The sequence below is a fragment of the Burkholderia sp. EMB26 genome (assembly GCF_024730645.1).
Taxonomy (GTDB): domain Bacteria; phylum Pseudomonadota; class Gammaproteobacteria; order Burkholderiales; family Burkholderiaceae; genus Burkholderia; species Burkholderia cenocepacia.
Window position 1 is genome coordinate 1355187 of sequence record NZ_CP078070.1, and the last position, 55293, is coordinate 1410479.

General features: G+C 68.4%; 59 protein-coding genes (2 of these 59 running past the window's edge). 40 read left to right on the forward strand and 19 right to left on the reverse strand.

Annotation, left to right across the window (positions count from 1 at the left end):
- The 8 genes in view from KU887_RS06490 to KU887_RS06525 are tightly spaced (at most 38 nt apart) and all read left to right on the forward strand, a layout consistent with a single transcriptional unit that may run on beyond the window.
- Positions 1–30 carry the end of a hypothetical protein gene (locus KU887_RS06490; protein ID WP_258255284.1) on the forward strand. 357 nt of this gene lie to the left of the window's left edge, so the window shows 30 of its 387 coding nt (coding positions 358–387); its start codon lies off the left edge, out of view; the stop codon is at positions 28–30.
- On the forward strand, positions 17–1660 hold the full coding sequence (terL, locus tag KU887_RS06495) for a phage terminase large subunit (protein WP_258255286.1): 1644 nt from the start codon (positions 17–19) through the stop codon (positions 1658–1660). The genes KU887_RS06490 and terL overlap by 14 nt, the downstream gene beginning before the upstream one ends.
- A gap of 38 nt (positions 1661–1698) precedes the next feature.
- Positions 1699–3714, forward strand: coding sequence for a glycosyl hydrolase family 28-related protein (locus KU887_RS06500; protein ID WP_258255287.1), 2016 nt, complete (start codon positions 1699–1701; stop codon positions 3712–3714).
- 10 nt (positions 3715–3724) lie between these two features.
- Entirely contained in the window at positions 3725–4060 is a 336-nt protein-coding gene (locus KU887_RS06505; RefSeq protein WP_258255288.1) for a holin, read from the forward strand.
- Positions 4060–4338, forward strand: a complete 279-nt coding sequence (locus tag KU887_RS06510; RefSeq protein ID WP_258255289.1) for a holin — start codon at positions 4060–4062, stop codon at positions 4336–4338. The genes KU887_RS06505 and KU887_RS06510 overlap by 1 nt, the downstream gene beginning before the upstream one ends.
- Positions 4325–4819, forward strand: coding sequence for a glycoside hydrolase family 104 protein (locus KU887_RS06515; protein WP_258255290.1), 495 nt, complete (start codon positions 4325–4327; stop codon positions 4817–4819). The genes KU887_RS06510 and KU887_RS06515 overlap by 14 nt, the downstream gene beginning before the upstream one ends.
- On the forward strand, positions 4816–5118 hold the full coding sequence (locus tag KU887_RS06520) for a hypothetical protein (RefSeq protein WP_258255291.1): 303 nt from the start codon (positions 4816–4818) through the stop codon (positions 5116–5118). The genes KU887_RS06515 and KU887_RS06520 overlap by 4 nt, the downstream gene beginning before the upstream one ends.
- Positions 5087–5332, forward strand: coding sequence for a hypothetical protein (locus KU887_RS06525; protein WP_258255292.1), 246 nt, complete (start codon positions 5087–5089; stop codon positions 5330–5332). Before KU887_RS06520 ends, KU887_RS06525 begins: the two co-directional genes overlap by 32 nt.
- Positions 5333–5599: 267 nt before the next feature.
- Here the strand turns inward: KU887_RS06525 and KU887_RS06530 are convergent, their stop codons facing one another.
- The 4 genes from KU887_RS06530 to KU887_RS06545 form a co-directional block, all read right to left on the reverse strand.
- Positions 5600–6586: an SDR family oxidoreductase gene (locus KU887_RS06530; RefSeq protein WP_059721331.1), complete on the reverse strand. Its 987-nt coding sequence runs from the start codon at positions 6584–6586 to the stop codon at positions 5600–5602.
- A gap of 154 nt (positions 6587–6740) precedes the next feature.
- Positions 6741–7745, reverse strand: a complete 1005-nt coding sequence (locus KU887_RS06535; protein WP_258255293.1) for a zinc-binding dehydrogenase — start codon at positions 7743–7745, stop codon at positions 6741–6743.
- 103 nt (positions 7746–7848) lie between these two features.
- Positions 7849–8277, reverse strand: a complete 429-nt coding sequence (locus KU887_RS06540) for a DoxX family protein (RefSeq protein ID WP_006497649.1) — start codon at positions 8275–8277, stop codon at positions 7849–7851.
- A 57-nt stretch (positions 8278–8334) separates the two neighbouring features.
- Complete coding sequence (locus KU887_RS06545; protein WP_006481845.1) at positions 8335–9456, reverse strand: alkene reductase; 1122 nt, start codon at positions 9454–9456, stop codon at positions 8335–8337.
- A 156-nt stretch (positions 9457–9612) separates the two neighbouring features.
- On the opposite strand from KU887_RS06545, the gene KU887_RS06550 reads away from it, so the two are divergent.
- From KU887_RS06550 to KU887_RS06580, 7 genes are all read left to right on the forward strand, one after another.
- Positions 9613–10512 (forward strand): LysR family transcriptional regulator, encoded by a 900-nt coding sequence (locus KU887_RS06550; RefSeq protein WP_006481749.1) that lies wholly within the window; start codon positions 9613–9615, stop codon positions 10510–10512.
- Between the two features lie 149 nt (positions 10513–10661).
- A complete protein-coding gene (locus KU887_RS06555) occupies positions 10662–11288 on the forward strand; it encodes a flavin reductase family protein (protein ID WP_006497648.1) in 627 nt (208 codons plus the stop codon).
- 406 nt (positions 11289–11694) lie between these two features.
- Positions 11695–12927: a 3-methyl-2-oxobutanoate dehydrogenase (2-methylpropanoyl-transferring) subunit alpha gene (locus tag KU887_RS06560; RefSeq protein ID WP_006476388.1), complete on the forward strand. Its 1233-nt coding sequence runs from the start codon at positions 11695–11697 to the stop codon at positions 12925–12927.
- 2 nt (positions 12928–12929) lie between these two features.
- Positions 12930–13970, forward strand: coding sequence for an alpha-ketoacid dehydrogenase subunit beta (locus KU887_RS06565; RefSeq protein WP_011545040.1), 1041 nt, complete (start codon positions 12930–12932; stop codon positions 13968–13970).
- Position 13971: 1 nt separating this feature from the next.
- Positions 13972–15285: a dihydrolipoamide acetyltransferase family protein gene (locus tag KU887_RS06570; RefSeq protein ID WP_125333242.1), complete on the forward strand. Its 1314-nt coding sequence runs from the start codon at positions 13972–13974 to the stop codon at positions 15283–15285.
- Positions 15286–15289: 4 nt separating this feature from the next.
- The gene (lpdA, locus tag KU887_RS06575) at positions 15290–16681 is read left to right on the forward strand and encodes a dihydrolipoyl dehydrogenase (protein WP_258255298.1); all 1392 of its coding nucleotides are present in this window, start codon (positions 15290–15292) and stop codon (positions 16679–16681) included.
- 316 nt (positions 16682–16997) lie between these two features.
- Complete coding sequence (locus KU887_RS06580) at positions 16998–17627, forward strand: NAD(P)H-binding protein (protein WP_034200781.1); 630 nt, start codon at positions 16998–17000, stop codon at positions 17625–17627.
- Between the two features lie 27 nt (positions 17628–17654).
- Here the strand turns inward: KU887_RS06580 and KU887_RS06585 are convergent, their stop codons facing one another.
- On the reverse strand, positions 17655–18572 hold the full coding sequence (locus tag KU887_RS06585; protein WP_058901302.1) for a LysR family transcriptional regulator: 918 nt from the start codon (positions 18570–18572) through the stop codon (positions 17655–17657).
- A gap of 128 nt (positions 18573–18700) precedes the next feature.
- On the opposite strand from KU887_RS06585, the gene speB reads away from it, so the two are divergent.
- The 4 genes from speB (at position 18701) to KU887_RS06605 (ending at position 23280) form a co-directional block, all read left to right on the forward strand.
- Positions 18701–19669: an agmatinase gene (gene speB, locus KU887_RS06590; protein WP_059721241.1), complete on the forward strand. Its 969-nt coding sequence runs from the start codon at positions 18701–18703 to the stop codon at positions 19667–19669.
- A 42-nt stretch (positions 19670–19711) separates the two neighbouring features.
- Positions 19712–20125, forward strand: coding sequence for a GNAT family N-acetyltransferase (locus KU887_RS06595; protein WP_258255556.1), 414 nt, complete (start codon positions 19712–19714; stop codon positions 20123–20125).
- A 497-nt stretch (positions 20126–20622) separates the two neighbouring features.
- Positions 20623–22053, forward strand: a complete 1431-nt coding sequence (locus tag KU887_RS06600) for a cytosine permease (protein WP_258255299.1) — start codon at positions 20623–20625, stop codon at positions 22051–22053.
- Between the two features lie 156 nt (positions 22054–22209).
- The gene (locus tag KU887_RS06605) at positions 22210–23280 is read left to right on the forward strand and encodes a porin (protein WP_258255300.1); all 1071 of its coding nucleotides are present in this window, start codon (positions 22210–22212) and stop codon (positions 23278–23280) included.
- Between the two features lie 58 nt (positions 23281–23338).
- Here the strand turns inward: KU887_RS06605 and KU887_RS06610 are convergent, their stop codons facing one another.
- Positions 23339–24295, reverse strand: coding sequence for a LysR family transcriptional regulator (locus tag KU887_RS06610; protein ID WP_006481805.1), 957 nt, complete (start codon positions 24293–24295; stop codon positions 23339–23341).
- A gap of 192 nt (positions 24296–24487) precedes the next feature.
- Here KU887_RS06610 and KU887_RS06615 point away from each other — a divergent pair, with 192 nt between their 5' ends.
- The 3 genes from KU887_RS06615 to KU887_RS06625 are packed head-to-tail and all read left to right on the forward strand — an operon-like array spanning position 24488 to position 28147.
- Positions 24488–25798 (forward strand): MFS transporter, encoded by a 1311-nt coding sequence (locus KU887_RS06615; RefSeq protein WP_084750104.1) that lies wholly within the window; start codon positions 24488–24490, stop codon positions 25796–25798.
- A 31-nt stretch (positions 25799–25829) separates the two neighbouring features.
- The gene (locus tag KU887_RS06620; protein ID WP_258255304.1) at positions 25830–27101 is read left to right on the forward strand and encodes a Zn-dependent hydrolase; all 1272 of its coding nucleotides are present in this window, start codon (positions 25830–25832) and stop codon (positions 27099–27101) included.
- Between the two features lie 23 nt (positions 27102–27124).
- Positions 27125–28147: a histone deacetylase family protein gene (locus tag KU887_RS06625; protein ID WP_006481821.1), complete on the forward strand. Its 1023-nt coding sequence runs from the start codon at positions 27125–27127 to the stop codon at positions 28145–28147.
- Positions 28148–28253: 106 nt separating this feature from the next.
- On the opposite strand, the gene KU887_RS06630 is transcribed toward KU887_RS06625, so the two are convergent.
- Positions 28254–29459: an MFS transporter gene (locus KU887_RS06630; RefSeq protein ID WP_006497639.1), complete on the reverse strand. Its 1206-nt coding sequence runs from the start codon at positions 29457–29459 to the stop codon at positions 28254–28256.
- 754 nt (positions 29460–30213) lie between these two features.
- The gene (locus tag KU887_RS06635) at positions 30214–31125 is read right to left on the reverse strand and encodes a LysR family transcriptional regulator (RefSeq protein ID WP_058901306.1); all 912 of its coding nucleotides are present in this window, start codon (positions 31123–31125) and stop codon (positions 30214–30216) included.
- 160 nt (positions 31126–31285) lie between these two features.
- Between KU887_RS06635 and KU887_RS06640 the strand changes: the two genes are divergently transcribed.
- Positions 31286–32212 carry a pyridoxal-phosphate dependent enzyme gene (locus KU887_RS06640; protein ID WP_212252665.1) on the forward strand — a complete coding sequence of 309 codons (927 nt, stop codon included), beginning with the start codon at positions 31286–31288 and terminating at the stop codon, positions 32210–32212.
- Between the two features lie 249 nt (positions 32213–32461).
- Here the strand turns inward: KU887_RS06640 and KU887_RS06645 are convergent, their stop codons facing one another.
- The gene (locus KU887_RS06645) at positions 32462–33658 is read right to left on the reverse strand and encodes a DUF2242 domain-containing protein (RefSeq protein ID WP_205672015.1); all 1197 of its coding nucleotides are present in this window, start codon (positions 33656–33658) and stop codon (positions 32462–32464) included.
- A 117-nt stretch (positions 33659–33775) separates the two neighbouring features.
- On the reverse strand, positions 33776–34669 hold the full coding sequence (locus KU887_RS06650; protein ID WP_006497636.1) for a LysR family transcriptional regulator: 894 nt from the start codon (positions 34667–34669) through the stop codon (positions 33776–33778).
- Positions 34670–34779: 110 nt separating this feature from the next.
- Between KU887_RS06650 and KU887_RS06655 the strand changes: the two genes are divergently transcribed.
- Both KU887_RS06655 and KU887_RS06660 read left to right on the forward strand, forming a co-directional pair.
- Entirely contained in the window at positions 34780–35535 is a 756-nt protein-coding gene (locus KU887_RS06655; protein WP_034200775.1) for a TerC family protein, read from the forward strand.
- Positions 35536–35625: 90 nt separating this feature from the next.
- On the forward strand, positions 35626–35928 hold the full coding sequence (locus tag KU887_RS06660) for a zf-TFIIB domain-containing protein (RefSeq protein ID WP_006485320.1): 303 nt from the start codon (positions 35626–35628) through the stop codon (positions 35926–35928).
- A 110-nt stretch (positions 35929–36038) separates the two neighbouring features.
- On the opposite strand, the gene KU887_RS06665 is transcribed toward KU887_RS06660, so the two are convergent.
- A complete protein-coding gene (locus tag KU887_RS06665) occupies positions 36039–36449 on the reverse strand; it encodes an Hsp20/alpha crystallin family protein (RefSeq protein WP_006485316.1) in 411 nt (136 codons plus the stop codon).
- Between the two features lie 16 nt (positions 36450–36465).
- Positions 36466–36903, reverse strand: a complete 438-nt coding sequence (locus KU887_RS06670) for an Hsp20/alpha crystallin family protein (RefSeq protein ID WP_006485305.1) — start codon at positions 36901–36903, stop codon at positions 36466–36468.
- Between the two features lie 246 nt (positions 36904–37149).
- Here KU887_RS06670 and KU887_RS06675 point away from each other — a divergent pair, with 246 nt between their 5' ends.
- Positions 37150–38067 (forward strand): 3-hydroxyacyl-CoA dehydrogenase NAD-binding domain-containing protein, encoded by a 918-nt coding sequence (locus KU887_RS06675; protein WP_006497634.1) that lies wholly within the window; start codon positions 37150–37152, stop codon positions 38065–38067.
- 13 nt (positions 38068–38080) lie between these two features.
- On the opposite strand, the gene KU887_RS06680 is transcribed toward KU887_RS06675, so the two are convergent.
- On the reverse strand, positions 38081–38362 hold the full coding sequence (locus KU887_RS06680) for a DUF4148 domain-containing protein (protein WP_006485314.1): 282 nt from the start codon (positions 38360–38362) through the stop codon (positions 38081–38083).
- A gap of 160 nt (positions 38363–38522) precedes the next feature.
- Complete coding sequence (locus tag KU887_RS06685) at positions 38523–39371, reverse strand: LysR substrate-binding domain-containing protein (protein ID WP_258255310.1); 849 nt, start codon at positions 39369–39371, stop codon at positions 38523–38525.
- Positions 39372–39698: 327 nt separating this feature from the next.
- Between KU887_RS06685 and madL the strand changes: the two genes are divergently transcribed.
- From madL to KU887_RS06740, 11 genes are all read left to right on the forward strand, one after another.
- The gene (gene madL / locus KU887_RS06690; RefSeq protein ID WP_006485307.1) at positions 39699–40094 is read left to right on the forward strand and encodes a malonate transporter subunit MadL; all 396 of its coding nucleotides are present in this window, start codon (positions 39699–39701) and stop codon (positions 40092–40094) included.
- 11 nt (positions 40095–40105) lie between these two features.
- Positions 40106–40873: a malonate transporter subunit MadM gene (gene madM, locus KU887_RS06695; RefSeq protein ID WP_048989198.1), complete on the forward strand. Its 768-nt coding sequence runs from the start codon at positions 40106–40108 to the stop codon at positions 40871–40873.
- 133 nt (positions 40874–41006) lie between these two features.
- Positions 41007–42653, forward strand: coding sequence for a malonate decarboxylase subunit alpha (gene mdcA / locus KU887_RS06700; protein WP_258255312.1), 1647 nt, complete (start codon positions 41007–41009; stop codon positions 42651–42653).
- 10 nt (positions 42654–42663) lie between these two features.
- Positions 42664–42978 carry a malonate decarboxylase acyl carrier protein gene (mdcC, locus tag KU887_RS06705; RefSeq protein ID WP_006485317.1) on the forward strand — a complete coding sequence of 105 codons (315 nt, stop codon included), beginning with the start codon at positions 42664–42666 and terminating at the stop codon, positions 42976–42978.
- The gene (locus tag KU887_RS06710; RefSeq protein ID WP_006497631.1) at positions 42975–43910 is read left to right on the forward strand and encodes a biotin-independent malonate decarboxylase subunit beta; all 936 of its coding nucleotides are present in this window, start codon (positions 42975–42977) and stop codon (positions 43908–43910) included. The genes mdcC and KU887_RS06710 overlap by 4 nt, the downstream gene beginning before the upstream one ends.
- Positions 43897–44604: a biotin-independent malonate decarboxylase subunit gamma gene (gene mdcE / locus KU887_RS06715; protein ID WP_006497630.1), complete on the forward strand. Its 708-nt coding sequence runs from the start codon at positions 43897–43899 to the stop codon at positions 44602–44604. Before KU887_RS06710 ends, mdcE begins: the two co-directional genes overlap by 14 nt.
- The gene (gene mdcG, locus KU887_RS06720; protein WP_077189625.1) at positions 44591–45259 is read left to right on the forward strand and encodes a malonate decarboxylase holo-[acyl-carrier-protein] synthase; all 669 of its coding nucleotides are present in this window, start codon (positions 44591–44593) and stop codon (positions 45257–45259) included. Before mdcE ends, mdcG begins: the two co-directional genes overlap by 14 nt.
- Positions 45256–46122, forward strand: a complete 867-nt coding sequence (gene mdcB / locus KU887_RS06725; protein WP_258255314.1) for a triphosphoribosyl-dephospho-CoA synthase MdcB — start codon at positions 45256–45258, stop codon at positions 46120–46122. Before mdcG ends, mdcB begins: the two co-directional genes overlap by 4 nt.
- Positions 46119–47051 (forward strand): malonate decarboxylase subunit epsilon, encoded by a 933-nt coding sequence (gene mdcH, locus KU887_RS06730; protein WP_258255315.1) that lies wholly within the window; start codon positions 46119–46121, stop codon positions 47049–47051. Before mdcB ends, mdcH begins: the two co-directional genes overlap by 4 nt.
- Before the next feature lie 116 nt (positions 47052–47167).
- Entirely contained in the window at positions 47168–47689 is a 522-nt protein-coding gene (locus KU887_RS06735; protein WP_034178402.1) for a phospholipase D-like domain-containing protein, read from the forward strand.
- A gap of 125 nt (positions 47690–47814) precedes the next feature.
- On the forward strand, positions 47815–48462 hold the full coding sequence (locus KU887_RS06740; RefSeq protein ID WP_058901313.1) for a phosphoribosyltransferase: 648 nt from the start codon (positions 47815–47817) through the stop codon (positions 48460–48462).
- Between the two features lie 7 nt (positions 48463–48469).
- On the opposite strand, the gene KU887_RS06745 is transcribed toward KU887_RS06740, so the two are convergent.
- Positions 48470–49687, reverse strand: a complete 1218-nt coding sequence (locus KU887_RS06745) for an esterase (RefSeq protein ID WP_048989191.1) — start codon at positions 49685–49687, stop codon at positions 48470–48472.
- A 172-nt stretch (positions 49688–49859) separates the two neighbouring features.
- Here KU887_RS06745 and KU887_RS06750 point away from each other — a divergent pair, with 172 nt between their 5' ends.
- Both KU887_RS06750 and KU887_RS06755 read left to right on the forward strand, forming a co-directional pair.
- A complete protein-coding gene (locus tag KU887_RS06750; RefSeq protein ID WP_006491322.1) occupies positions 49860–50489 on the forward strand; it encodes a glutathione S-transferase family protein in 630 nt (209 codons plus the stop codon).
- Between the two features lie 172 nt (positions 50490–50661).
- Complete coding sequence (locus KU887_RS06755) at positions 50662–50868, forward strand: hypothetical protein (protein WP_006491323.1); 207 nt, start codon at positions 50662–50664, stop codon at positions 50866–50868.
- A 110-nt stretch (positions 50869–50978) separates the two neighbouring features.
- On the opposite strand, the gene proP is transcribed toward KU887_RS06755, so the two are convergent.
- Complete coding sequence (proP, locus tag KU887_RS06760) at positions 50979–52469, reverse strand: glycine betaine/L-proline transporter ProP (protein ID WP_006491321.1); 1491 nt, start codon at positions 52467–52469, stop codon at positions 50979–50981.
- Between the two features lie 540 nt (positions 52470–53009).
- Between proP and KU887_RS06765 the strand changes: the two genes are divergently transcribed.
- Entirely contained in the window at positions 53010–53342 is a 333-nt protein-coding gene (locus KU887_RS06765; RefSeq protein WP_258255317.1) for a YnfA family protein, read from the forward strand.
- Between the two features lie 27 nt (positions 53343–53369).
- Here KU887_RS06765 and dnaQ read toward each other — a convergent pair whose 3' ends face one another.
- The 3 genes in view from dnaQ to KU887_RS06780 are tightly spaced (at most 40 nt apart) and all read right to left on the reverse strand, a layout consistent with a single transcriptional unit that may run on beyond the window.
- Complete coding sequence (dnaQ, locus tag KU887_RS06770; RefSeq protein WP_006490614.1) at positions 53370–54104, reverse strand: DNA polymerase III subunit epsilon; 735 nt, start codon at positions 54102–54104, stop codon at positions 53370–53372.
- Positions 54105–54144: 40 nt separating this feature from the next.
- Entirely contained in the window at positions 54145–54588 is a 444-nt protein-coding gene (gene rnhA, locus KU887_RS06775; RefSeq protein WP_058901315.1) for a ribonuclease HI, read from the reverse strand.
- Positions 54585–55293 carry the 3' portion of a class I SAM-dependent methyltransferase gene (locus tag KU887_RS06780; protein ID WP_006490597.1) on the reverse strand. It continues 104 nt past the right edge of the window, so the window shows 709 of its 813 coding nt (coding positions 105–813); its start codon lies off the right edge, out of view; it ends in the stop codon at positions 54585–54587. Before KU887_RS06780 ends, rnhA begins: the two co-directional genes overlap by 4 nt.

Below are 55293 nucleotides of genomic sequence, written 5' to 3' on the forward strand. Positions count from 1 at the left end.
TTCGACAAGCGCGCGCATGGAAAATCGTAAGGTCGGGTTCCTCGCCTTTTTCCTGATGTGGGCGAAGCAGCAAGGCTGGAAGGTGCCTCTGCTGCACGTCCGGGTCTGCCATTGGCTGGAGACCTGCGACGACCCCGTGCGCGTGCTGCAGGTGTTCCGTGGTGCGGCGAAGTCGACCATCTACGCGGTGTTCAAGGCGTGGTGCCTGTATTGCGATCCGAATCTGCGCTCGCTGATCTGGTCCGCCGACGGCCCGCTGTCGAAGAAGCTTACCCGGGACGTCATCAACGTGCTGCGCCGGCACCCGCTGTGTGCGGGCATCCTGCCGACGAAGCCCGGTGCGCAGATGTTCTGGGTAAACGGCGCGAACGACCCGCGTAACGCCAGCATGACGGCCGTCGGCGTCGACCAGAACGTGACGTCCGCCCGCGCCGACAGCATCGACTACGACGACGTCGAGGTGCCGAAGAACATCCGCACGCCCGAGGCGCGCGAGAACCTGCGCCTGAAGATCCAGGAGGCAACCTTCATCCTCGTGCCCGGCGGCCAGGAGACGTACATCGGCACGCCGCACACGCACGACTCGATCTATCCCGAGCTGATCGCGGCCGGCGCCGCGTCGCTGAAGATTCCGCTGTTCGAGGCCGGCGTTCGTTATGAGGACACGTCGTCCGAGACGCGCTACCGCTTCGACTTCACGCCCGGCGAAGACGGCCTGTACGTGATGGCTGGCATCTTCAAGCATGCGCGCCTGCTGCGCGAGGGCGTCGATTATCGCGTCGAGGGTCGAGAGGTCGTGTTCTCGCGTCCGCCCGGCACGGTGATCGACATCTACGCGCACTGCGCATGGCCCGAGCGCTTCACGCGCGACGACATCGAGAAGCGCCGGAAGAAGTGCCGCACGCTGAACTACTGGGATTCGCAGTACCAGCTCGAAGCGAAGCCGCTCACCGAGGTCCGGCTCGATCCCGCAAAACTTCGGCCGTACAACGTGCACCCGATCGTCGAGCGTGCGAACCGCGAAATGCGCATGATGCTCGGCGACACGCGCATCGTCAGCGCGCGCGCGTACTGGGATTGCGCGACGGGCAAGGTCGGCAGCGACGATTCGGCGTTTTCGCTGGTGCTCGACGACGCGGCCGGCAACTATTACTGGCACGTCGCGCAGGCGATGATCGGCGAGTTCGCCGAATTTTCGAATGGCGAGAATTCGAAGATCACTGGCGGCCAGGTCATGCAGGTGTGCGATCTGGTCGAGCGCTTCGCTATCCCGCTGATCTACGTCGAAACGAACGGTGTCGGCTCGTTCGTGCCGCAACTGCTGCGCAAGGCCCTGCGCCAGCGCAAGCTCGTGTGCGGCGTGAAGGATATCGCGGCGACCGTCAACAAGAACGAGAAGATCCTCGCGGGCATCGAGCCGCCGTTGAAGTCGGGCGTGCTCTGGGCGCACGTCGACGTGCTCGACAGTCCCGTGTGGGACCAGATGCAGTCCTTCAATCCGTTAGTGAAGCGGCAGCCCGACGATTTCATCGACTCGGGAGCCTCCGCGATCCTCGAAAGCCCGGTGCGCATCGGCCGGATAGTCGGGAATCCGACAGCCTCCGAGGGGCACGATTGGCGTCCATCAGTGGGCGTCCATGAGGTGACGCTCGAAGTCTAGCGCCGCCCGTGCGGCGCGCCACTCGTAGAGGTCGCCGCGTGACTGTTCCCGTCCAAAATCCGAGCATCTCCTATGTCGGGAACGGCGCAACTAAAGCGTTCGCGTTCCCGTTTGCGATTCTCGAAAGTGCCGACTTGGTCGTGTTGCTCGATGGTGCCCCGCAAACGGTCGGAGTGCACTACACGATCGATGGAATTGGAAACCCGTCAGGTGGCACGGTGACGTTCTCGACTGCGCCGGCTGCCGGCGCGAACGTCACGCTGTACCGCGAGATCTCGATCGAGCGCGACACCGACTACCAAGACAACGGGGATCTGCTCGCCGACACAGTCAACTCGGACTTCGATCGAATCTGGATGGCGATCCAGGACGGGAATTTCGGTCTCTCGCGCGCCGTTCGCGTGCCACGCTCCGACGTCAATCCGAACATGACCTTGCCGCCGGCGTCTGTTCGCGCGAACAAGGCGCTCGGCTTCGACAACGACGGCAACCCGTTTGCGATCGATCTGACCATCGGCTCGGTGCTCGCGCCGGTGGTGCACAGCATCGCGATGTTGCGTCTCGTCTCCAAATTCTTCGCAACGGATGTGTTTGTCCTCGGCTACCGAAAGCCGGGGGACGGAGCGGGTGGCGCGTTCTTCAAACAGTACGACATCGCACCGTTGGGTTGGGAGAACGGCGGAACCCAGATTGTTGCGGCTGATGGCGCGGGATGGCAGTTGCAATTCACGAGCCCCGTGTCAATCAGGCATTTCGGTGCATACGGCGACAAAATCCACGACGATTATGCGGCGATTCAGGCCGCTCTCGATGCAGGCTTGCCTGCGCTGTACATTTCGCCGGGCGACTACCTTCTGTCTCAGCAACTGCAAATTCGGAACAGTATTCACCTGTTCGGTGAGGGATATCCCCAGTCGATCCTGTGGCCAGACGACAGTATCTCGGCCATAAAGGTAACGACGCCGAATCCGGTTTTTCTGGAAAAATTCGGCCTGCTATACACGGTTCGTCAAGCAGCCAATCTGTCGGCCGTGGATGTGGATCCAGATACCGGCCAGAATGGCACGAGCACGATGCGAGATGTGTTCATCGCTCGCTGCAATGTCGGCGTGAGTTGGCAGAAGAGTGCCTTGTTCTCGATGAAACGCTGTTTCGTCCAGGATTATTCGTGGGCGGCCTTGGTCGTGTCGAACTCGGCCTATGCCGACAACGGCGACAGCTCCATCGAAGACTGCACGTTCTTCAACTATTCAGACTTCCCGAACTCTCGAGCGATCGAGTGGCATAGCTCGGGCGGACTGCGCATCACCAACAACAAATTTGCAGCGTGCCACTATGGTGTGAAGGTCGAATATGACTCGACGCTTGATCCGGCAACAGCGCAGCTTCTGATTCAGGGGAATTCGTTCGACGGCATGCGTCGTGCTGCAGTGAGCATGAGCCGGAATGGCGCACACAATTCGTTCAATTCGATCATCATCAAGGGCAACGTTTTTCCTGAGTGCGCGGGCGTATTGAGTGCGCCTACCGATCCAGCTGGACCGTGGATCAACACGCTGGTGTTGGAAGGCAACACGTGGATCAGCCCGCAAACCGGGACCCCGTTTTTTGCATCCATCAGCCCCGTCAGCAACTTCAACATCGGCAGCAATGCGCTATTCGGTAATGCTCCAGGATCGATTGGTTTCTCAATTGGGGCGCAGGCGCAGGCCGGCATCATCCAGGGCAATAATCTGTCTGGCGCATTTGCCACGACGCTCTACATAGATCCGACTGCTATCGCGGTTCGTGCGGTCGACAACCAGGGTATCGATCCGCGCGGGCCACTATCGCCGGCAGTTGGTGCGTCGCCGTGGACGTTCGCAGCGGGCCCGTTCCACACGACCCTGTATATCAGCTCCGATTCTTCGATCGTCGCTGTAACGCAGGGGGGCGGCAACATTCTGCCGAAACCCACTGGCGCAAATCAGACCTTCACGCTTGTTCTCGACCCGCTGGAGGCGGCGATCATCACTTACACGGGCACGCTGACAGCCTGTGGCATGTCCCACTAGCGAGGAACACATGGCTGAACCAACAACGAGTGCAGTTGCAGCGGCGGGTGCACTTCTCGTGAAGATCGTGCCGGGCGCCGTCGGTTCTCTGATCGCGCTTCGTTTCATCGGTGACGGGCTGACGGGCCGCCAGAAAGCCGTGTCGTTTTTATCCGGGGCAGCGTTCGCCTATTACGTCGCGCCGTGGATCGTCGGAAAGTTCGAGATCACCGACAGCGGAGCGCAGCAGGCAATCGGGTTTCTGGTCGGCCTGTTCGGCCTGGCCGTCACGAAAGAGCTGTTCAAAGAAATCAACAACGCAGACTTCATCGGGGCTTTGAAACGACGCATTTTCGGAGGTCCCTGATGGTCACGATTTTCGTTTTCGCAAACCTCATCGTGCTCGCGTTCTGCATCTGGATCGCTGTCACCGACGCGATCGCAACAGGCTGGTGGGGCACAGTCGGCTTCTCGATCATCGGCCTCGCGGCCGCCGTCAACGTCCTGAAGCCGATCCGCATGCTTCCTGTGATCGATCTGCCCGAGACGCTGATGATGGTCGGCATGGCGATCGTGTGCCTGTGGGTGATGGGGCGCAAGGCTTACTGGTGGACGAAGGAGCACAAGCACAATGGCGCGCATTGACGCAGCCGCCGCGGGCGGCAAAAACCGCATCGCCTTTCTCGACATGATCGCGGCGAGCGAGATCACGCCCGCATTGCTGGCGAAGTCGGATGACGGGTACAACGTGCTCGTCGGCGCGACGCCGGCACGGCCGTTGCTGTTTTCGAGCTACGCGGCGCATCCGAACGTGCTCAATCGACAGATCCCGGTTCCATCGACGGCGGCCGGACGATACCAGATCCTCTATCGCTGGTGGCGTATCTACCAGGCGCAGATGAAGCTGCCCGACTTCGGCCCGGTATCGCAGGATCGCTACGCGCTGCAGCAGTTGCGCGAGCATGGCGCGCTGCCGCTGATCGATGCCGGGCGCTTCCGCGAAGCTGTCGCCAAGGTGTCGAACGTCTGGGCCAGTCTGCCGGGCGCCGGCTACGGGCAGCACGAGAACGACATCGAGCGTTTGCTAGCTGCGTATCAGGCCGCTGGCGGGGAGATCAAATCGTGACCGCAATCGTACCCATCCTTCTGAAATTCGGCCCGTGGCTACTCGCCGCGGCCGGCGTGCTGTTCGGCATGTTCCGGCATCAGCAAGCCAAGGCCGATTCTGCCGCCGCGAAGGCGCAGAGCGCGGCCGCTGACGAGAAGGTCGCGCAGACACAGGCAGCGGATGCTCAGGCGAATGCTACCGCACAGGCAGCGGCCGCCGACGCGGGCGCCGCGCGTGCAAACGCGGAGACCGATATCGCGGGGCAGCCCGCTAGCGAGGTGCGCAATGAACTGCAGGACTGGACTCGCGGTAGCTAGCGCGCTCGCGCTGCTGGCCGCCTGCAAGACGTGCCCGGCGCCGAGCGCGCCACAGGTCGAGGTGCGAACGAAGGTCGTCGACACCGCCTGCACCTGGACGAAGCCGATCTATCTCGACAAGACCGACGTGCTGTCGGATGCCACGGCGCGCGCGGTGCTCGCGCACAACCAGGCCGGTGCGAAGGTGTGTGGCTGGAAGCCGATTGGGAAGTAGCGGCGGGGCGCCGGTTCGGGTCCGGCGCGAATCCCGCCAACTTTTACCCATTCATTACGCACGATTCACTGGAACCCTTGGAGTTATGCGGCTGTCGATTTCCGGTCCCCGGCACCATCGATTGCGTTGATGCGATTCGATTCGATGAAGGTGTGAAAAACCCGCGAGAAATACAGCGCTCGCGGGTTTTTTATTGGTCCGGCGTCGCCATCGACGCAGGGCTGCGCCGCTGGCCGGGACGTGAAGAATGTCGCCGCTTGTCGCGTGTCAGAAAATCCCCAGCCCGCCGTCCGCGCCCCAGACCTGCCCGTTCGCATAGCTCGTTTCCGACGCCGCGAGCGCGACATACAGCGGGGCGATTTCCGCCGGTTGCCCGGGCCTGCCGTACGGCGAGCCCGCCGCATAGTTGACGACCGTCTCCGGTGGCTGACCGCCGCTCGATTGCAGCGGCGTCCAGTAAGGGCCGGGCGCGACCGCATTGACGCGAATGCCGCGCGGCCCGAGCTGTTTCGCGAGCGATCGCGTGAACGCGATGATGCCGGCTTTCGTCGTCGCATAGTCGAGCAGGTTGGCGCTCGCCCTGACTGCCTGGACCGACGTGGTGTTGATGATCGACGCGCCGGGCGGAAGATGCGGGATCGCCGCCTTCGTGATCCAGAACATCCCGTAAAGATTGGTCTTGACCGTCGCATCGAAGTGCTCGGTCGTCATCTCGCCGATCGAATCGAGCGCCTGTTGTCGGGCGGCGTTGTTGACGAGAATGTCGAGGCCGCCGAGTGCTTCCGCCGCGCGTGCGACCAGTCGCTGGCAGAACGTTTCGTCGCGGATGTCGCCCGGCAGCGCGACGGCTTGGCGTCCCGCTGCCCGGATCAGCGCAACGACTTCCCGCGCGTCGGATTCCTCCACAGGCAGGTAGCCGATCGCGACATCCGCCCCTTCGCGTGCGAACGCGATGGCCGCTGCCCGGCCGATGCCGGAGTCGCCGCCGGTGACGAGCGCCTTGCGGCCGACGAGCCGGCCACGGCCGCGATAGCTTTGCTCGCCGTGGTCGGGGCGCGGCTGCATCCGGCTCGCGAGTCCCGGCGGCGCCTGGACCTGATGCGGGAACGGCGGCTTCGGGTACAGATCGACCGGATTCGTCAGGCCCTGCGCGGCGGGCGGCGCGTCGACGGCATGCGCGGTGGACGGGCCGAGTGCGGACATCGCGGCCAGTGCGCCAAGATTGCCGATGACATGTCGGCGCGACACGCGCATGCCTGCTTCGTTATCGTCGTCTTTCAACAGATGCTCCGTGAGCGAAATCGCGCGTCGCGTTCCGTGCCGTCCGCGCGAAAGTGGATGATCGCCGTACGGCCGGCGAAATCGTCGGCGCGCGACGACGGTGCCGTCACGCGCCGGTACATCGCGTTCATTCGACGCGCAGGATCAGCTTGCCGGTCGTCTGGCCGGTTTCGAGCGCGTGATGCGCGTCGGCAATCGCGTCGAATCCGTAGCTGCCGCCGATCAGCGGCTTCAGCTTGCCGGTCGAGAGCAGTCCGAACAGTTCGCCGAGTGTCCGGCGCACGACGTCGTCGTTGAGGAACGCGTGCAGCGCGAAGCCGGACACCGATCGGCAGCCGAAGATCAACGCATTCATCAGCGCGTCGTCGACCGTCAGGAGTTGACCGCTCGCGGCACCGTAGCTGACGAACCGGCCGTATATCGCAAGGCCCGATACCAATGTGCGCGCGACCGTCCCGCCGATCGAATCGAACACGACGTCCGGGCCCTCCCGGCCGGTGGCATCGCTCAATTGATCGGCCCAGTGCGCGTCGCGATAGCTGATGGCCCGATCGGCGCCCAGCGTTCGCACCGCATGCAGTTTGGCCGGCGCGCCTGCGAGGCCCGTGATCGAGCGCGCTCCGTCGAGTCTCGCCAGCTGGATCAGCATCGAGCCGACGCCGCCGGCCGCGGCGGTGATCGCGACCGTGCGTGCGGCCACCGGCGTCTCGCGCAGCAGCACGCGGGCCACCAGCCCCTGCAGCATCACGGCGACCGCATCGTCGTCGGAGACTTCGTCGGGAATCGCGGTAATCAGCGCGGCGCCGAGCGTCACGTATTCGGCGTAGCCGCCGGTCGCGCGCATCGCGCCGAACAGCGGCGCCGCGACGCGTGCGCCGATCCGGATGTCGCGGACGTTCGCGCCCACCGCGGCGACGGTGCCGACGACTTCCGAGCCGGGCACCGCGGGCAGCGTCAGCGCCGGGCCCGGATAGGTGCCGGCGCGTTGCAGCGTTTCCGCGAAATTCAGCCCGACGCGCGTGACGCGGACGAGGACCTCGTCCGCGGCAGGCGTCGGACGCTCGATCACGACGGGACGCAGGACGGAAGGATCGCCGACCCGCTCGATCTGGATGGCATGCATGCTGCTCATGGAAACATCTCGCTTGAAAAGGGGGCGTTCGCCCCGGGGGGATGAATGAAGCGCGGACGCGATGCGGCCGCGCAAGTGGGGGTGTTGCCGCAGACGTGACGGATCAGTCCGGTTGCGCGCGGTCGAGCGCGAGACGGCCGGCGCCATGCAGGAACAGCGCGAGGAGGCCGCCTGCCATCGACAGGTTCATCATGAAGAACGTCTGCTGCGTCTGGTCGCCGCCGCCGTGGAAGATCACCGCGGCGATGATCGAGAAGATCGCGAGCCCGAGCGCCGCGAGCCGCGTCATGAAACCGGTGATCAACGCCAGGCCGCCGGCGATCTCGACGACGATCACGAGCGGAAGCAGCGCGCCCGATACGCCCATGTGTTCCATGTACTGCTGGGTACCCGCATAGTTGAAGATCTTGCTGATCCCGGCGCCGAGATACACGCCGGCGATGAGGAGGCGCACGAGGACGGACAGCACGAGGTTGACGACGGGCGTCTGCACGGTCGTTTTGTAAAGTGCGCGGTTGATCGAATTGATCATTGGGAATCCATAATGAATGAGTGGGCGGGCGGTCGAGCCGGCCGGGTGACGGTCTGCTTACGCGTCGAGCGTCGGGTAGTCGGTGTAGCCGGCTTCACCGCCGCCGTAAGCGGTGGACATGTCCGCGTGCGCGAGCGGGCGATCGTGTCGAATGCGCGTGACGAAATCGGGGTTCGCGATGAACGGGTAGCCAAACGACACGAGGTCGGCATGGCCGTCGGCGAGTGCCTGTTGCGCGCGTGCTTTCGTGTAGCCGCCGTTCGCGATGTAGAACCCGCCGAAGGCACGGCGCAATGCGCGGTAGTCGAACGGCGGCGCCTGATCGGCCGCGACCTGCGGAATGCCTTCGACGACGTGAAGATAGGTGGCGAGCCCGGTCAGCCGGTCGGCGAACCGCTCGAACAGCGCCTGCGGCTGGCTGTCCGCGATGCCGCCGAAATGCGGCGTGACCGGCGAAATGCGGACGCCCACGCGCGCGGGACTCACGACGCGTCCGACCGCCCGCACGACGTCGAGCGGCAGCCGGATCCGGTTGTCGATCTCCCCGCCGTACGGGTCGGTGCGCCGGTTGGTACCGTCGCGCAGGAACTGATCGAGCAGATAGCCGTTCCCCGCGTGAATCTCGACACCGTCGAAACCGGCCTGCAACGCGGCCTGCGCCGCATGCGCGTATTGCTCGACGATGCCGGGGATTTCATCGGTGTCGAGTGCGCGCGGCACGGGGTGCGGCTTCGGCCCGTCCGGCGTGAATGCCTGCCCGTCAGGCTGAATGGCCGACGGCGCGACGGGCAGCGCGCCGTCGGGCTGCAGATCGGGATGGCCGATGCGGCCGACGTGCGCGAGTTGGACGAAAATCCGGCCGCCTGCGCGATGCACGGCATCGGTCACGCGTTTCCAGCCGTCGATTTGCGCATCGCTGTAGATCCCCGGCGTGAACGGATAGCCCTTGCCGAGCGGCGAGATCTGCGTGCCCTCCGTGACGATCAGGCCAGCCGACGCGCGTTGGGCGTAGTAGGTGGCGTTGATCGCGCCCGGTGCATCGCCGGCGCCGGCCCGGCTGCGCGTCATCGGCGCCATCACGATGCGGTTGCCGAGTGTGATCCCGCCGAATTCGAGCGGGTCGAACAACGTGGCGCGGGTCGATGCCGCCCGGTCGGGTGAAGCGTGGTCGATCGTCATGATTCCATTTTCCTGTCGTGTTCATGGGTCGTCGACGCGCGAGCCGGGATGCCCGGCGTGCACGCGTCGAACGCTGCTGAGCACGAATTTAGGAGAATGCCGTGATCGAAACAATCGTCTAAAATGGATCGTTAAAATCGATTTTCTTGATGGATCATGGAGCGAAGCCCCAATCTGGAGCAACTGCGCGCGTTCATCGCGGTGGTCGAAGCCGGCAGCTTTTCCGGCGCGGCACGGCGGCTCGAGCGCGCGCAATCCGTCGTCAGCTACGCGATCGCCAATCTGGAGTCGTTGCTGGGCGTGCCGCTTTTCGAACGGGGCAAACGGCGGCCGACGCTGACGGCGGCCGGCGAAATCGTCCTGGCCGACGCACGGCGGCTCGACATGCTGACGGGCCAGTTGCTGGCGAAAACCGCCGGGCTGCGCGGCGGGGTGGAAGCCGAGCTGTCGCTGGCGGTGGACGTGATGTTTCCGCTGGCCAGACTCGTCGAGGGGCTGCGTGCGTTCGCCGACGAATTTCCCACGGTCGCGCTCAACCTGACCATCGAAGCGCTCGGCGGGGTGATGAAGCTGGTGGTCGACGGCGGCTGCGCGCTCGGCATCAGCGGGCCCGTGCAAAACTGGCCGGACGTGATCGATGCGACGTCCATGGGCGCGATCGAACTGGTCACCGTCGCCGCGCCCACACATCCGCTCGCGCAGCGCCGCGGGCGTGTGCCGCTGTCCGACGCGCGCGAATATACGCAGCTCGTGCTGACCGACCGAAGCAAACTGACCGAAGGGCAGTCGTTCGGCGTGTATGCGACGCGCACATGGAGGACCGCGGACCTCGGCGCGAAGCATCGACTGTTGCTCGAAGGGCTCGGCTGGGGTTCGATGCCGATGCATTTGATCGAGGACGATCTGCGGCAAGGCCGACTGGCCGTCGTGCGCTTGTCGGATCGCGATGTGTTTCGATACGGCATGTCGTTGATCCGGCGGGCCGATCGCGCGAGCGGGCCCGCGACGCAGTGGCTGATCGACCATCTGACGCGTCCGGGCGAACTGGAGGCCTGAAGCGCTGCACCGTCTCTGCGCTTCACTGCGCCGAAAACGGCGCCATGTGATACTGGCACGCACGTCGCAGCGGACACCTTCGTCGCCCCCGGCAAACGCGTGCCGCCGACCGCTTCCGTCATCGTTCGCCTCTCGCAAGACCATCCGTCATGACCGACTCGACCCACCACTATTACGAACCGTCGCAAGGCCACGGCCTGCCGCACGATCCGTTGAACGCGATCATCGGCCCGCGCCCGATCGGCTGGATTTCATCCCGCGGCAGCGACGGCACGCTGAACCTCGCGCCGTACAGCTTCTTCAACGCGTTCAACTATCGCCCGCCGATCATCGGCTTTTCGAGCACCGCCGCGAAGGACAGCCTGCGCAACGTGCAGGAAACCGGCGAGTTCGTGTGGAACCTCGCGACGCGCGATCTCGCCGAGCGGATGAACCAGACCTGCGCCGCCGTGCCGTACGACGTGAACGAATTCGAACTCGGCGGCCTGACCGCCGTGCCGTCGCGCCTCGTCGACGTGCCGCGCGTCGCGGAAAGCGGCGTCAACTTCGAATGCAAGGTGACCGACGTGATCCGGCTGCGCGATCATCGCGGCGTCGAGACGCCGGCCACGCTGGTGCTGGGCGAGGTCGTCGCGGTCCATATCCGCCATGACCTGCTGAAGGACGGCGTGTTCGACACGTTCGGCGCGGGCATCATTCTTCGTGCGGGTGGCCCGTCGGCCTATGCGCACGTGACGCCCGACAGCCGCTTCGACATCTTCCGGCCCGACGCATGATCGATCGCGCGCCGCAGTAGGCCGGCAATCGGCGCGGAAGCGCCCGAATCCGAAAAGACCCCGCGGAGATCGAGGATTTCGCGGGGTCTTTTGCTTCGTACCCTCAGAGGAAGCGGGCGCGCCGTTCGTCCGTCCCCCGATGCCCGATCGCCGCTGGCTCGGCGACCCCGCACCGCAGCAGACCTCTCCCGCGCCGCCACCGTGCGCCGCACTCACACGCCGCCTCCCTCCGCCATGGCAAATCTGCTCACCACGAACGAGCGGCTTGGGCATCGACGCCCGTCGCTGCCAGGCATAAATTTCCAAGGTTGACGTGCTTATCCGCGCGTCAGCTCGCGCGCAGGCCGGCAACCGGCCCGCGCGTTCCCAAACAGCGTGAGACACAATCGAGCGTGGAGACGACACGATGAGCCTGTCAGAGCCATTGCGTCTGCATGTGCCGGAGCCCACCGGGCGCCCGGGCTGCAAGACGGACTTTTCCTATCTGCATCTATCGCCGGCCGGCGCCGTTCGCCGCCCGCCGATCGACGTTGCCGCGGCGGACACCGCCGATCTCGCCCGCAGCCTCGTGCGCGTGCTCGACGACAACGGCAAGGCCGTTGGCCCGTGGGCGCCCGATCTCGACGATGCGCGACTCATCGCCGGGCTGCGCGCGATGCTCAAGACCCGCATTTTCGACGCGCGCATGATGATCGCGCAGCGCCAGAAGAAAATCTCCTTCTACATGTTGAGCCTCGGCGAAGAGGCGATCGGCACCGCGCACGCGATGGCGCTGCGCGACGGCGACATGTGCTTTCCGACCTACCGGCAGCAGAGCATCCTGATCGCGCGCGACGTGCCGCTCGAGCGGATGATCTGCCAGTTGATGTCGAACGAAGGCGATCCGCTGAAGGGCCGCCAGCTCCCGGTGATGTACTCGGACCGCGAAGCCGGCTTCTTCTCGATTTCCGGCAACCTCGCGACGCAGTTCATCCAGGCGGTCGGCTGGGCGATGGCGTCGGCGATCAAGGGCGACACGAAGATCGCGTCCGCGTGGATCGGCGACGGCGCGACGGCCGAAGCCGATTTCCACACCGCGCTCACGTTCGCGCACGTGTACCGCGCGCCGGTCGTGCTGAACGTCGTCAACAACCAGTGGGCGATCTCGACGTTCCAGGCGATCGCGGGCGGCGAGGGCACGACCTTCGCCGGGCGCGGCGTCGGCTGCGGGATCGCATCGCTGCGCGTCGACGGCAACGACTTCCTCGCGATCTACGCGGCGTCGAGCTGGGCGGCCGAACGCGCACGCCGCAATCTCGGCCCGACGCTGATCGAGTGGGTGACCTACCGCGCGGGCGCGCATTCGACGTCGGACGATCCGACCAAGTACCGGCCGAGCGACGACTGGTCGCATTTCCCGCTCGGCGATCCGATCGAGCGCTTCAAGCGCCACCTGATCGTGAAGGGCATCTGGTCGGACAGCGCGCACGACGCGTTGACGGCCGAGCTCGAGGCCGAGGTGATCGCCGCGCAGAAGGAAGCGGAGAAGTACGGGACGCTCGCCGACGACCGGATTCCGTCGCCGGCCTCGATGTTCGACGACGTGTACAAGGAGCTGCCCGCGCACCTGCGCCGTCAGCGCCAGGAACTGGGAGCGTGATCATGGCGCAACACGAGACAGGGACGGCGACGCAGCCGATGACGATGATCCAGGCGCTGCGCTCCGCGATGGACGTGATGCTCGGGCGCGACAGCGACGTGGTCGTGTTCGGGCAGGACGTCGGCTATTTCGGCGGCGTGTTTCGCTGTACCGAAGGACTGCAGAACAAGTACGGCAAGTCGCGCGTGTTCGATGCGCCGATCTCGGAAGGCGGGATCGTCGGCGCGGCGGTCGGGATGGGCGCGTACGGCTTGCGCCCCGTCTGCGAAATCCAGTTCGCCGACTATTTCTATCCGGCATCCGACCAGATCGTGTCGGAAGGCGCGCGGCTGCGCTACCGTTCGGCCGGCCAGTTCACCGCGCCGATGACGATCCGGATGCCGTGCGGCGGCGGGATCTACGGCGGGCAGACGCACAGCCAGAGCCCGGAGGCGATGTTCACGCAGGTGTGCGGGCTGCGCACCGTGATGCCGTCGAATCCGTACGACGCGAAAGGGCTGCTGATCGCGTCGATCGAGAACGACGATCCGGTGATCTTCCTCGAACCGAAACGGCTGTACAACGGCCCGTTCGACGGCCATCACGAACGGCCCGTCACGTCGTGGCTCAAGCATCCGGCGAGCGCGGTGCCCGAAGGCTACTACACGGTGCCGCTCGATACGGCCGCCGTCGTGCGGCCCGGCAACGACGTGACGGTGCTCACGTACGGCACGACGGTGCACGTATCGCTCGCCGCCGCCGAGGAGACCGGCATCGACGCGGAAGTGATCGACCTGCGCACGCTGTGGCCGCTCGACCTCGACACGATTGTCGCGTCGGTGCGCAAGACCGGGCGCTGCGTCGTGGTGCACGAGGCGACGCGCACCTGCGGCTATGGCGCGGAGCTCGTGTCGCTGGTCCAGGAACACTGCTTCTACCACCTCGAGGCGCCGGTCGAGCGCACGACGGGCTGGGACACGCCGTATCCGCATGCGCAGGAATGGGCGTATTTTCCGGGGCCGACCCGGGTCGGTGAAGCGTTGCGACGCGTGATGGAGGCGTGAGATGGGGATTCATGTCATCAAGATGCCGGATATCGGCGAAGGGATCGCCGAGGTCGAGCTGGTGGCCTGGCATGTGGAAGTCGGGCAGACGATCAAGGAAGACCAGCCGCTCGCCGACGTGATGACCGACAAGGCGGCGGTCGAGATTCCGTCGCCGGTGACGGGCAAGGTGATCGAGCTGGGCGGCCGGATCGGCGAGATGATGGCGGTCGGCAGCGAGCTGATTCGGCTGGAAGTCGAAGGCGACGGCAACCTGAAGGCCGGGGCACCGGTGCGGGAAACAAAGGTAGAAACCGCACCGGTCGCGGTGGCGGCACCGTCGAAACCGGTAGCCGACGCATCGGCCGAGTCGTCTGCGCAGCCGGCGGCGCCTCGTGCACCGGCGAAACCGCGCCGCGAGGAACCGGTCGCGCAGCCGCGCGTGGCGCTGGCACCGGGCGAACGGCCGCTCGCGTCGCCGGCCGTGCGTCAGCGTGCGTGGGACATGGGCATCGAGCTGCGCTACGTGCGCGGCACCGGTGAAGCCGGGCGGATCCTGCATGCGGATCTCGATGCGTATGCGCGCACCGGCGGCGGCTCGGCGCACGGGGCGCAACCGCGCGGCTACGACGAACGCCACGACGAAACCGAAGTGCCGGTGATCGGCTTGCGGCGCGCGATCGCGCGCAAGATGCAGGAAGCGAAGCGCCGCATCCCGCACTTCAGCTACGTCGAGGAAATCGACGTCACCGAGCTCGAATCGTTGCGCACGGAGCTGAACCGCCGCCACGGCGACACGCGCGGCAAGCTCACGCCGCTGCCGCTGCTGATCCGCGCGATGGTGATCGCGCTGCGCGACTTCCCGCAGATCAACGCGCGGTTCGACGACGAAGCGGGCATCGTCACGCGCTACGGCGCGGTGCACATGGGCGTCGCGACGCAGACGGACGGCGGCCTCACGGTGCCCGTGCTGCGTCATGCGGAAGCGCGTGACGTGTGGTCGATCTCGGCGGAAATCGCGCGGCTTGCCGACGCGGTGCGCGCGAACCGGGCGCAGCGCGACGAGCTGAGCGGGTCGACGATCACGATCTCGAGCCTCGGCGCACTCGGCGGCATCGTATCGACGCCGGTGATCAATCATCCGGAGGTGGGCATCGTCGGCGTCAACCGGATCGTCGAGCGGCCGATGATTCGCGACGGCGCGATCGTCGCGCGCAAGATGATGAACCTGTCGTCGTCGTTCGATCATCGCGTCGTCGACGGCGCGGATGCGGCCGAATTCATCCAGGCCGTGCGCGCGGTGCTCGAACGCCCGGCACTGCTGTTCGTGGAGTGAGCCGATGAAGAACGAACACACCACACTGCTCGTCATCGGCGGCGGCCCGGGCGGCTACGTCGCCGCGATCCGCGCCGGCCAGCTCGGCATTCCGACCGTGCTCGTCGAACGCGACCGGCTCGGCGGCACCTGCCTGAACATCGGCTGCATTCCTTCGAAGGCATTGATCCATGTGGCCGACGCATTCGAACAGGCGTGCGGCCATGCCGGCGAAGGCGCGCTCGGGATCCGCGTGCGCGCGCCCGAGATCGACATCGCGAAAAGCGTCGCGTGGAAGGACGGCATCGTCGACCGGCTGACGCGCGGCGTCGGCGCACTGCTCAAGAAGAACGGCGTGCGCGTGCTGCACGGCGAAGCGCGCGTGATCGACGGCAAGACCGTCGAAGTCGTCAGCGCCGGCCACGCGGTGCGGATCGGTTGCGAACACCTGTTGCTCGCGACCGGTTCCGAACCGGTCGAATTGCCGTCGATGCCGTTCGGCGGGCACGTCGTGTCGTCCACCGACGCGCTGTCGCCCGCGACGCTGCCGAAGCGGCTGGTCGTCGTCGGGGCCGGGTATATCGGGCTCGAACTCGGGATCGTCTATCGCAAGCTCGGCGTCGACGTCAGCGTCGTCGAAGCGGCCGAGCGCGTGTTGCCTGCGTACGATGCCGAACTCGTGCGGCCGGTTGCCGATTCGCTGGCGCGGCTCGGCGTGCGGCTGTGGCTCGGCCACAAGGTGCTCGGGCTCGACAAGCATGGCGCGGTGCGCGTGCAGGCGGCCGACGGCGCCGAGCAGACGCTGCCGGCCGATCGCGTGCTGGTTGCCGTCGGCCGCCGGCCGCGCGTCGACGGCTTCGGGCTCGAGACGCTGATGCTCGATCGCAACGGCCGCGCGCTGCGGATCGACGACACATGCCGGACCTCGATGCGCAACGTCTGGGCGATTGGCGACGTCGCGGGCGAGCCGATGCTCGCGCATCGCGCGATGGCGCAGGGCGAGATGGTGGCCGAGCTGATCGCCGGCCGGCGCCGCCAGTTCATGCCCGCGGCGATTCCGGCCGTGTGCTTCACCGATCCCGAGATCGTGACGGCCGGCTGGTCGCCGGACGATGCACACGCGGCCGGCGTCGATTGTCTGAGCGCATCGTTCCCGTTCGCGGCGAACGGTCGCGCGATGACGTTGCAGGTGACCGACGGATTCGTGCGCGTCGTCGCGCGGCGCGACAATCACCTGATCGTCGGCTGGCAGGCGGTCGGGCGCGGCATGTCGGAGCTGGCCGCGGCGTTCTCGCAGTCGCTGGAGATGGGCGCGCGGCTGGAAGACATCGGCGGCACGATCCACGCGCATCCGACGCTCGGCGAAGCGCTTCAGGAAGCGGCGTTGCGCGCGCTCGGACACGCGCTGCATGTCTGACGTGCGAGCCCGACAGGGCGCCGCCGGTGCGGGATGCGCGCATCGGCGGCGCTTGCGGCGGCGGAGGTACGTCATGTCGTTTCATTCGATCCGGAATGATGCAATGCCGACGTTCCGCATGCTCGTGCGGAACGGGCGCGACGGCATGGCGCGGCCGGGCCGTGCATCGAATCGCCCGGAACCCACCTGACAAGGCCGTAATTTTTCGAGACGAGCGGAGGGTTGTCGGCGCCGCGTTGGCCGGCGATCATGTCGATAGCCGGAAACCGGGCCGCCTCGGGCCCGCCAACGCAGGCTCCATACGGAAGAACCGGACATGAAACTGCTGCTCGTCGGCGCGACCGGGCTCGTCGGGCGCCACGTCCTCGACGTCGCGCTGGCCGATGCGCGGGTCGATCAGGTGATCGTCCTCGCGCGCCGGCCGTTGTCGCCGCATCCGAAGATGCGTGCGCTGGAAGTCGATTTCGACCAGTTGCCCGATGCGGCCGACTGGTGGCGCGCGGACGCCGTGATCTGCACGCTCGGCACCACGATGCGGGCGGCCGGCTCGCAAGCGGCCTTTCGGCGCGTCGATCACGACTATCCGCTCGCGGTCGCGCGGCGCGCGCACCGGCACGGCACGCCGACCTACGTGCTGAATTCCGCCCTCGGCGCGGACGCTGCGTCGCGCATCTTCTACAACCGTGTGAAGGGCGAGGTCGAACAGGCGCTCGCCGGTGTCGGCTTCGATTCGCTCACGTACGTGCGACCGGGCCTGATCGGCGGCAGCCGCGACGAGTTCCGGTTCGGCGAGCGGCTGTTCGTGTTCGCGCTGAGCGCCGTCGGGCCGGTGCTGCCGGCGAAATGGCGCGTGAATCCCGCGTCGCGGATTGCGCGTGCGATGCTCGACGCGGCGATCGACGCACGGCCGGGTGTGCAGGTCGTCGCGTCCGATCAGCTCGTCTGACGCCGCGCGGGCGGCGCGCCCGCCAGGCTATTCGTCCGCGTTCGCGTCGAGCGTGCCGAACTGCTCGGCGAGCGCTGCCGTGAACGCCTCCAGCGCTTCGCTGCCGTCGGAATTCCGCGGCGTCGCGAGCTGGAACTCGACCGTGTGGCTCAGCTTGCTCGCCAGCAGCCGGCGCATCTTCCCGGCAGCGACCCACGGCGCCGCGACGTGGTCGGGCAGGAAGCCGACGTGCGCGCCCGACAGGATGAAGATCACGTCGGCATCGACGTTTTCCGAAAACGCGGTCGGCTGCGCATTGCGCAGCGCCGCCCCCGACGTATTCGTCTTGTAGAGCCGCGCGACGTTGCTCGCGCGTGCGATGTCGTTGACCGACACGGTTTTCTTCGCGAACAACGGATGGCGGGCGCCGCAATGCAGCGACTGGTGCTCGACGAACAGCGGCGCGTAGTGCAGGCCGGCCTGATGGCCGGAGAAATAGCCGATCGCGAGTTGCAGTTCGCCTTTCAGCAGCCGGCGCTCCAGCTCGTCGGGCGGCACCGCGATCATTTCGATCAGCACGTCCGGCGCGCGCTCGCGAAAGCGGCCGACGGCCGCCGCGATCGACTCGACGACGTCCGGCGAGAGCCGCTCGGACAGGCCGATGCGCAATTCGCCAAGCAACGTGCCCGATACGTGCTGCGTGTCGCGCGTGAACACGTCCATCGCGTGCAGGAGGCGGCGCGTCGACTGCAGCACGCGTTCCCCCTTCGGCGTCAACCGGAAGCCGCTTTTGCCGCGATCGCACAGCCGGAATCCGAGCCGCGTCTCAAGCTTGGCCATGTGCGTGCTGATCGTCGACGGCGCCATGCCGAGCGTGCCCTGCGCGGCGCTGAAGCCGCCGCTTTCGACGATCGTCAGAAAGAGCCGCAGCAACTGCACATCCATGTCTCTGAGTCGGGTCAGCATGGCGATATATCGCAGTTTGTGAAGTTGGCTTATGTTAGTTCATATTTTTCGTTGCGTGCGGCGACGGCAGAATCGGGCACGAGGTCGCCGGCCGTGCGACCGTGTCCCCTTCAGACAGGAATCCGACGATGAGCCAGAACGATTTCGCGTTCACGCGCGACAGCCTCTACGGCACCCAGGCCGAACCCAGTTTCGCGGGCGCGACGAGCTTCATGCGCCGGCGTTTCAGCCGTGATCTCGACGGCGTCGATCTCGCGATCACCGGCGTGCCGTTCGATTCCGCCGCCTCGCACCGGCCCGGCACGCGGTTCGGCCCGCGCGGGTTGCGGATCGCGTCGACGGGCATCGCGTGGGAGCGCCCGTGGCCGTGGTCGTTCGATCCGTTCGACGTGCTGGCCGCGGTCGACTACGGCGATTGCGCGTTCGATCTCGGGCAGCCCGAAGCGGTGCCGGGCGCGATCGAGCGGCATGCCGATGCGATCCTCGCGCGCGGCTGCGCGATGCTGACGCTCGGCGGCGATCACTTCATCACGTATCCGCTGCTCAAGGCGCATGCGAAGGTGCACGGGCCGCTGTCGCTCGTGCATTTCGACGCGCATACCGACACGTGGCCCGACCGCGACGTGAAGCGCATCGATCACGGGACGATGTTCTATCACGCGGCGCGGGAAGGGTGGGTCGTGCCCGAACGATCCGCCCAGATCGGCATTCGCACGACCAACGACGATCCGATGGGCTTCGACATCCAGGATGCGCGCCACGTGCATGGGTCGACGCCCGCCGCGGTCGCCGCGCGCATTCGCGAGCGCGTCGGCGATCACCCGGTGTACCTGACGTTCGATATCGACTGTCTCGATCCGGCGTTCGCGCCGGGCACCGGGACGCCGGTCTCGGGCGGCCTGTCGAGCCATCAGGCGTTCGAGATCCTGCGCCACCTCGACGGCATCAACCTGGTCGGCATGGACGTGGTCGAAGTGTCGCCGCCGTACGATCATGCGGAAATCACGTCGCTGGCCGGTGCGACGATCGCGCTGGAACTGATCTGCCTGTATGCGTCGCGCCGGCGGCAGAAAAAGGAAGCGTCGATCGATGAATGACCTCACTGGCGCAGGGCCGTTCCCGGCGACGCGGCCGAATGCATCGCGCTGCGGGCGCGCACACGCGAGAACGCGTTCACCGAAGCGCAGTTGCGCGCGCTCGGCATCACCGTCGAAAGCTGGGACGACGGTATCCGCGACGGCCTGTTCTCGGGCCATGTCTGCTGCGTGCGCGGACGCATGGTCGGCTACTGCTTCGGCGACACCGGTTCCGGCGAGATCGTCGTGCTCGCGATGCTGCCCGAGTATGAAGGAGCGGGGATCGGCAAGCGGCTGCTGCGGCGCGTGATCGACGATTTCGCGGCGAACGGCTTCACGTCGCTGTTTCTCGGCTGCTCGACCGATCCGGCATCGCGTTCGTACGGGTTTTATCGCCATCTCGGCTGGATACCGACCGGGGAACTGGACGACGCGGGGGACGAGATTCTCACGTTTCAGGTCGGGCAGCGCGGTTGATCGCATGTGTGGTTCGGATCTCGGCGTCTGCCCGGTCCGGACAACTGCCTGGGCCAGACCAGGCACGCGGGGCATTGCAGCATACGCGCCGACGACGCGACGCTGCGTGTCGACATCGAGGCCGCGCATACCGGCCGGGCTCCCTCCGCCGACGCCATGACCTCTACGCCCGATCGGCGGTTTTCGCCGATCGGGCTTTCATTTTTCTGACATCCGTCTTGCGGCAATACTGCGTGGGTGTACCGCGATTGCTCGGACAATTTCGAAAGTCGATCGATACCGGGTAATCACCGATATCTCGCAAGTTGTATATACAAGATCATCCGCTGGCAATGTCGGCACGCGTCGTGCCGGTTGCGCGCCAGCGTGCAGACCGTGCGTGCGTGGCGCATGCCGGCGATCCACGGCGCCCCGCACCCGCAGAGCCGAAAGAGCGGCTCGCAGCTTCCTGTCCCGTTCAAACCATATGTGGTCCTGAGTATTTTGGAGATTGACCCGTGTCAACGAATTCCAGTGGAAAAGCCGGCGGACTGATCGAGGTACGCTCGATCGACTTCATTCCCGACGCCGAGCGCCACGGCGGCCTGCTGAGCCAGTTCACGCTGTGGCTGTCGGCCAACATGCAGATCACGGCCATCGTCACGGGCGCGCTCGCGGTCGTGCTCGGCGGCGACGTGTTCTGGTCGCTGGTCGCGCTGCTGCTCGGCCAGTTCGTCGGCGGCGCGGTGATGGCGCTGCACGGCGCGCAGGGGCCGCAGCTCGGGTTGCCGCAGATGATCTCGAGCCGCGTGCAGTTCGGCGTGTACGGCGCGATGATCCCGATCGTGCTGGTGTGCCTGATGTACATCGGCTTTTCCGCCAGCGGCTCGGTGCTGGCCGGGCAGGCCGTCGCGCAACTGCTGCACGTCGACGACGCGGCCGGCATCCTGCTGTTCGCTGCCGTGATCGTCGTGCTGACCGTGTTCGGCTATCGCGCGATCCATTTCGTCGGCCGGATCGCGAGCGTGATCGGCATCGTCGCGTTCGTCTACATGTTCGCGCAGTTGTTCGCGAACCACGACATCGGCGCGCTGCTCGCGAACCGGCATTTCTCGCTGGCGAGCTTCCTGCTCGCGATGTCGCTGTCCGCGTCGTGGCAGATCGCGTTCGGCCCGTACGTGGCCGACTATTCGCGCTACCTGCCGCGCTCGACGTCGTCGGTCGCGACGTTTGTCGCGGTCGGCCTCGGCTCGGTGATCGGCGCACAGGCGGCGATGGTGTTCGGCGTGTTCGCGGCCGCGTTGGCCGGCAGCCAGTTCGCGCACCATGAGGTGTCGTACATCGTCGGCCTGGGTTCGACGGGCGCCGTGGCCGCGCTCCTGTATTTCAGCATCGCGTTCGGCAAGGTGACGGTGACGGCGCTCAACGCGTACGGCAGCTTCATGTCGATGGCGACGATCGTCAGCGGCTTTCGCGGCAAGGGCGCGGTATCGTCGAAGAGCCGCCTCGTGTACATCTTCGGGATGATCTGCGTGTCGACGCTGATCGCGCTCGCGGGCCGTCATTCGTTCCTGAAGGAATTCACCGCGTTCATCCTGTTCCTGCTCGCGTTCTTCACGCCGTGGAGCGCGATCAACCTGGTCGATTACTACTGCTTCACGCGTTCGCGCTACGACGTGCCGGCGCTGTCCGATCCGGACGGCCGCTATGGCCGCTGGAACGTGATGGCCATCACGATCTACGTGGTCGGCATCCTGTTGCAACTGCCGTTCATGTCGACGCACATCTACACCGGGCCGCTCGTCGATGCGCTCGGCGGCACCGACATCTCGTGGATTCTCGGCCTCGTCGTGCCGGCCGTGCTGTATTACGTCGGTGCCCGCGCGTCGCGACGCAGCATTCCGGAACGCCTGATCCTGCCGCTCGAACGCGGCGAAGTTCACCACTGACCACACGTCTCGCGCATCGGGCCGGCAAGCCGCCGGCGTGAGCGCCGAGCCGGGCGCGGCCTGCGCCGGCTCCGTCAACACGATTCCGTATCCCGCGATACCGGAGCGGCATCACGCCGCGTCCGGCATCGCTTCAATCTCGACCTATTGAATAGTATGACTAAGAAAAATGAAGCGCACGGCAGCGGTTGCCGTGCGCGGCCGGCGCACGCCGGTCTTCGCTTCACGGTGGCGGTCGCCTGCCTCGCCGGTTCGGGCGCTGCGCTCGCGCAGGATGGCGTCACGCTGTATGGCGTGATCGACGAATTCGCGCAGGTCGTGAATACGGGCAACGGCTATACGGCGGCGATCGACTCGGGCGGGCAGTGGGGCAGCCGGTTCGGCTTGAAGGGCGGCGAGGATATCGGCGGCGGGCAGAAGATCGAGTTCGCGCTGGAAAACGGCTTCAACCCGAACGACGGCTCGCTCGCGAGTGCCGGCACGATGTTCAACCGGCAGGCGTGGGTCGGCATCGCGGGGCAGTGGGGCAAGGTGCGCGCGGGCCGGCAGAACTCGCCGCTGTTCAACGACCAGGGCGGGCAGGATGCGTTCGGCGGCGTCACGCAGGCGTCCGGCATGGACAACCTGACCGTGTTCGCCTTCCGCACGAGCAATACGCTGTCGTACCAGAGCCCGGAGATCGCCGGTTTCCAGGGCGGGCTGTACGTCGGGTTCGGCGACGCGGGCGGCGTGCGCTCGGCCGGCTCCAGCCGGCAGTTCGACCTGACCTACGAACACGGCCCGTTCGGCGCATTCGTCGCGGGGCAGTGGTTGAAGAACGCCGCGGCCACCACGACCGATCGCACGATCATGGCCGGCGCGTCGTACGCGATCGGCAAGGCCACCGTGTATGGCGGTTTTTCCGCGGTGAAGTGGGCCGACCTCGGGATCGATTCGCGCGTATACGGAGTGTCAGTCAAGTATCACTTCAATCCTGCCAACATCATCGCGCTCGGTTATGCGTACCTGCACGACCAGTCGTCGCAACGCAATCATGCGGACCAGCTCGGGCTGATGTACGAATACGACCTGTCGAAGCGCACGAGCTTCTACGGCGCGCTGTCGTACCTGCGCAACCGCAACCAGGCCGGCTACACGCTCGCCGGTGCGGCGAACCCCGGCCTGCCGCTCGCGTACCCGGGCGCGAATGCGCGCGGCGTGCAACTCGGCATCGTGCATCGCTTCTGACGCACGCAACGCGCCGGGCCGCGTGTGCCCGGCGCGTGCACCGGGCGCGCCCGCGCCGTCATTTGCCGAGCCGCTCCGCGAGCGAGTAGCGCTGCATGCAGCGCTCCATCGCGTCGAGAAACGCGTGCTCGGCCGCATTCATCTTGCGGTCGCGATGCCACAGCAGGAACACGTCGACGTCGACGAGCCCGTCGTCGGGCGGCAGCCGCCACAGCCGTTGCTGCGCGATGTCGTCGCGCACGATGTGCTCGGGCAGGCAGCCGATCCCGTAGCCCGCGAAGATCAGCCGCCGCACTTCCTCCAGGCTCGGCGACGACGCGACGATGCGCCCCGTGAAACCCTTCTGGTCGCGGAACACGGTGAGTGGCGACAGGCTGTCGCCGATCTGGTCGCTCGTGAACGACACGAAATTTTCCGCGAGCAGGTCGTCCATCCGTAACTGCGTCTGCCCGAACAACCGGTGATGGCGGCCGCAGTAGATCGCATAGCGCTGGCGCAGGAAGCAGCGCATTTCCAGCTTGTCGTGCGGCGTGCGGCACAGGCCGAGCCCGGCCGTGGCCGTCTTCTGCAGCAGCGACGACAGGATGTCTGACGAACGCATCACCTCGATCTGCAGGTCGATACGCGGATACGCGCGATGGAAATCCGCGAGGAACTCGTCGTAGACGGGCGATTCGATGCGGCTCACCGTCAGCAGCCGGATCGAACCGGTCAGATCGGCCGTGCTGTCGTCGATTTCGGTTTCGAGGCGCGAGATGCCGCCGTAGATATCGCTCGCGATCCGGTACACGGCCTCGCCCGCCGGCGTCGGCGCGAAGTGCGCGCCGCGCCGCTCGATCAGCCGGCGCTCGAGCGTCTCCTCGAGCCGCCGCAACGCCTGGCTCACGGCCGGCTGCGTGACGTGCAGGCGGGCGGCCGCGCGGCTCACGCTGCGCTCCTGCATGATCACCAGGTAAGTGCGCAGCAGGTTCCAGTCGAGACGGTCGTTCAGGAACGGGGCGAGGTCGGGGCGCATCGGGTCTCCGGACGGGCGGGGGGGGTAAGTCATTAGTTGAATTTATACGGTGAATAATAACTTGAAATTTGACTAATGATTTGCGGTCACCGATAAAGGAGGGGCGCCGCAGCGTGCGGCGCGAGGCCGCGACAGACGGCCGTCATCACGATATTGCGCGCCGCCCCGCCGCGGCGCGCGTCAGGAGCCCGCATGACCCAGTCCCTTCCTTCCGCCCGCCAGCCGGGACGCGCCGCGACGGCCGCGTTCATCGGCACGATGATCGAGTGGTACGACTTCTACATCTACGCGACCGCCGCCGCGCTCGTGTTCGGCGAACTGTATTTCCCGTCGCATGACCGCTTCGTCAGCACGATGGCGTCGTTCGCGACGTTCGCGGTCGGTTTCTTCGCGCGTCCGCTCGGCGGCGTGATCTTCGGCCATCTCGGCGACCGCATCGGCCGCAAGAAGGCGCTGATGACGACGCTGATGATGATGGGCGTCGCGACCGTGTGCGTCGGGCTGCTGCCCGATTATTCGAAGGTCGGCATCCTCGCGCCGGTGTTGCTCGTCGCGCTGCGCGTCGTGCAGGGGATCGCGGTCGGCGGCGAATGGGGCGGCGCGGTGCTGATGGCGGGCGAGCATGCGCCTCAGGGGCGCCGCACGTTTTTCGCGTCGTTCGCGCAGCTCGGCAGCCCGGCCGGGTTGATCCTGTCGTTGATCGCGTTCCGCGCGGTCACGTCGATGGACAAGGCCGATTTCCTCGCATGGGGCTGGCGCCTGCCGTTTCTCGCGAGTTCGGTGCTGCTCGTGGTCGGCATCCTGATCCGGCTCGGCGTGAACGAGTCGCCGGAATTCGCGCGGGTGAAGGAAGCCAACCGCACGGTGAAGCTGCCGGTCGCGGAAGTGTTCCGTTCCGCGTCGGGGCTCGTGCTGCTCTGCATCGGCGCGAACACGATCGGCATCGCGGGCGTCTATTTCACGAACACGTTCATGATCGCGTACACGACGCAGTACGTCGGCGTCTCGCGTTCGCTGATCCTCGACAGCCTGTTCGCGGTCGCGATCATCCAGTTCTTCGCGCAGCCGCTCGCGGCCTGGATCGCCGAGCGTATCGGCGGCGCGCGCTTCCTCAAGCTCGCGGCGCTGCTCGCGATGCTGTCGCCGTATCCGATGTTCATGCTCGTGCAGGGCGGCACGTCCGCGTCGCTGATCGCCGGCATCGCGCTCGCCGTGGTGTGCATGGCGGGCTTCTATTCGGTGATCGCGGGCTTCGTCAGCGACGTGTTTCCCGCGCACGTGCGTTATTCGGCGATCTCGCTCGCCTATCAGATCTGCGGCGCGATCGCGGGTGGCCTGACGCCGCTCGTCGGCACGTGGCTCGCGCATCGCTTCGCGGGCCAGTGGTGGCCGCTCGCGGTGTTCTACACGTGTCTCGCCGGCATTTCGCTGCTCTGCATCGTCGCGCTCGATGCGCGCCGCGCCGCGCAGCCGGCTGCCGCCGAAGCGTTCGGCTCGCATTGACCCTCAACGAACGAATTGATCCGGAATGCATATGAACGATCTGCTGGAAATCGACGGCGCCCGCCTGTGGCAGAGCCTGGCCGACATGGCGCGCGTCGGCGCGACGCCGCGCGGCGGCGTGCGGCGTCTCGCCCTCACCGATGACGACCGGCGCGGGCGCGACCTGTTCGCGCAATGGTGCCGCGACGCGGGGATGACGGTGAGCGTCGACACGGTCGGCAACCTGTTCGCCCGGCGTGACGGCGCTGATGCGCACGCCGCGCCGGTGCTGATCGGCAGCCATCTCGACACGCAGCCCGAAGGCGGCCGCTTCGACGGCGTCTATGGCGTGCTCGCCGGGCTGGAACTCGTGCGCACGCTGAACGACGCCGGCATCGCGACCGACAAGCCGCTCGAGATCGTGTCGTGGACCAACGAGGAAGGGGCGCGCTTCGCGCCCGCGATGCTCGGTTCGGCGGTGTTCACGGGCGCGTTGCCGCTCGACGACGCGCTCGCGAAGCAGGACGCCGACGGCGTCACGCTCGGCGCGGCGCTCGACGCGTGCGGCTATCGCGGCACGCGTGCGACGGGCGGTGCGGTCGACGCGTATTTCGAGGCGCATATCGAACAGGGCCCCGTGCTCGAGGCGAACGGCACGACGATCGGCATCGTCACGGGCGGCCAGGCGATCCGCTGGCTCGACGTGACGGTGACGGGCGTGGCCGCGCACGCGGGCACGACGCCGATGCCGTATCGCAAGGACGCGTATTTCGCGAGCGCGCAGATCGCGCTCGAACTCGAACGGATCGTCGCCGCTTATGCGCCGCGCGGGCTCGCGACGATCGGCCAGGTCGGCATCCGCAATGCGTCGCGCAACACGATTGCCGGCGACCTGACGTTCACGGTCGACCTGCGTCATCACGACGATGCGGAAGTCGATGCGATGGAGCGCGACCTGCGCGACGCCTGCGCACGCGTCGCCGCCGCGCGCGGCGTGCAGGTGGCGGTCGAAACCTGCTGGCGCAGCCCGGCGACGCCGTTCGACCGCGCTTGCGTCGGGCTGGTCGCGCAGGCGGCGGCCGCATTCGGCTACACGCACGAACGGATCGTGAGCGGCGCCGGCCACGACGCGATCCTGCTCGCACGCCGCTTCCCGACCGCGATGGTGTTCATTCCGTGCGTCGACGGCCTGTCGCACAACGAAGCCGAGGATGCGTTGCCCGACGACGTGACGCGCGGCACGAACGTGCTGCTCCATGCGGTGCTGGCGCGGGCCGGCATCGCGGCGCGCGTCGACGCGGCGGCTGCCGCGCACGGCGCCTGATCCGGCGAATCGACGAGGACCCCATGAAAACCTATTTCCATCCCGAACAACTGCTGCACCATCCGCGCAGCTACCTGTCGCGCGGCCAGATGCGCGAACCGCAGGAAGTGCCCGAGCGCGCGGCGCGGCTCGTCGCGGCCGTCCGGTCGCTCGACTTCGATGTGCGCGAGCCGGCCGACCGCGGCACCGCGCCGATCGCGGCCGTGCACGACATGAACTACCTGCGCTTTCTCGAGGACGCGCACCGCGACTGGAAGCAGATGCCCGACGACTGGGGCGACGAAGTGATGTCGAACGTGTTCGTGCGCGATCCGAACCCGCTGCGCGGCGTGCTCGCGAAAGCCGCGCGTTATCTCGCCGACGGCAGTTGCCCGGTGGGCGCGAACACGTGGCGCGCGGCGTACTGGTCCGCGCAGGGCGCGCTGGCGGCCGCGGCCGACGTCAACGACGGCGCCCGCGAAGCCTATGCGCTGTGCCGGCCGCCCGGCCATCATGCGCGCCGCGACGCGGCGGGCGGCTTCTGCTACCTGAACAACGCGGCGATTGCCGCGCAGGCGCTGCTCGGCCGCCATCGCCGCGTCGCGATCCTCGATACCGACATGCATCACGGGCAGGGCGTGCAGGAGATTTTCTACGGCCGCGACGATGTGCTGTACGTGTCGATCCACGGCGACCCGACCAACTTCTACCCGGTCGTCGCCGGTTACGAGGAAGAGACGGGGGCGGGCGCCGGCGACGGCTTCAACCTCAACCTGCCGATGCCGCACGGCGCGCCGGAGTCGGCGTTCTTCGAGCGGCTCGACGACGCGCTGCGCGCGCTCGACCGGTTCCAGCCCGATGCGCTCGTGCTCGCGCTCGGCTTCGACATCTACAAGGACGACCCGCAGTCGCAGGTGGCGGTCACGACCGACGGGTTCGGGCGGCTCGGCGGTGCGATCGGCGCGCTCGGGTTGCCGACGGTGATCGTGCAGGAGGGCGGTTATCACCTCGCGAGTCTCGACGCGAACGCGCGCGCGTTTTTCGGCGGGTTTGCCGCGGGGCGCTGACTGAACCGTCGGAACCGGACTGCTCGCTGAAAATGACAACGGCCGCATTGCGCGGCCGTAAAAATGCATGCGGAACGAGCCCGGGCAGTCCGGGCGTTGTGTGCCCTTATGAATTCGCGGCGGCCGGCGAGCGGCGGCGCTGCGTGACCTGCAGCATCACGAGTGCGAGCCCGGCGGCGGCGATCAGCGCGCCGACGAGCGGCACCGCCGCGTAGCCGAACCCGGCCGAGATCGCCGCCCCGCCGGCGGCGGCGCCGACCGCGTTGCCGAGGTTGAACGCGCCGATGTTGACGGCCGACGCGAGGCCCGGCGCTTCGTGGGCCGCGCGCATCACGCGCATCTGCAGCGGCGGCACGACCGCGAACGTCGCGATCCCCCAGACCAGCAGCGTGACGCCGGCGCCCGCATGGGTGGTGGCGAGCAGCGGGAACGCGGCCATCGTCGCGATCAGCAGCAACAGGAAGCCGATCAGCGTGCCGTCGAGCGAGCGGTCGGCCAGACGGCCGCCCGCGATGTTGCCGATCGAGAAGCCGACGCCGATCAGCACCAGCATCGCGGTCACGAAGCCGGGCGTCGCGCCCGTCAGGTGTTCGAGCGTCGGTGCGACGTACGTATAGAGCGTGAACATCGCGCCGGCGCCGAGCACCGTCGTCCCGAGCGCGCCGAGCACGACCGGGCGCGTCAGCACGGACAGCTCGGCACGCAGGTCGGGCATCTTGCCGGCTTCGCCCTTCGGCAGCGCGGCGAACAGGCCGGCGATCGCGATCAGGCCAAGGCCGGCAGTCGCCGCGAACGACATGCGCCAGCCGATGATCTGGCCGAGCCAGGTCGCGGCCGGCACGCCGCCGACGTTCGCGATCGTCAGGCCCATGAACATCGTCGCGACCGCGCTGGCCTGCTTTTCGCGCGGCACGAGGCTTGCCGCGACCACCGAGCCGAGCCCGAAGAACGCGCCGTGGTTGAGGCTCGTCACGAGGCGGGCGAGCAGCAGCGTCGTGTAGTCCGGTGCGACGGCCGACAGCAGGTTGCCGATCGTGAAGATCGACATCAGCGCGATCAGCGCGGAGCGGCGCGACCAGCGCGCGAGCAGCAGCGTCATCAGCGGCGCGCCGACCATCACGCCGATCGCATACGCGCTGATCAGCATGCCGGCTTGCGGAATCGATACGTGCACGCCGTCGGCGATCACGGGCAGCAGGCCCATCGGCGAGAACTCGGTCGTGCCGATGCCGAACGCGCCGGCGGCGAGCGCCAGCAGCGGCAGCGTGGCGCTGCCGCCGGGGCGGGACGGAGAGGAAGTCGTGGTGTTCACGCAGTGGGCTCCTTGTAAGCGGGGAACAATGGCACGAAGCCATTGAGGACAGCGCGAAGTGTGCCTGCATTACTTTTGCGGAAAAAGCCGCATCCGGACGAAATTATCTTGATTTCATGTCAACAATGCAGCGGCGGCGCGATGCGCGTGGCGTGACGCGTGAGCGGGGCTTCGGCGGGACAGGCGAACGGCGGGGATTTTCCGAAAGATCTTCGTCAAGCATGAGACCGCGATTTCCGGACAGGCAGCGGTGGCTCGGGCGCTTCGTCGTCGCCGGGCGAGTTGGCCTGCGCGACGCTCGGGAAGGCGTCCGGCGGCTGGGGCGGCGACATGCGGCTGCGTGGCCGGCACGCATGGCTTCGAGATAGAGGATGGCGTGCAGCCCGCGTCGCGAAATGGCCGGAAAGCGCTTCGCTACAACGCGCATCGACAAAAAAGCCCCGACCACAGGGGGACCATGGCCGGGGCGGAAACGCATCCTCTCTTTGGCACGAGGGTTGGATGCGCGCGCAGTATATTTCGGGCCATGACGATTCGAACCGGTGTTAAACGGCCGTTTTTGGTGTCAATTTGAAGATTGTGATGTCGTCGCGTCGGCTGTCGGTGTTCTGAAAGATTTTTCGATGACACGGCGGTGTCATTCCGTGTGCAAAAGCATCGAAACCGACGAGATCGCGGAGCGGATTTTCCGTACGTCGCGTTTGGCGGCGCCAGTCGCATCGACCGATTCTGCGCCGCTGCGTCCGGCCCGCGTTCAGCCCGGTTCGCCGGCCGCATCGCGGACCGCCGCGAGAAACCGCGCGACGACGGGCGACGGCGCCGCCGCCGCGCCGTCGAACACGAACTCGATGTCGAAGCGGCTCGCAAGCTCGTCGAGCGCGACGAGCCGGACCGTGCGCGGGCAGGTCGGCGACGCGCTTTCCGGCACGAACGCGCAGCCCATGCCGGCCGCGACGAGGCCGATCAGCGTCGGGATGTCGCTGCCGACCTGCGCGATGCGCGGCGTGAAGCCGGCCTGCTGGCACTGCGTCATCAGGAACCGGTGGTGCGCGGCGGAGCGCTGCGCATCGAACCACACGAACGGGGCGTCGGCGACATCGGCCAGCGTGCGCGGCGCGACGAAGCGGCCGCCCGGCGGCGCGGGCATCGCGAGCACGAAGCGGTCGCTCAGCAGCCGCACACCCGCCAGGTGCGGCGCTTCCTCGCGACGCCACGCCATGATCCCGGCGTCGAGCTGACCGCGCATCAGCGCGCTCGCCTGTTCGGCCGACAGCATCGGCGCGATCGACAGTTTCACGTCCGGGCACGCATCGCGAAACGTCTTGAGGACGTTCGCGACGATCGGCAACGGCAGGCAGTTCGGCAGCGCGCCGAGCCGCAGTTCGCCGAGCTGGCCGGCCGCGCTGCGCAACGCGCGTTCGCGGCTGTCCTGCAGCATGGCGAGCAGGCCGGTCGCATCCTGCAGGAAGCTCGTGCCGGCCGCCGTGAGCGTGACGCCGGTCGCGCGACGGATCAGCAGCGGCGTGCCGATCGCATCCTCGAGCTCGCGGATCTGCCGCGACAGCGCGGGCTGCACGATGCCGGCCGCGCGGGCGCCGGCCATCACGCTGCCGGCCTGGGCGACGGCGACGAAGTAGCGCAGGTGACGCAGTTCGATCTGGCGCATGTGGTGTCGGTGCGGTCGGGTAGATATGCCTGTGAAGCATAGCAGACACCATTAGATGGTATTGGAAAGCATGACCGGCCTGCCGTACGATGACCTTCGTTGCTCCCGCGCTTCGTCGCGCGCCGCATGCGTTTCCTTCTTTCCCACTGCGTTCCGTCCCATGCCGCTTCATATCCCGACCCCCTATATCCGTTCGCACATCGCGTCCCGCCGGCTCGGCAAAACCATCCGGCTGAAGCTCGATGCGTTGCAGCCGTCGGGCTCGTTCAAGCTGCGCGGCATCGGCGCCGTCTGCGAGGCGCGTCATGCAGACGGCGCCCGGCGGTTCGTGTCGTCGTCGGGCGGGAACGCGGGCATCGCGGTCGCGTATTGCGGCCGCGAGCTCGGCGTGCCGGTGCGCGTCGTCGTACCGGAAAGCGCGTCGGCCCGGGCGCGCGAACTGATCCGCGTCGAAGGCGCGGAACTCGTCGTGCACGGGGCAAGCTGGGCCGAGGCGAATGCGTTCGCGCAGTCGACGCTCGACGAGCACGACGCGTTCGTGCATCCGTTCGACGACCGCGTGCTGTGGCAGGGGCACGCGACGATGATCGACGAGATGGCGGCCGTCGGCCCGAAGCCCGACGCGATCGTGCTCGCGGTCGGCGGCGGCGGTCTGCTGTGCGGCGTGCTGGAAGGGCTGGTGCGCAACGGCTGGCACGACGTGCCCGTCGTCGCGGCTGAAACGGCAGGCGCCGACTGCTATGCGCGCTCGGTCGCGCAGGGGCGTCCAGTCGAATTGCCGGCCATCGCGAGCATCGCGACGTCGTTGGGCGCGAAGCGGCCGTGCGACGCGGCGGTCGAATGGGCGACGCGCCACGCGATCCATCCGGTCGTCGTGTCCGATGCCGACGCGGTGGCCGCGTCGCTGCGGTTTGTCGATGAACACCGGATCGTCGTCGAGCCCGCGTGCGGCGCGGCGTTGGCCGCGCTGGAGCGGCCGGTGCCGGTGCCGGTGCTTGCGTCGGCGTCCGACCTCGCCGTGATCGTCTGCGGCGGCGTGACCGCGACCGTCGAGCATCTGCAGACGCTGCGCGCGACGTTGCGGTAGGTGAGGGCGCCGGCAAGCAATGCAGTCGCGAGACGGCGGGTCGCCCGAGATTTCGCGTTTGGTGGCGGCGGGTTTGGGCGCGCGTGGTCAACCGCGACGCGTCGACGTTGCGTGCCCGTCAATCTCGCGCGGCCACGTGTCGGCCCGCGCACGGCTGGATAGGCGGGAACGGCTTCCGGGAAGGATGCGGCGGGGACGTACCGGCGCGCTCCGCCGCCTATGGGCAGGCGCGACGGTTGGGGCGCGTAGTCAGTTCGCGGCGGGTGCGCTCGCGCCGGACGGTGTGGACGATGCGACCGGGTTGGCGGCAGCCGGCGCAGGCGATGCGCTCGATGGTGCCGGTGCCGGTGCCGGTGCCGGTGCGGACGCGGAGGCGGGTGCCGATGCCGCCGACGAAGGCGCGGACGCAGTGGATGACGGAGTGGCGGTGGCTGGCCGTGCGGCCGGACCCGCGGCAGACGCGGGCGCGGAAACCGGCGCGGCCGTCGAGCCGGAGGTCGACGATGGTGCCGGCGCGGTGGCCGGACCCGAAGGCGGCACGGGCGCCGAAGCCGGTGCCGCAGCCGACGCGGGAGCCGGAGCCGATACAGGCGCCGAGCCCGTAGCCGGCGCAGGTGCGGAAGCCGCCGCAGGCGCCACACCCGAGGCCGGCACCGGCCCGGACGCCGCCGGCGCGGCAGCGCGCATCGCCGCCGGCACCGCGACGGCCGATGCCGCGGCCGGCACGGCATTCGCGCCCGACCCGGGCGTGACACCCGGCACCGAAAGCGGCACCGGCGCCGCGGGCGGCGTCGGCACGACCGGCGTCGTCATTTTCATCGGTTCGCCTTGCGGCGTCGGCGCGGGTTCGGGCAGCGGCGCGACGGGCTCCTTCTCGGCGGCCTTCACGGTCGCGCGGTCGCGCCGCGCCGGGTCGATCTTCAGGAAATGCTCGACGAGATTGAAGAACCGCTCGTAGAACACGCCGGCGGGAATCGTCTCGCTGGCGGTCTTGACGAGCGCATCGTCGCTCGAGCCGATCGGCAGCGACAGCGAGCCGAACACGCTGAGGCCGACGCTGGCCGACGTATTCGACTTCTTCAGCGTGTAGCGGTCCTGCACCGCGTTCACGTACGCGATGCTCGACGAGCCGTCCGCGTTCGCGTCCGCGCACACGACGTGAAACTCGATCACGACGTGCATGTCGTTGCTCGGCTGGAAATTCTTGCTGCCGTCGACCGCGTCGTTGCGCGACGACGACACCACGTAGCCCTGGCTCAGCAGCGCGCGCCGCGCGGCCTCGCAGGCCGCGTCGGATTTCGAGTGGAACGTATGCGCATACGGGCTGCTCGTCGCGTCGAACTGTTCCTGCTGGTAGATCGGCTTGGGCGGCGACGAGCATGCCGCCAGCACGGTCGCGGCCGCGAGCGCGCACGAAACGGAAAACAGGCGAAATCGGTTGTGCATGGCGTCTTTCAGAAGGCTCGGCGAGAGGCGGCGCAAGGGCGGTGCCTGGATGGCGCGCGCGTGCACATCTCGTATGGCCGGGGCGACATTATAGTTTCGTTTGATGTCGCGCTCGCTTCAGCCGGCCGGCGCGCCGCGCGCCGCGGCCAGCAATTGCGCCGTCAGCGGATGGTGTTCGCCGCGCCGGGAGCGGATCGCGTGGATCTCCTCGGTCACGTCGCCCGCGCGCCCGAGCCGCCTGAGCCCGCGCAGCAGCGACGCATCGTTCGCACCGAGTTCGCTCAGCGCAAACACGCCGAGGCCGCGCGCCGCGAACACGGCCATCAGCGCGCTGTCCTCGAACTCGCCGGCCACGCGCGGCACGATCCGCTCGCTTTCCAACCACCCGTCGAGGCGCGCGCGCAACGCGGAATGCGCGGTCGGCAGCAGCACGGGCAGCTCGGCGAGGCACTGCGGAAAGCGCTGCCGCGCGGCCGGCGTGACGAGTGCCGCGGGCCCGTACCAGTCGACTGGCGACGCCACGAGCCGCTCGCTCGTCACGCGCAGGTTCGACCCGGACGGCGCGCCCTGGCCGGCCAGCACGAGATCCAGATGATGCAGCGCGAGCTCCGCGAGCAGCGCGTCGTGCTCGCCCTCGTGGCACAGCAGCCGCAGCGTCGGCGTGTCGAGCACCGGGGCCAGGAGCGCGTGCGCGGCGAGCTTGGAGATGCCGTCCGCGAGGCCGACCGCGAGCCGCACGGTCGGCTGGCTGGCCGCCGCGCGCACGTCGTCGGGAATCAGCCGGCCCATCTCGAAGATGACTTCCGCGCGCGCGAACGCGGCCTGCCCGGCGTCGGTCATCGCCACGCCGCGCCCGGCCGGGCGCAACAACTGGTGCCCGAGCGATTTCTCCAGCTCGCGCACCTGCGCGCTGATCGTCTGCACGGCCATGTCCAGCCGGGCGGCGGCGCGTGCGAAGCCGCCTTCCTTCACGACGACCCAGAAATAGTACAGATGTCGAAAATTCAGCATCGCAGCGGGGGTATATCGGAAAAACCGAACCTAAAATCAGATTCTCTCTGATTTTTTCGAAGTGTGGGGCGGCATATCATCAGGCTTTCCACTTTCGTATCGGCCCTCCCATGGACTACCTGCTGACGCTTGCCACCGACCCCGCCGTCTGGGCCGCGCTCCTGACGCTCGTCGTGATGGAAGTCGTGCTCGGCATCGACAACCTGATCTTCATCTCGATCCTCAGCAACAAGCTGCCCGAAGCGCAGCGCGCACGCACGCAGCGCCTCGGCATCGGGCTCGCGCTGGTGATGCGCCTGGCGCTGCTGGGCAGCGTCGCGTGGATCGCGAGCCTGACCGAACCCGTGTTCACGCTGTTCGACCATGCGTTCTCGTGGCGCGACATGATCCTGCTGTCGGGGGGCCTGTTCCTCGTGTGGAAGGCGACCACCGAAATCCATCACCACGTGTCGCACGACGGCGACGCCGCGGGCGGGGCGGCCGGCGCGGCCGGCCTGACGGTGTGGGCCGCGATCGGCCAGATCGTGATGCTCGACATCGTGTTCTCGATCGACAGCATCGTGACCGCGATCGGCATGACCGAGCACGTTCCGATCATGTTCGTCGCCGTGATCGTCGCCGTGACCGTGATGCTGTTCGCCGCGCAGCCGCTCGCGCGCTTCATCGACCGCAACCCGACGATCGTGATGCTCGCGCTGTCGTTCCTGGTCGTGATCGGCATGACGCTGATCGCCGAAGGGTTCGGGTCGCACGTGCCGAAGGGCTACATCTATGCGGCGATGGCGTTCTCGGCGTTCGTCGAGGGCATGAACATGCTGGCGCGGCGCGCGAAGGCGAAGCGGGCGGCGCGCGCGGCACGCGACTGAGCCGGCGCGCGTGACGCCGGCCGCTGCGGCGGCCGGTTCGCGCGCCTCATACGGAATCCGAATGAAATTCGCACGGAAAGGAGAAGCGCGATGAAATGTCCTGTCTGCAAGACGCCCGACCTGCTGATGGCCGAGCGCCAGTCGATCGAGATCGACTACTGTCCGACCTGCCGCGGCGTGTGGCTCGATCGCGGCGAACTCGACAAGCTGATCGCCCGGGAAACCGGCGACGCGCCGGTACGTCGCGACGCCGCGCCCGCACAACACGATACGCATGCGCAGCGCGGCCGTGACGATGGCTGGGGGCGCGATGGTCGCTCGTACGACGAGCGTGACCGGCATGACGGCCGGCGTCGCAAGAAGTCGGTGTTCGACCTGTTCGATTTCGATTGAAGCGGGCGTCCGCGCGCGTGAACGCGCGCGGCCCGATGCAAGAAAGCCCCGCCGGCAGCGCGCCGGACGGGGCTTTTTCATGCGCGTCGCGTCAGGACACGCATCGGCACTTACGCGTTGCCGGCCGTCACGTCGATGCGGCGCGGACGCGTTTGCTCGCGGCGCGGGATCGTCAGCGTCAGCACGCCGTCGCGCAGGTTCGCGTCGATCCGCGACGTGTCGAGGTCGGCGCTCAGCACGAAGGATCGCGCATAGCGCGTCGCGCGCACTTCCGCATGTCGCACGCGCAGGTCGGCCGGTGTGTCGATGTGCGTCGTGGCTTCGATCGTCAGCGTCGTGTCGTGCACCTTCACGTCGAGATTCTCGCGCGGCACGCCCGGCAGGTCGGCGCGCAGCGTGACGCCGCGTTGATCCTCGACGATGTCGACGGACGGGATGATCGCGGGCCGGCGCGCGGCTTCGGCAGCCGCGGGGTGAACGGTGTCGGTTTGGCGTTCGGCCAGGGTCGGGTTCGTGTTCATGTCGATATCCTGAAGATTACTGAATGGTGATCGCGCGCGGCTTCGCCGCTTCGCGCCGGCCGACGCGAATCAGCAGGCAGCCGTTTTCATAGCGGGCGCTGACCTGGTCGGGGTCCGCGTCGCGCGGCAGTTCGACCACACGGCGGAACGCGCCGTGAAAGCGCTCCTGCGCATACGTGCGCACGTCGTCGCCTTCGCGCGGCGCCGGCTTGCGTTCGCCGCTGATCGTCAGCAGATCCTTGTCGATCGACACGTCGAAGTCGGCCGCGGCCATGCCGGGCGCGAACGCGACGATCTCGATCGCGTCGTCGGTGGCGCCGACGTTGAGCGCGGGAAACGCGCCGGGACGCACCGCGCGGATGCCGGACGGGCGTTCGCCGAGCAGGCTCGCCATCTGCCGCTGCACGCGGGCGAATTCGTCGAACAGATCGTGGCCGAAATGGATACCGCTCATGTTGGTCCTCCTGAACAGGGAACGCGGGAGACGTGACGGCGCGACGCCTGCGGCGGGCGCGACGGGTGGCTCCACTGGGTCGATACGGGGGCGGTGCGTGGTAGTCGGCACTGCCCGACGACGCTTAATTAGTGGCCGCCGTCGCGCATTTCAAGAGGGCATCCGCAATCGGCGTCGACGCAGGTGAGCGGGATTCGATGCGACAATCGCTGCGGCATATCTGCAGACCAACGACACGGGACAACCATGGACATTCGACGTATCGCGATCGTCGGCGCCGGCGTGATCGGCGCGAGCTGGACCGCTTTCTACCTGACGCAGGGTTTCGACGTCGTCGTGACCGACCCGGCGCCGCAAGCCGACGCGCGGCTGCGCGACGCGCTGGCCGCGTTCCTCGGCGAGCGGGCCGCCGAACTTGCCGCGCGGCTGTCGTTCGACGCCGATCTCCTGCGGGCGCTCGACGGCGTCGACTTCGTGCAGGAGAACGGCCCCGAGCGACTCGACCTGAAGCGTGCGCTCTATCGCCAGATGGACGACGTGCTGCCCGCGCACGTGCCGATCGCGTCGAGCTCGTCGGGCCTGAAGATGTCCGACATCCAGACCGCGTGCGCGAAGCATCCGGAACGCTGCCTGATCGCGCATCCGTTCAATCCCCCGCATCTGATCCCGCTCGTCGAGCTGGTCGGCGGCGATGCGACCGGCCAGGACGTGATCGCGCGCGTGAAGCAGTTCTACGATGCGCTCGGCAAGCAGACCATCGTCCTCAACAAGGAAATGACGGGCCACGTCGCGAACCGGCTCGCGGCCGCGCTGTTCCGCGAGGTGTATCACCTCGTCGGCGAAGGCGTCGTGAGCGTCGCCGATGCGGACAAGGCCGTCGCGTGGGGCCCCGGCCTGCGCTGGGGGCTGATGGGGCAGTGCCTGACCTATCACCTCGGCGGCGGCGCGGGCGGGATCGCGCACTTCCTCGAACACCTGTCAGGGCCGATCACGAGCTGGTGGGACGACCTCGGCGCGCCGTCGTTCGATCCGGACGTCGATCGCAAGCTGAACGACGAGCTGCGCGCGATCCAGGGCGAGCGCTCGATGCAGGAACTGGCGGCGGAGCGCGACCGGTTGCTCGTCGAACTGATCGACGCGCGGCGCCGCAGCTTCCTGCCCTGATCCGGCGCGCCGGCTATTGCTGCGACGTCGATTGCGGAGCGGGCGGCGTCTGCGCCAGCCAGCCGGGGTTCGTGGCCTGCACGAGTTCGCGGTTGCGCGCGCGGGTCGCGGCGTTCGGCGGGTAGTTGCCGTCGTTCGTCGGCAGTTCGCCGTCGAGATAGGCCTGCTTGAGCTGGTCGATGACTTCCGCGCGCGTCAGGCCCGGTGCGGGGGCCGCCGCATCGGTCTGGGCAAAGGCGGGGGACAGCAGCGCGGCTGCAGCGGTCGCGACGGCGAATCGCAGGACGTTCTTCATGGCGGGCTCCGATCAAGGGGACGGTACCGGTGGCGCGCGGCGCGATACCGTGCGTTCCGATGGGGCCCATTGTCGCGAGCGGGTGCTGCGCGGACGATGACGCGTTCCGGGCAAAGCTGTCAGGTGCGGCGGGCGCACCCGTGCGGTGCGCGCGGCGCCGCTACAACTCGGCCGCCGCGGTGATCAGCGTGGCTTCGAGCGCGAGCGTCGAACGCGACGCGGCCGCCGGGCGGTCGATCACGTATTCGAGTTCGCCGAGTTCCGGCAGCCCCGCCTCGAGCCGCGCGAGCCCGGCCGGGATCACGTAGCCGGCGAACGCGCTGACGCCGAGCCCCGCGCTCGCGGCCGCCCGCAATACCGCGATGCTGCTGCTCACGACGGCGATCCGGTACGGTCGCCCGACGGCCTCGAGCGATTCGAGCACACGGCGGCGCGACACGCTCGGCTCCGGATGCATCGCGAGCGGCAGCACGGCCTCGTGGCCGGTGATCCGCGAATCGGGGCTGGTGCACCAGTACAGCGGTTCGCTGCGGATCACGCGGCCGCGCCGGCTGCCGGCGATGCGTTTCGCGAACACGAGATCGTGCCGGCCTTCGTCGAGCGCGTCGAACAGGTCGCCCGACAGCCCGGTCGAGATCGCGAGCTCGACGTCCGGGTTGCGCTGCACGAAGCTCGCGAGCGCGGCCGTCAGGTGCGCCGACGCGAAATCCTCCGACATCGCGAGCCGCACCTTGCCCGACAGCGGCGGCCCGCATACCGACGTGACGGCCTCGTCCATCAGTTCGAGGATGCGCACCGCGTAGCGGAACAGCGCGTCGCCGTGCTGCGACAGGTGCACGTTGCGCGTGTCGCGCTCGAACAGCGGCCGGTCGAGCAGCTCCTCGAGGCGGCGGATATGCTGGCTGACGGTCGATTGCGACAGGTTCACGCGCTCGGACGCGGCGGTGAAGCTGCCGGACTGGGCGACGGCGACGAAACTGCGCAGCAGCTCGGGCGGTAACGGACGCATTGCTAAATCCACTGAATCGGTTTCGACAACTTCATAAATGGCCGGATTTTGCGGCGCTAGTATCGGATCACGCGCCAGTGCGGCCTCCGCGAACGAGGCGCCGGGCGCGTAGCCCGTGTCGCGCCGCCGGCTGCTTCGGTCAGTCTAAGCCATCCGGCGTCCGGCCCGAAACCGCATCATCCCATCGACCCCGAGAACGTGCTCGCACGACGAGCCGCCGGGCCGCGGCGCCCCGCCGCAGGAGACAGACAGTCCGCCCGGGATCGGCGTGCGGGCCTGACTCCCGCACGCGTCAGGCGCCCGTCACGAAGAGACTGGAGACGACTCATGATCATCTACGGAACCGCGCTGCTGGCGTTCTGCCACCTGGCCGGACTGTTCCTCGGCGACCTGCTCGGCAGCGCGATCGGCGTGAAGACCAACGTCGGCGGCGTCGGCATCGCGATGCTGCTGCTGATCTGCCTGCGCTTGTGGCTGCACCGGCGCGGCTGGCTGCCGAAGGAGACCGAGGCCGGCGTCGGTTTCTGGGGCGCGATGTACATCCCGGTCGTCGTCGCGATGGCCGCGAACCAGAACGTCGTCGCCGCGCTGAAGGGCGGCCCGGTCGCGCTGCTGGCCGCCGTCGGCGCGGTCGCGATCTGCGCCTGCTGCATCGCGGTACTCGCGCGCACGGGGCGCGACGACACGGCCTTCGCGGGCGTGCCGCAATTCGAAGAACAATAACGGAGGCCGCCATGCTGCAGATGCTCGAAAAAACCGTCGCCCACAACGGGCTCGTCGCGTCGTTCGCGCTGGTCGGCCTGATCATGTGGCTGTCGTCGATCGCGTCGCGCAAGCTCACGTTCGGCCGCGTGCACGGCTCGGCGATCGCGATCGTCATCGGTCTCGTGCTCGCCTACGTCGGCGGCGCATTCACCGGCGGCGAGAAGGGGCTGGCCGACGTCAAGCTGTTCGCCGGCATCGGCCTGATGGGCGGCGCGATGCTGCGCGATTTCGCGATCGTCGCGACCGCGTTCGAAGTGCAGCCGACCGAGGCGCGCAAGGCCGGGCTCGTCGGCGTCGTGTCGCTGCTGCTCGGCACCGTGCTGCCGTTCATCGTCGGCGCCTGCATCGCGCGCGCATTCGGCTACACCGACGCGGTCAGCATGACGACGATCGGCGCGGGCGCCGTCACCTACATCGTCGGGCCCGTCACCGGCGCGGCGATCGGCGCGAGTTCCGACGTGATCGCGCTCAGCATCGCGACCGGGCTCGTGAAGGCGATCATCGTGATGGTCGGCACGCCGGTCGCGGCCAACTTCATGGGCCTGAAGACGCCGCGCTCCGCGATGATCTTCGGCGGGCTGGCCGGCACCGTCAGCGGTGTGAGCGCGGGCCTTGCCGCGACGGATCGCCGGCTCGTCCCGTACGGCGCGCTGGTCGCCACGTTCCATACCGGCATCGGCTGCCTGCTCGGGCCGTCGCTGCTGTTCTTCACGACGCGCGCGCTGGTCGGCGGGTAGGGCGATGCGACGCGGTCCGCGTGCGGGCCGCCCATCCATCGCGGCGTCCTCTGAGTCGCATTCTGCAACTTCATCAATCGACAGCGGCGCCAGGCTTAGAATGCCGCTGAACCCTCGAAGCGGAGAACTGTTCATGACGGGATGGAATCACGCGCGGCAGGCGCGCGATGCACGCCTCGCGGCCGGCGCGGCTTACGCGCAAGGCAAGCGGGTCGATGCGCGCGACACCGTCGCGCTGCTCGAAGCGGTGCTGCGGCCCGGCGACCGCGTGTGCCTCGAAGGCGACAACCAGAAGCAGGCCGACCTGCTCGCGACGGCGCTCGCCGACGTCGACAGCGCGAAGATCCACGACCTGCACATGGTGCAGTCGGGTGTCGTGCTGCCCGAGCATCTTGACGTGTTCGAGCGCGGCATCGCGAAGCGGCTCGACTTCGCGTATTCGGGCCCGCAGTCGCAGCGCATCGCGAAGCTGCTGTTCGGCGGCAAGATCGCGCTCGGCGCGGTGCATACCTATCTCGAACTGTTCGCCCGCTACTTCATCGACCTCACGCCGCAGGTCGCGTTGATCGCCGCCGTGAGCGCCGATCGCGACGGCAACCTGTACACCGGCCCGAACACCGAGGACACGCCGACCGTCGTCGAGGCCACCGCCTTCAAGGACGGCATCGTGATCGCGCAGGTCGACCGCATCGTCGACAAGGTGCCGCGCGTCGACATCCCCGGCGATCGCGTGCATTTCGTCGTCGAGGCCGGCCGGCCGTTCTACGTCGAGCCGCTGTTCACGCGCGATCCGGCCGCGATCACCGAAACGCAGATCCTGACCGCGATGCTCGCGATCAAGGGCATCTACGAGCCGTACGGGATCAAGCGCCTGAACCACGGGATCGGCTTCAACACGGCCGCGATCGAGCTGCTGCTGCCGACCTACGGCGAAAAGCTCGGGCTGAAGGGCAAGGTCTGCACGCACTGGGCGCTCAACCCGCATCCGACGCTGATTCCCGCGATCGAATCGGGCTGGGTCGAGCAGATCCACTGCTTCGGTTCCGAGGTCGGGATGGACGACTACATCCGCGCGCGCTCCGACGTGTGGTTCACGGGCCCCGACGGGTCGCTGCGCTCGAACCGCGCGTTCTGCCAGACGGCCGGCCTCTATGCGTGCGACATGTTCATCGGCTCGACGCTGCAGATCGACCTGTCCGGCCACTCGTCGACGGTCACGGCCGAGCGGATCGCCGGCTTCGGCGGCGCGCCGAACATGGGCAGCGACGCGCGCGGCCGGCGCCATCCGAGCGAGCCGTGGCTGAAGGCCGGCGCGGAAGCCGACCCCGACACGCCGGCGGCGCTGCGGCGCGGCCGCAAGCTGGTCGTGCAGATCGGCGAGACGTTCGGCGACAAGAACGTGCCGATGTTCGTCGAGAAGCTCGACGCGCTGAAGCTCGCGGACAAGCTGCAGCTCGACCTCGCGCCGATCATGGTCTATGGCGACGACGTCACGCACATCGTCACCGAGGAAGGGATCGCGAACCTGCTGATGTGCCGCGACAAGGACGAACGCGAGCACGCGATCCGCGGCGTCGCCGGCTATACCGGCGTCGGCCGCGGCCGCGACCGGAAGATGGTCGAGCGGCTGCGCGAGCGCGGCGTGATCCGCCGCCCGGAGGATCTCGGCATCGATCCGCTCGACGCCGACCGCCGCTGGCTCGCCGCGCGGTCGATCAAGGATCTGGTGCACTGGTCGGGCGGGCTCTATGCGCCGCCGGCCCGGTTCCGCAACTGGTGAGGAAGAGGGCATGGAACAGTTGAACTATCGCTTCACCGCGCGCGAACGCGCGAAGGGCGAGCAGGCCGCGGCGCTCGTCGGCGTGGTCGCGTCCGGCAATCTCGAGGTGCTCGTCGAGCGCGTGCTGCCGGGCAACGAATGCGAGATCGACATCCGCACCGCGGCCGTCGGTTTCGGCGCGGTCTGGCAGGCGGTCGTATCGGATTTCGTCGAACGGCGTACGCCGGGCGGCCTGAAGCTGTCGATCAACGACGGCGGCGCGCGGCCCGACATGGTGTCGCTGCGGCTCGCGCAGGCCGTGCGCGCGATCGAGGGGGACGCATGACGAACGACGTGATCCACGACGCACCGGCGTTCGTCGCGAACGCGGCGAGCTGGTACGAAGCGTCGGCGCGACAGCGCATCGACGGGCTGCTCGACGCAGGCAGTTTCACGGAGTTCCTCGGGCCGGCCGAGCGCGTGACGAGCCCGCACCTGCCGCTGTTCGCGCTGCCGCAGCAGTTCGACGACGGGATGGTGGTCGGGCACGGCCGGCTCGACGGCCGGCCCGTGTTCGTCGCCGCGCAGGAGGGCCGTTTCATGGGCGGCGCGTTCGGCGAAGTGCACGGCGCGAAACTCACCGGGTTGCTGCGCGCCGCGCGCGAAGTCGGCAAGCCGGTGCTGATCCTGTTCGATACGGGCGGCGTGCGGTTGCAGGAAGCGAATGCGGGCGAGCTCGCGATCGCCGAGATCATGCGCGCGCTCGTCGACGCGCGGGCCGCCGGCGTGCCGGTGATCGGGCTGATCGGCGGGCGCGCGGGCTGCTACGGCGGCGGCGGATTGCTCGCCGCGTGCTGTTCGGCGCTCGCGGTGTCGGAGCAGGGGCGCATCAGCGTGTCGGGTCCCGAAGTGATCGAGACCAATCGCGGCGTCGAGGAATTCGACTCGAAGGATCGCGCGCTGATCTGGCGCACGATGGGCGGCAAGCATCGGCGCTTGATCGGCGGCGCCGATCGCTACGTGGCCGATACGCCGGACGCGTTTCGCGCGGCCGCGCTCGACTTGATCGGCCGCGCGCCGACGTTCGATGCGGCGATGCTGCGCGCGGAACAGGCGCGTCTCGAAGCGCGGGTCGAACGGTTCGGCGGCTGCAACGATGCGCTCGACGTGTGGCGTGCGCTCGGGGCCGATCGGCCGGAAGCGATTCCCGGAATGTCCGACGATGAATTCGCGAAGCTGGCCGATCAACTGCAGGAGCCCCAGCATGACGCTCGATGAAGTACTGAACTCGCTGTTTCCCGCCGGCCATTCGATTGCGCGCAAGGGCGGCTTGCTGACGGGCCACGCGGCATTGGCCGGCACGCGCGTCGACGTGATCGGCGTGGCCGACCGCCTGCCGTTCGGCATCGACGAGGCGCTGACGCTCGCGTCGTGCGTGCTCGACACGATCGCGCGTGGCGGCGACACGCCGATCCTCGTGCTGGTCGACAGCGACAGCCAGCGGATGAGCAAGCGCGACGAACTGCTCGGCCTGAACGAAGGGCTGTCGCATCTCGCGAAGTGCCTGATGCATGCGGATCTCGCCGGGCACCGGACGATCGGCGTGCTGTACGGCCACACGGCCGCCGGCGCGTTCATCGCGACCGCGCTCGCGACGCGCACGCTGCTCGCGGTGCCGGGCGCCGAGCCGGAGGTGATGGACCTGCCGTCGATGTCGCGCGTGACCAAGCTGCCGATCGACGTGCTGAAGGAGATGGCGCGTTCGACACCGGTATTCGCGCCGGGGCTCGACAACCTCGTGAAGATGGGCGCCGTCGACGCCGTGCTCGATCCGTCCCGCGCGCTCGACGCGCAGGTCGGCGAATGGCTCGGCAAGCCGGCCGAGCGCATCGACCGGCGCGCGGCGCGCGGCCGGCCGGTCGCGACGGACGTCGCCGCCCGCGTCGAGGCACTCGCGCGTGCCGCACGCTGAGCTGCCGCTGCGCCGCCACACGCTCGTCACGCTGACGGCGGCCGGGTGGGGCGCGGCATTCGCCCGCGACCCCGCGCTCGCCGGTGATCCGCTCGTGCGTGCATGGGCCGAACGCGGCTGGCCGCTGATCGTGCGTCGCGCGTCGCCGGATGAAGCCGATGCCGGCCGCGTGCCGCTCGGCCTGCCGTTGCCGCCGTCGGCGGGCAAGCGGCGCATCGCGCTGAACGCGGCCGCCGGCGCGCTCGCGACGATCGGCCCGCTGCCGACCTTGACGGACGTACTCGCCGCCGCGCCCGCGGCATGGCATGCGCCGCTGCACGAGCTCGCGGCGCTCGGCGCACGCTGCGGCGTGCAGGGTCGCGTGTTCGGCAGCCTCGCCTGGCAGGCGCTGACGGGCGAGCCTTACCTCGGCGCCTCGTCCGATCTCGATATCGTGTTTCGGCTGCCGGATCCCGCATCGCTCGCCCCGTTGCTCGACGGCCTCGCGGCGATCGACGCGCGCGCACCGATGCGCATCGACGGCGAACTGCTGCGCGCCGACGGCGCGGGCGTCAACTGGCGCGAACTGCACGCGCGGTTGCCCGAAGTCGCGGTGAAGACCGCGATTGAGGTCGAATTGATGCGCGCCGACGCCTTCACCGGAGGCCCGCGATGACCGCACGGGCTGCCTGCCGCGTAGCGGCGCCGTCCGATGCCGAACGCATCGCGGCGCTGGCCGAGCGCAGCCTCGTGCTCGAGATCGACACCTATCCGAAGCCGGGCCTCGTCAGCCACGTCGACACCGGCAGTCACACGGACATGGATGCCGCGACGTTCGCGCGCAGCGCCGCCGTGCTGCGGCCGTACTTCGCGGAACTCGCCGACGCGGGTGCGCGCGACGCCGACATGGCCGTGCTGCGGAAGATCGGCCTGCGCGCCGAGCACGCGATGCTCGCCGCGACCGGCGGCGTCAATACGCATCGCGGCGCGATCTTCGGGCTCGGGCTGCTGTGCGCGGCCGCCGGCCGGCGCGCGATGCCGGGCGCGGTGCCGGCCGGGACGACGCTTGGCGCGTTCGTGTCGCGCCGGTGGGGCGTCGAGATCCTCGGCGGCCCGCGTTTGCCGGACAGCCACGGCGAGCGCGCGAGCCGGCGCTACGGTGTCGGCGGTGCGCGTCGTGAGGCGGCCGACGGCTTTCCGACCGTGTACGCGGTCGGATTGCCGGCGCTGCGCCGCGCCCGGCGCGACCTGCCGGACGATCCGGAAGCCGCGCGGGTCGCTGCGTGTTTCGCGCTGATCGCCGCGCTCGACGACACGAATCTGCTGCACCGGGGCGGGCAGGACGGCCTCGATTTCGCCCGCGCGACTGCCCGTGCGTTCGTCGCGTGCGGCGGCGTGCGGGCGCGCGACTGGCGGCTGCGCGCGACGGCCGCGCATCGTGCGTTCGTGGCGCGCCGGCTGAGCCCGGGCGGGGCGGCCGACCTGCTCGCGATGAGCGTGTTCGTCGATGCGCTCGAAGCCGAACGGGACGCGCGATGACGCTGGCCATCCTGTGCTCGGGCCAAGGCGCGCAGCGCGCCGACATGTTCGACCTCACCGGGTCGGCGCCGCAGGCCGATGCACTGTTCGCGCATGCGGGCCGGCTGCTCGGCGACGATCCGCGCACGTGGGTCCGGCAGGCCGGGCCCGATGCGCTGCGGGACAACCGCGCCGCGCAGATCCTCTGCACGGTCCAGGCGCTCGCGGCGGCCGCGCTGCTCGACGCGGTGTGGCCGCGCCGACGCTGTGTCGCCGGCTACAGCGTCGGCGAGGTCGGCTCGTGGAGCGTCGCGGGAATGATCGGGCCGCACGACGCGCTCGACCTGGCCGATGCGCGGGCGCGCGCGATGGATGCCGCGAGCAGCGGCGACGAGCGGATGGTGTTCGTGCGCGGCCTGACGCGCGTGCAACTGGCGCAGTTGTGCGACGGTCGCGACGCGGCCATTGCGATCGCGAACCCCGGCGATGCGTTCGTGGTCGCCGGGCGGCATGCCGATGTCGATGCCGTGGCCGACGACGCGCAGCGCGCCGGCGCGCTGCGCGTCGCGCCCGTCTGCGTGCGGATCGCGTCGCACACGCGCCGGCTGGCCGCCGCCGTGCCGGCATTCCGCGCGACGCTGGCCGCGACGCGCGTGCGCCGGCCGCCGCCCGGCACGCGGCTGTTCTCGGGAATCGACGGCGCGTCGGTGCTCGATGTCGATACGGGCCTCGACAAGCTCGCGCGGCAGATCGCGGAGCCGGTCGAGTGGGCGGCCTGCCTCGCCGCGTGCGTGGAGGCCGGCGCCACCGCGTTTCTCGAACTCGGCCCGGGGCGCGCGCTGGCCGAGATGGCGGGCGGCGCGTATCCCGCGTTGCCGGCGCGCAGCCTCGCGGATTTCCGTTCGGTCGACGGCGTGACGAGTTGGCTCGCGCGCGTCGCAGCCGGCTGATCGACGGGGTGAAACCGGCGTGAAACCCGGTCGCCGCGCCCTTGTTTTGCCCGGTGTGTTGCGCCGGCGCAGCAGCGTCGCAGCCGCCCCTTGTCACGCGAATTGGCGCCGCTACAATGGCGCCCGCCATGAGACCAGCCGCCTTCTTTCTCGCCGCGCTTTGCTGCGCGACGAGCGTCCACGCCAGCCAGATTCCGTCCGACGCCGCATCGGTCGGGACGTACTTTTCGTATGACAACGCGGCGGCCGACGCGACCGTCGATCTGATCGAACAGGCCCAGCGCCGCGTGCTGCTGGCCGGCTATGCGCAGGTGCCGCCGGCTGTCGCGAGCGCGCTGCGCGCGGCCCGCGCGCGGGGGATCGAGGTACGCGTCGTGCTGGTGCGCCCGCCGCGCGCGGGGAAGTACAGCGGCGCCGGTTATCTCAAATCCGCCGGTATCGACGTCGCGATCGATTCGCGGCATGGCGGCCCCGCGTCGCGCTTCTTGATCGTCGACGACAGCGTCGCGCTGACGACGCTGTCCGACGGCGCGGCCGCGCAGGCCGACACGGTGAACGTGTTCCGGCGCGCGCCCGAACTCGCGCAGTCCTACGCGCAGTCGTTCTGGCGGCTGTACCGGCAGGCCGGCGGCCTCTGACCCTTTCCTGCGGCGTCCCGTGCGCCGGTATGACCCTGCTTGCATCGGCGCGACCGATGAACCATCCTCGTTGACAGGCGCCGACGCGGCTTTCGCTCGTCCGGTGCAACGGCAGGGAGCCGATCGTGACCGAAAGCAGTTTTGCCGATCGCGCCGATGCCGGCCGCCAACTGGCCGATGCGTTGCGCGAATACGCGGGGCGAAGCGATGTCGTCGTGCTCGCGTTGCCGCGCGGCGGCGTGCCCGTCGCGTATCCGGTCGCATGCGCGCTGCGCGCGCCGCTCGACGTGCTGGTCGTGCGCAAGCTCGGCGTGCCGTTCGATCCCGAGCTCGCGATGGGCGCGATCGCGACGGGCGGCGCGACGCATCTGCAACGGTCGGTGATCCGCGCGATGGACGTATCCGATGCGCAACTCGCCGACGTGATCGCGCGCGAGACGGCCGAACTGCAACGCCGCGAAGCGCTGTACCGCGGCGCGGTGCCGCCGCTGGCGGTGGACGGACGCATCGCGATCGTCGTCGACGACGGCGTCGCGACCGGCGCATCGATGCGCGTTGCGCTGCAGGCGCTGCGCGAGCGCCACCCGGCGCGCATCGTCGCGGCGGTGCCGGTCGCGCCGGCGGCCGCGGCGCATGCGTTCGACGGGCTGGCCGATGCGTTCGTCACGGTGTCGCAGCCGCTGCGGTTCTTCGGGATCAGCCAGTTCTACGCGCGCTTCGAGCAGACGAGCGACGACGAGGTGCGCGCGCTGCTCGACGCGGCCCGTCCCTGACGCGCCATCAGTTTCGCGTGGTCCGGCGCGGGCGCGGTCGGCCGGCTTCCGCCGCCGCGAACACGCGCTGCAGCGCCGGATGGACGTTGCCGTGCCAGCGCGGCCCCGTAAACAACCCGTAGTGATCGCAATCGTCGATGTCGACGCGATGGCGCTCGTCGGTCGACAGGCCGCTGCACAGCTCGAGCGCCGCATGCGTCTGGCCGGCGCCGGTAACCGCGTCGCGGGCGCCTTCGACGGTCAGCAGCGCGACGTCGCGCAGCGCCGCCGGGTCGACGCGCCGGCCGTGCACGCGCCACGCACCGGTCGCGAGCAACATGCGCTGGAACACGACGTCGACCGTGTCGAGAAAATAGTCGGCCGGCATGTCGAGCAGCGCCGTGTATTCGCGCAGCGCACGCCGCGCGTCGGCAAGCCCGGTCATGTCGAAGCGGGAAGCCGCCAGCGCGTAGGTCTCGATCAGCGTCAGGAAGCGTTGCGGATACAGGAGCGCGATCTCGCCCTGTTGCAGATAGGTCGGAAACACGTGGCGGCCGTGCCCCGCGAAGCCGGGCGGCACGATGTCGATCAGGTGGCGCCGGCACCAGTCGAGCGAATGGGCGGCGGCCGCGGCGCCGAGCGCGCTCGGGTTCAGGCGGGCATCGATCGGACCGCCGATCAGCGTGATACTCGCGGGCGGCGCAAGGCCGCGCGCGGCGCGCAGCGCGAGTGCGCCGAGTGCCGGTACGGTCGCCTGGCATACGGCGACGACGTGTAGCGGCCGATCGTCGTGCTGGAGGGTGCTGACGAAGCCGTCGAGCATCGCGACGTATTCGTCGAGCCCGAAACGGCCTGCCGCGAGCGGCACGTCGCGCGCATTGCGCCAGTCGGTCACGCAGACGTCGCCATCGGCGAGCAGCGTTTCGGCGGTTTCGCGCATCATCACGGCCGCGTGCCCGACGAGCGGCGCGCACAGCAGCACCGTGCGGTGCGCATCGGCGTGCGCGAAGCGCCGCAGGTCGCAAAACGGGGTGTGCGCGACGATCTGCTCGCTGACGGCAGGCCACGCGAGGTCGAAGCCCGGCGGCGCGGCCTGCGGCCCGAGCAGCGGTTCGAACAGGTCGTCGTAGCACGATGACGCGGCGTGCGGCAGCGACGCCGCGGGCCATGCGTCGAACGCGTAGCGCGTCGCCGCGCGCCATGCGCGCATCCATTCCCGCTGCTGCTCGACGACGGCATACCACATGGCGGACCCTGGGGCGGAAGAAGCGTGAATCTCCATTATGGTCACAGTGGCCGGGCAGCGGGAGCCCGGTGCGCGGCCGGCTGATGCACATCAAGCGCACGGGCACGCTAGGCATTGCCGCGCGCCGCTGCTACAGTCGTCAGTCCCATTCCCTCGAAGCGGAGCGTTCGCGATGAAGCTGATCGGCATGCTGGATTCCCCGTTCGTGCGCCGCGTCGCCATTTCGGCGAAGCTGCTCGACCTGCCGTTCGAACACGAGTCGATCTCGGTGTTCCGTCATCTCGAGCGGTTCAGGACGCTCAACCCGGCCGTCAAGGCGCCGACGCTCGTGACCGACGGCGGCGCGACGCTGCTCGATTCGTCGCTGATCGTCGACTATCTCGACCACCTGGCCGCGCCGGAGCGGCGCCTGCTGCCCGACGCCGTCGAGGCCCGGCTGCGCGCGCTGGTGCCGATCGGGTTCGCGCTGGCCGCGGCCGAGAAAACCGTGCAGGTCGTCTACGAGCAGGCGCTGCGCCCGTCGGACAAGCAGCACGAACCGTGGGTCGATCGCGTGCTGAGCCAGCTCGAAGGGGCATACGGCGCGCTGGAACCACTGGTCGCGGCCACCCGCGGCTGGTTCGGCGGTGCGCGATTGCTGCAGTCGGACGTGACCGTCGCGGTGGCGTGGCGCTTCACGCAGTTCATGGCGGCCGACTATCCGGTGCTCGCGCGGATCGATCCGGCCCGTTATCCGGCGCTCGCCGCGCATTCCGCGCGGGCGGAAGCGCTGCCGGCCTTCGTCGACACGCCGCTCGTCTAGGCTTCGAAGCGGGGCGCCGGGCTGTCGCACGCCGCTGTCGGCGGCCGCGCGGCCTTGTCCGGCAAGCCGCGGCCGATTGTTCTCAACGGCTGACAAGTGACTTCGCATTCGCGCTGTTTATCCGGACCCGACCGATCCCTAGAATCCACTCCATCAAATCACGCATTGCCAGATGGAGCCGATGATGAAAGCCCTGATCGAATCGAGCCTGTACCACCCGTCCGTCGTGTTGCCGCTTGCCGCGCTGACGCAACTGATGGTCGAGCGCGATTTCAATCTCGGCCAGGTCGGGTTGATCATGGCCACGCGCGGTGCCCAGGCGGCGGTGTCGCGCTCGCGTGCGCTGATCTTCTGCCGCCATTGCGAAGCGCGCGCGTGAAGGCATCCGCATCGGAAGGATGAAAAAAAGCCCGGCCGGCGCAAGCCGGTCGGGCGGATCGGTTTCGATCGAGCCCCGGCTTCGGCCGGGGCTTTTTCATGGGGTGACGCTCACGCGCGGGCGGGAGTCGCGACGCCGTAGATTTCCTGTTCGTCGTCCTCCTCGCGCAACTGGAGCGCGAGCTGGTGCGCTTCGCGGCGCGTCGCGACGGCGGGCGGCGAGCCCTTCAGCGGCTGGCGCGCGGTTTCGGCGAGTGCGACGACCGACACGATGCCGATCAACGCGGCACCCATCATGTAGTACGCGGGCATCATCAGGTTGTGCGTCACGTCGACGAGCCACGCGGTGACCAGCGGCGTCGTGCCGCCGAACAGCGACACCGACACGTTGAAGCCGATCGCGAGCGCGCCGTAGCGGATCTCGGTCGGGAACAGCGCGGGCAGCGCCGACGGCATCACGCCGGTGAAGCACGACAGCAGCACGCCGAGGATCAGCAGACCGCCGAACACCGACGCGGTGGTGCCCGCATGGATCAGCATCAGCGACGGGATCGACAGCGCCAGCAGGCCCACGCAGCCGGCGAGCATCACCGGCTTGCGGCCGACCTTGTCCGACAGGCGGCCGGCGTACAGCGTCATCGGCATCATCAGCACCATCACGATCAGCACCAGCACGAGGCTGTGCGATTCGTCGAAGTGCAGCGTCGACGACATGAAGCTCGGCAGGTACGACAGCACCATGTAGTCGGTCACGTTGAAGATCAGCACGAGGCCCACGCACAGCAGCAGTGCACGCCAGTTGCGCAGCAGCGTTTCGCGGAAGCGCGCCTTCGGCACGGCCTTGTCCTGCGCTTCGCGCTCTTCGGCCTGGCGCTTGAACGCCGGCGTTTCCTCGAGCTTCATCCGGATGTAGAGACCGATCAGGCCGAGCGGGCCGGCGATCAGGAACGGCACGCGCCAGCCCCACGACAGCAGCGCTTCCTGCGACAGCGACGCGGTGAGCAGCGCGACGACGCCCGCGCCCAGCACATAGCCGATCAGCGTGCCGAATTCGAGGAAGCTGCCCATGAAGCCACGGCGCTTGTCGGTCGAGAACTCGGCGATGAAGGTCGCCGCGCCGCCGTATTCGCCGCCGGTCGAGAAGCCCTGCACGAGGCGGGCGACGAGCAACAGGATCGGGGCCATGATGCCGATCGACGCATAGCTCGGAATCAGGCCGATCGCGAAGGTGCCGACGGCCATCATGATCATCGTCGCGGCGAGCACGCGCTGGCGGCCGATGCGGTCGCCGAGCGGGCCGAACACCATGCCGCCGAGCGGGCGCACGAGGAACGCGGCCGCGAACGTGCCGAAGGTCGCGAGCAGCTGCGCGGACGGGCTGCTGGACGGGAAGAACACCTTGCCGAGCGTGACGGCGATATAGCTGTAGACGCCGAAGTCGAACCATTCCATCGCGTTACCGATGGCCATCGCGCTGACGGCGCGCTTGAGCAGGCTCTGGTCGACGACGGTGATGTCGTCCGCGGCGAGCGGGGCCTCGCCGGACGACGAAGCGGGGGAAGAGACAGCGGTCGGGCTGACGTGTGTTGCGGTCAAGGTCATGCACTCCTTTGACAGCGCCGGAACGGGCGGGCCGTCCGACACGGTTTGCCGGCGAGCGCGGCGTCGTGTGCTGCGCGTCGGGGCAGACCATTAAGCACTTACTGCACAGGGGGCAGTAACGGGCTGCAAGGGGCTGCTTCGACGCGGGCCCGGTGGGCCGTCGCGACAGTGCGCTCATGAAGAATGGGCCGCGTGATGCAGGCGGCGGATGCCGGTGCGGACGAGGTGTCCGGCGTGCCGGCAACGCCCCGGAGGGGCAGCGAAACGAGAAAAGCGGGCCTGTCGGGCGGGCTTTCCTGTGGATGCAATTTCGATCGAGGCACCGGCCCGCAGCGTGCGGACGGACTTCTCTCAAAATCGAAAAGACAGAGATTGAATGTTGAAACAGGCGACATGATAGCACGATGACGGATGATCGTGCAAATTGCCGGGAGTCGCCCGTCTGGCGGGGCCTCCGGCGCGCTCCGCTCGGGTATGATCGGCGGCGCGCGGCGCGGCCGTGCCGCCCGTCGCGACGGGGCTGAATTCGCGAGGAACCGGATGACCGAACTGATCAGGATCGCGGCGCTGTTCGCCGCTACCGCGCTGGCCGAAATCGTCGGCTGTTACCTGCCGTGGCTCGTGCTGAAGGCCGGGCGTCCGGCCTGGCTGCTGGTGCCGGCCGCGCTGTCGCTCGCGCTGTTCGCGTGGCTGCTGACGCTGCACCCCAGTGCGGCGGGGCGCACGTATGCCGCGTACGGCGGCGTGTACATCGCGGTGGCGCTGGTCTGGCTGCGGGTGGTCGACGGCGTCGCGCTGACCCGCTGCGACGTGGCCGGCGCGGTGCTCGCGCTCGGCGGGATGGCCGTCATCGCGCTGCAGCCGCGCGCGTAAGCGCGGCCGCGGCGCGGGGCGCGTGCGTCAGGCCGCTTCGGCGGTATCCGTGTCGGCGGGCTGGCGCCACACGCAGGTGCCCTTGACCGACTTGTCGAGTTCGTCGAGCTGAGCCTGGTGCGCGGCCAACTCGTCGTCGCTTGCGACCACTACAGGCAGGTCGAGCGCGGCGAGCGACACGCGCTTGCCGTTCGCGGCGCCGCCGTCGGCGCTCGCGTCGTCGAGCATGTCGATCACGAGGCTGTCCTGGCCGCGCGTCATCGCGAGATACACCTCGGCGAGCAGCTCCGAGTCGAGCAGCGCGCCGTGCAGCGTGCGGTGCGCGTTGCTGATGCCGAAGCGGTCGCACAGCGCGTCGAGCGAGTTGCGCTTGCCGGGGAACATCTGCTTGGCCTGCACCAGCGTGTCGATCACGCCGCCGCAATGCTCGGTGAACGGCGGCAGGCCGAGCCGCGCGAATTCGGCGTCGAGGAAGCCCAGGTCGAACGGCGCGTTGTGGATGATCAGCTCGGCGTCCTTCACGAAGTCGAGGATCTGGTGGGCGACTTCCGCGAATTTCGGCTTGTCGCTCAAGAATTCGGTCGTGAGGCCGTGCACCGCCAGTGCGCCCGGATCGCTGTCGCGCTCGGGGTTCACGTAGAAGTGCAGGTTGTTGCCGGTGAGCCGCCGGTTCAGCAGCTCGACGCAGCCGATTTCGATGAGGCGGTCGCCCGTGCGGGCGTTCAGGCCGGTGGTTTCGGTATCGAGAATGATCTGGCGCATATCGGGAAAAGCAACAAAAACAGGAGAGGGCGGCCGCGGTTCAGGCGACCAGCGATTCGACGCCGCGATTCGCGAGCGCGTCCGCGCGCTCGTTTTCGGGATGGCCCGCGTGACCCCTGACCCAGCGCCACTCGATCTCGTGCTGCGCGACGAGCGCGTCGAGCCGCTTCCACAGGTCGGCATTCTTCACGGGCGTCTTCGCCGCGGTGACCCAGCCTTTCTTCTTCCACCCGTGGATCCACTCGCTGATGCCCTTCTGCACGTATTGCGAGTCGGTATGCACGATCACCCGGCACGGCCGCTTCAGCGCTTCGAGCGCGGCGATCACGCCCATCAGCTCCATGCGGTTGTTGGTCGTGTTCGGCTCGCCGCCGAACAGTTCCTTTTCCTGACTGCCGTAGCGCAGCAGGGCGCCCCAGCCGCCGGGGCCGGGGTTGCCCTTGCAGGCGCCGTCGGTATAGATGTCGATGGTGTCGGTTGTCATGAACGTTCTTGGTGGGTGGTCGGGGAGGCCGCCGGCGTCAGGCCCGGTGCGAGCACGGGCTTCTTCATCTTGATCGGGCCGACGAGGCGCATGCCGCGCACGCGCTTGACGGCCGTCACCATGTAGACGGCGCCGAAGATCGGCCACCAGCGGTCGCCGGCGGCCTCCATGAAGCCGTAGCGGGCCAGCCACTTGTCGGTGGCGAGCGGCGGCCGGTAGCAGCCGAAGCGGCCGCGTTCGAGGTCGAAGCCGAGCAGCTTGATCCAGTCCTTGAGCCGGATGAACGCGATCTGGTCGCGCGTGGCCGGAACGAACGGGCGGTTCGCCATGCGCCCGAACGACTGCCGCATGCCCCACAGGCTCAGCGAATTGAAGCCGGTGATCACGAGCTGGCCTTCCGGCATCAGCACGCGCTCGGCCTCGCGCAGCAGACGGTGCGGGTCGGACGTGAATTCGAGCGTGTGCGGCATCACGATCAGGTCGACGCTCTGCGACTCGAACGGCAGGTCGAGCAGGTCGCACCAGGTCGTGCTGCGATCGGCGGGCGCGTGGACCGCCGTGTGTGCTTCGCGCGCCCACGGATACTGGTACGGCGCGCTCGCGCCGCTCGCCGGGTCGAGCACGAGGCCGCGATACGGCATGCGGTTCTCGCGCAGCGCGTCGAGCTGCGGCAGGCCGAGCTGCAGCGCGTGGAAGCCGAAGACG

Coding starts and splice junctions, on each gene's coding strand:
- terL (WP_258255286.1), top strand. CDS start 17: ATGGAAAATCGTAAGGTCGGGTTCCTCGCCTTTTTCCTGATGTGGGCG.
- KU887_RS06505 (WP_258255288.1), top strand. CDS start 3,725: ATGGCTGAACCAACAACGAGTGCAGTTGCAGCGGCGGGTGCACTTCTC.
- KU887_RS06510 (WP_258255289.1), top strand. CDS start 4,060: ATGGTCACGATTTTCGTTTTCGCAAACCTCATCGTGCTCGCGTTCTGC.
- KU887_RS06515 (WP_258255290.1), top strand. CDS start 4,325: ATGGCGCGCATTGACGCAGCCGCCGCGGGCGGCAAAAACCGCATCGCC.
- KU887_RS06525 (WP_258255292.1), top strand. CDS start 5,087: ATGAACTGCAGGACTGGACTCGCGGTAGCTAGCGCGCTCGCGCTGCTG.
- KU887_RS06530 (WP_059721331.1), bottom strand. CDS start 6,586: ATGCGCGTGTCGCGCCGACATGTCATCGGCAATCTTGGCGCACTGGCC.
- KU887_RS06535 (WP_258255293.1), bottom strand. CDS start 7,745: ATGAGCAGCATGCATGCCATCCAGATCGAGCGGGTCGGCGATCCTTCC.
- KU887_RS06540 (WP_006497649.1), bottom strand. CDS start 8,277: ATGATCAATTCGATCAACCGCGCACTTTACAAAACGACCGTGCAGACG.
- KU887_RS06545 (WP_006481845.1), bottom strand. CDS start 9,456: ATGACGATCGACCACGCTTCACCCGACCGGGCGGCATCGACCCGCGCC.
- KU887_RS06550 (WP_006481749.1), top strand. CDS start 9,613: ATGGAGCGAAGCCCCAATCTGGAGCAACTGCGCGCGTTCATCGCGGTG.
- KU887_RS06555 (WP_006497648.1), top strand. CDS start 10,662: ATGACCGACTCGACCCACCACTATTACGAACCGTCGCAAGGCCACGGC.
- KU887_RS06560 (WP_006476388.1), top strand. CDS start 11,695: ATGAGCCTGTCAGAGCCATTGCGTCTGCATGTGCCGGAGCCCACCGGG.
- KU887_RS06565 (WP_011545040.1), top strand. CDS start 12,930: ATGGCGCAACACGAGACAGGGACGGCGACGCAGCCGATGACGATGATC.
- KU887_RS06570 (WP_125333242.1), top strand. CDS start 13,972: ATGGGGATTCATGTCATCAAGATGCCGGATATCGGCGAAGGGATCGCC.
- lpdA (WP_258255298.1), top strand. CDS start 15,290: ATGAAGAACGAACACACCACACTGCTCGTCATCGGCGGCGGCCCGGGC.
- KU887_RS06580 (WP_034200781.1), top strand. CDS start 16,998: ATGAAACTGCTGCTCGTCGGCGCGACCGGGCTCGTCGGGCGCCACGTC.
- KU887_RS06585 (WP_058901302.1), bottom strand. CDS start 18,572: ATGCTGACCCGACTCAGAGACATGGATGTGCAGTTGCTGCGGCTCTTT.
- speB (WP_059721241.1), top strand. CDS start 18,701: ATGAGCCAGAACGATTTCGCGTTCACGCGCGACAGCCTCTACGGCACC.
- KU887_RS06605 (WP_258255300.1), top strand. CDS start 22,210: ATGACTAAGAAAAATGAAGCGCACGGCAGCGGTTGCCGTGCGCGGCCG.
- KU887_RS06610 (WP_006481805.1), bottom strand. CDS start 24,295: ATGCGCCCCGACCTCGCCCCGTTCCTGAACGACCGTCTCGACTGGAAC.
- KU887_RS06615 (WP_084750104.1), top strand. CDS start 24,488: ATGACCCAGTCCCTTCCTTCCGCCCGCCAGCCGGGACGCGCCGCGACG.
- KU887_RS06620 (WP_258255304.1), top strand. CDS start 25,830: ATGAACGATCTGCTGGAAATCGACGGCGCCCGCCTGTGGCAGAGCCTG.
- KU887_RS06625 (WP_006481821.1), top strand. CDS start 27,125: ATGAAAACCTATTTCCATCCCGAACAACTGCTGCACCATCCGCGCAGC.
- KU887_RS06635 (WP_058901306.1), bottom strand. CDS start 31,125: ATGCGCCAGATCGAACTGCGTCACCTGCGCTACTTCGTCGCCGTCGCC.
- KU887_RS06640 (WP_212252665.1), top strand. CDS start 31,286: ATGCCGCTTCATATCCCGACCCCCTATATCCGTTCGCACATCGCGTCC.
- KU887_RS06645 (WP_205672015.1), bottom strand. CDS start 33,658: ATGCACAACCGATTTCGCCTGTTTTCCGTTTCGTGCGCGCTCGCGGCC.
- KU887_RS06650 (WP_006497636.1), bottom strand. CDS start 34,669: ATGCTGAATTTTCGACATCTGTACTATTTCTGGGTCGTCGTGAAGGAA.
- KU887_RS06655 (WP_034200775.1), top strand. CDS start 34,780: ATGGACTACCTGCTGACGCTTGCCACCGACCCCGCCGTCTGGGCCGCG.
- KU887_RS06660 (WP_006485320.1), top strand. CDS start 35,626: ATGAAATGTCCTGTCTGCAAGACGCCCGACCTGCTGATGGCCGAGCGC.
- KU887_RS06665 (WP_006485316.1), bottom strand. CDS start 36,449: ATGAACACGAACCCGACCCTGGCCGAACGCCAAACCGACACCGTTCAC.
- KU887_RS06670 (WP_006485305.1), bottom strand. CDS start 36,903: ATGAGCGGTATCCATTTCGGCCACGATCTGTTCGACGAATTCGCCCGC.
- KU887_RS06675 (WP_006497634.1), top strand. CDS start 37,150: ATGGACATTCGACGTATCGCGATCGTCGGCGCCGGCGTGATCGGCGCG.
- KU887_RS06680 (WP_006485314.1), bottom strand. CDS start 38,362: ATGAAGAACGTCCTGCGATTCGCCGTCGCGACCGCTGCAGCCGCGCTG.
- KU887_RS06685 (WP_258255310.1), bottom strand. CDS start 39,371: ATGCGTCCGTTACCGCCCGAGCTGCTGCGCAGTTTCGTCGCCGTCGCC.
- madL (WP_006485307.1), top strand. CDS start 39,699: ATGATCATCTACGGAACCGCGCTGCTGGCGTTCTGCCACCTGGCCGGA.
- madM (WP_048989198.1), top strand. CDS start 40,106: ATGCTGCAGATGCTCGAAAAAACCGTCGCCCACAACGGGCTCGTCGCG.
- mdcA (WP_258255312.1), top strand. CDS start 41,007: ATGACGGGATGGAATCACGCGCGGCAGGCGCGCGATGCACGCCTCGCG.
- mdcC (WP_006485317.1), top strand. CDS start 42,664: ATGGAACAGTTGAACTATCGCTTCACCGCGCGCGAACGCGCGAAGGGC.
- KU887_RS06710 (WP_006497631.1), top strand. CDS start 42,975: ATGACGAACGACGTGATCCACGACGCACCGGCGTTCGTCGCGAACGCG.
- mdcE (WP_006497630.1), top strand. CDS start 43,897: ATGACGCTCGATGAAGTACTGAACTCGCTGTTTCCCGCCGGCCATTCG.
- mdcB (WP_258255314.1), top strand. CDS start 45,256: ATGACCGCACGGGCTGCCTGCCGCGTAGCGGCGCCGTCCGATGCCGAA.
- mdcH (WP_258255315.1), top strand. CDS start 46,119: ATGACGCTGGCCATCCTGTGCTCGGGCCAAGGCGCGCAGCGCGCCGAC.
- KU887_RS06735 (WP_034178402.1), top strand. CDS start 47,168: ATGGCGCCCGCCATGAGACCAGCCGCCTTCTTTCTCGCCGCGCTTTGC.
- KU887_RS06745 (WP_048989191.1), bottom strand. CDS start 49,687: ATGTGGTATGCCGTCGTCGAGCAGCAGCGGGAATGGATGCGCGCATGG.
- KU887_RS06750 (WP_006491322.1), top strand. CDS start 49,860: ATGAAGCTGATCGGCATGCTGGATTCCCCGTTCGTGCGCCGCGTCGCC.
- KU887_RS06755 (WP_006491323.1), top strand. CDS start 50,662: ATGGAGCCGATGATGAAAGCCCTGATCGAATCGAGCCTGTACCACCCG.
- proP (WP_006491321.1), bottom strand. CDS start 52,469: ATGACCTTGACCGCAACACACGTCAGCCCGACCGCTGTCTCTTCCCCC.
- KU887_RS06765 (WP_258255317.1), top strand. CDS start 53,010: ATGACCGAACTGATCAGGATCGCGGCGCTGTTCGCCGCTACCGCGCTG.
- dnaQ (WP_006490614.1), bottom strand. CDS start 54,104: ATGCGCCAGATCATTCTCGATACCGAAACCACCGGCCTGAACGCCCGC.
- rnhA (WP_058901315.1), bottom strand. CDS start 54,588: ATGACAACCGACACCATCGACATCTATACCGACGGCGCCTGCAAGGGC.